This window comes from Siminovitchia fordii DSM 16014 = CIP 108821 (assembly GCF_000374565.1).
Lineage (GTDB): Bacteria > Bacillota > Bacilli > Bacillales > Bacillaceae_C > Siminovitchia > Siminovitchia fordii.
In genome coordinates this window covers 1-57,671 of the sequence record NZ_KB894705.1, presented here as the reverse complement: position 1 = coordinate 57,671, position 57,671 = coordinate 1, and the positions used below count along the sequence as shown (strand labels likewise).

At 43.1% G+C, this 57,671-nt stretch carries 61 protein-coding genes, 1 rRNA gene and 1 other RNA gene; 62 read left to right on the top strand and 1 reads right to left on the bottom strand.

What is annotated here, in order from left to right; all coding sequences use genetic code 11:
* Positions 1 to 51 precede the first annotated feature (51 nt).
* The 20 genes from tadA (at position 52) to C509_RS0119225 (ending at position 13,876) form a co-directional block, all read left to right on the top strand.
* Positions 52 to 519 carry a tRNA adenosine(34) deaminase TadA gene (gene tadA, locus C509_RS0119315; RefSeq protein WP_018708580.1) on the top strand — a complete coding sequence of 156 codons (468 nt, stop codon included), beginning with the start codon at positions 52 to 54 and terminating at the stop codon, positions 517 to 519.
* Positions 520 to 590: 71 nt separating this feature from the next.
* Positions 591 to 855: signal recognition particle sRNA large type (gene ffs / locus C509_RS25750), an RNA gene on the top strand.
* Between the two features lie 119 nt (positions 856 to 974).
* Positions 975 to 2,654 (top strand): DUF2207 domain-containing protein, encoded by a 1,680-nt coding sequence (locus tag C509_RS0119310; RefSeq protein WP_169509270.1) that lies wholly within the window; start codon positions 975 to 977, stop codon positions 2,652 to 2,654.
* Between the two features lie 114 nt (positions 2,655 to 2,768).
* Positions 2,769 to 4,466: a DNA polymerase III subunit gamma/tau gene (gene dnaX / locus C509_RS0119305; RefSeq protein ID WP_018708578.1), complete on the top strand. Its 1,698-nt coding sequence runs from the start codon at positions 2,769 to 2,771 to the stop codon at positions 4,464 to 4,466.
* A gap of 22 nt (positions 4,467 to 4,488) precedes the next feature.
* Positions 4,489 to 4,806 carry a YbaB/EbfC family nucleoid-associated protein gene (locus tag C509_RS0119300; protein WP_018708577.1) on the top strand — a complete coding sequence of 106 codons (318 nt, stop codon included), beginning with the start codon at positions 4,489 to 4,491 and terminating at the stop codon, positions 4,804 to 4,806.
* A 12-nt stretch (positions 4,807 to 4,818) separates the two neighbouring features.
* Entirely contained in the window at positions 4,819 to 5,418 is a 600-nt protein-coding gene (gene recR, locus C509_RS0119295; protein ID WP_018708576.1) for a recombination mediator RecR, read from the top strand.
* A gap of 13 nt (positions 5,419 to 5,431) precedes the next feature.
* Entirely contained in the window at positions 5,432 to 5,647 is a 216-nt protein-coding gene (locus C509_RS0119290) for a YaaL family protein (RefSeq protein WP_018708575.1), read from the top strand.
* 339 nt (positions 5,648 to 5,986) lie between these two features.
* On the top strand, positions 5,987 to 6,253 hold the full coding sequence (locus tag C509_RS0119285; protein WP_018708574.1) for a pro-sigmaK processing inhibitor BofA family protein: 267 nt from the start codon (positions 5,987 to 5,989) through the stop codon (positions 6,251 to 6,253).
* Positions 6,254 to 6,429: 176 nt separating this feature from the next.
* Complete coding sequence (locus C509_RS0119280) at positions 6,430 to 6,603, top strand: sigma factor G inhibitor Gin (RefSeq protein WP_018708573.1); 174 nt, start codon at positions 6,430 to 6,432, stop codon at positions 6,601 to 6,603.
* Between the two features lie 145 nt (positions 6,604 to 6,748).
* The gene (tmk, locus tag C509_RS0119275) at positions 6,749 to 7,399 is read left to right on the top strand and encodes a dTMP kinase (protein WP_018708572.1); all 651 of its coding nucleotides are present in this window, start codon (positions 6,749 to 6,751) and stop codon (positions 7,397 to 7,399) included.
* 137 nt (positions 7,400 to 7,536) lie between these two features.
* Positions 7,537 to 7,866: a cyclic-di-AMP receptor gene (locus C509_RS0119270; RefSeq protein ID WP_018708571.1), complete on the top strand. Its 330-nt coding sequence runs from the start codon at positions 7,537 to 7,539 to the stop codon at positions 7,864 to 7,866.
* 9 nt (positions 7,867 to 7,875) lie between these two features.
* Positions 7,876 to 8,313, top strand: a complete 438-nt coding sequence (locus C509_RS0119265; RefSeq protein WP_018708570.1) for a YaaR family protein — start codon at positions 7,876 to 7,878, stop codon at positions 8,311 to 8,313.
* Positions 8,314 to 8,333: 20 nt separating this feature from the next.
* On the top strand, positions 8,334 to 9,335 hold the full coding sequence (holB, locus tag C509_RS0119260) for a DNA polymerase III subunit delta' (protein ID WP_018708569.1): 1,002 nt from the start codon (positions 8,334 to 8,336) through the stop codon (positions 9,333 to 9,335).
* Positions 9,328 to 10,155, top strand: coding sequence for a PSP1 domain-containing protein (locus C509_RS0119255; RefSeq protein WP_018708568.1), 828 nt, complete (start codon positions 9,328 to 9,330; stop codon positions 10,153 to 10,155). The genes holB and C509_RS0119255 overlap by 8 nt, the downstream gene beginning before the upstream one ends.
* Positions 10,156 to 10,206: 51 nt before the next feature.
* A complete protein-coding gene (gene yabA / locus C509_RS0119250) occupies positions 10,207 to 10,542 on the top strand; it encodes a DNA replication initiation control protein YabA (RefSeq protein ID WP_051088731.1) in 336 nt (111 codons plus the stop codon).
* 223 nt (positions 10,543 to 10,765) lie between these two features.
* Positions 10,766 to 11,512, top strand: a complete 747-nt coding sequence (locus tag C509_RS0119245) for a tRNA1(Val) (adenine(37)-N6)-methyltransferase (protein ID WP_018708566.1) — start codon at positions 10,766 to 10,768, stop codon at positions 11,510 to 11,512.
* A complete protein-coding gene (locus C509_RS0119240; RefSeq protein ID WP_018708565.1) occupies positions 11,496 to 11,783 on the top strand; it encodes a GIY-YIG nuclease family protein in 288 nt (95 codons plus the stop codon). The genes C509_RS0119245 and C509_RS0119240 overlap by 17 nt, the downstream gene beginning before the upstream one ends.
* On the top strand, positions 11,761 to 12,639 hold the full coding sequence (gene rsmI, locus C509_RS0119235; RefSeq protein WP_018708564.1) for a 16S rRNA (cytidine(1402)-2'-O)-methyltransferase: 879 nt from the start codon (positions 11,761 to 11,763) through the stop codon (positions 12,637 to 12,639). Before C509_RS0119240 ends, rsmI begins: the two co-directional genes overlap by 23 nt.
* 122 nt (positions 12,640 to 12,761) lie before the next feature.
* The gene (locus C509_RS0119230; RefSeq protein WP_018708563.1) at positions 12,762 to 13,412 is read left to right on the top strand and encodes a class I SAM-dependent DNA methyltransferase; all 651 of its coding nucleotides are present in this window, start codon (positions 12,762 to 12,764) and stop codon (positions 13,410 to 13,412) included.
* Positions 13,409 to 13,876, top strand: coding sequence for an S-ribosylhomocysteine lyase (locus C509_RS0119225; protein ID WP_018708562.1), 468 nt, complete (start codon positions 13,409 to 13,411; stop codon positions 13,874 to 13,876). The genes C509_RS0119230 and C509_RS0119225 overlap by 4 nt, the downstream gene beginning before the upstream one ends.
* A gap of 80 nt (positions 13,877 to 13,956) precedes the next feature.
* Here C509_RS0119225 and C509_RS0119220 read toward each other — a convergent pair whose 3' ends face one another.
* A complete protein-coding gene (locus C509_RS0119220) occupies positions 13,957 to 14,250 on the bottom strand; it encodes a transition state genes transcriptional regulator AbrB (protein ID WP_018708561.1) in 294 nt (97 codons plus the stop codon).
* A 330-nt stretch (positions 14,251 to 14,580) separates the two neighbouring features.
* On the opposite strand from C509_RS0119220, the gene metG reads away from it, so the two are divergent.
* From metG to C509_RS0119005, 42 genes are all read left to right on the top strand, one after another.
* Complete coding sequence (gene metG, locus C509_RS0119215; RefSeq protein ID WP_026319979.1) at positions 14,581 to 16,548, top strand: methionine--tRNA ligase; 1,968 nt, start codon at positions 14,581 to 14,583, stop codon at positions 16,546 to 16,548.
* A 178-nt stretch (positions 16,549 to 16,726) separates the two neighbouring features.
* Entirely contained in the window at positions 16,727 to 17,494 is a 768-nt protein-coding gene (locus C509_RS0119210; protein WP_018708559.1) for a TatD family hydrolase, read from the top strand.
* A gap of 88 nt (positions 17,495 to 17,582) precedes the next feature.
* On the top strand, positions 17,583 to 18,794 hold the full coding sequence (locus tag C509_RS0119205) for a G5 and 3D domain-containing protein (RefSeq protein WP_018708558.1): 1,212 nt from the start codon (positions 17,583 to 17,585) through the stop codon (positions 18,792 to 18,794).
* A gap of 381 nt (positions 18,795 to 19,175) precedes the next feature.
* Entirely contained in the window at positions 19,176 to 19,733 is a 558-nt protein-coding gene (rnmV, locus tag C509_RS0119200) for a ribonuclease M5 (protein ID WP_018708557.1), read from the top strand.
* Positions 19,733 to 20,620, top strand: a complete 888-nt coding sequence (rsmA, locus tag C509_RS0119195) for a 16S rRNA (adenine(1518)-N(6)/adenine(1519)-N(6))-dimethyltransferase RsmA (RefSeq protein ID WP_018708556.1) — start codon at positions 19,733 to 19,735, stop codon at positions 20,618 to 20,620. The genes rnmV and rsmA overlap by 1 nt, the downstream gene beginning before the upstream one ends.
* Before the next feature lie 77 nt (positions 20,621 to 20,697).
* Positions 20,698 to 21,576 carry a sporulation peptidase YabG gene (yabG, locus tag C509_RS0119190; RefSeq protein ID WP_018708555.1) on the top strand — a complete coding sequence of 293 codons (879 nt, stop codon included), beginning with the start codon at positions 20,698 to 20,700 and terminating at the stop codon, positions 21,574 to 21,576.
* Between the two features lie 308 nt (positions 21,577 to 21,884).
* Positions 21,885 to 22,154, top strand: a complete 270-nt coding sequence (veg, locus tag C509_RS0119185) for a biofilm formation stimulator Veg (protein WP_018708554.1) — start codon at positions 21,885 to 21,887, stop codon at positions 22,152 to 22,154.
* Between the two features lie 139 nt (positions 22,155 to 22,293).
* Positions 22,294 to 22,482 carry a small, acid-soluble spore protein, alpha/beta type gene (locus C509_RS0119180; protein ID WP_026319977.1) on the top strand — a complete coding sequence of 63 codons (189 nt, stop codon included), beginning with the start codon at positions 22,294 to 22,296 and terminating at the stop codon, positions 22,480 to 22,482.
* Positions 22,483 to 22,838: 356 nt separating this feature from the next.
* Positions 22,839 to 23,693, top strand: coding sequence for a 4-(cytidine 5'-diphospho)-2-C-methyl-D-erythritol kinase (ispE, locus tag C509_RS0119170; protein ID WP_018708551.1), 855 nt, complete (start codon positions 22,839 to 22,841; stop codon positions 23,691 to 23,693).
* A gap of 310 nt (positions 23,694 to 24,003) precedes the next feature.
* Positions 24,004 to 24,837, top strand: a complete 834-nt coding sequence (gene purR, locus C509_RS0119165) for a pur operon repressor (RefSeq protein ID WP_018708550.1) — start codon at positions 24,004 to 24,006, stop codon at positions 24,835 to 24,837.
* Positions 24,838 to 24,852: 15 nt separating this feature from the next.
* Complete coding sequence (locus C509_RS0119160; protein WP_018708549.1) at positions 24,853 to 25,227, top strand: RidA family protein; 375 nt, start codon at positions 24,853 to 24,855, stop codon at positions 25,225 to 25,227.
* 221 nt (positions 25,228 to 25,448) lie between these two features.
* Positions 25,449 to 25,742, top strand: a complete 294-nt coding sequence (gene spoVG / locus C509_RS0119155; RefSeq protein WP_018708548.1) for a septation regulator SpoVG — start codon at positions 25,449 to 25,451, stop codon at positions 25,740 to 25,742.
* A 454-nt stretch (positions 25,743 to 26,196) separates the two neighbouring features.
* Positions 26,197 to 27,570 (top strand): bifunctional UDP-N-acetylglucosamine diphosphorylase/glucosamine-1-phosphate N-acetyltransferase GlmU, encoded by a 1,374-nt coding sequence (gene glmU, locus C509_RS0119150; RefSeq protein WP_018708547.1) that lies wholly within the window; start codon positions 26,197 to 26,199, stop codon positions 27,568 to 27,570.
* A 13-nt stretch (positions 27,571 to 27,583) separates the two neighbouring features.
* On the top strand, positions 27,584 to 28,543 hold the full coding sequence (locus tag C509_RS0119145) for a ribose-phosphate diphosphokinase (RefSeq protein WP_018708546.1): 960 nt from the start codon (positions 27,584 to 27,586) through the stop codon (positions 28,541 to 28,543).
* A gap of 214 nt (positions 28,544 to 28,757) precedes the next feature.
* Positions 28,758 to 29,387, top strand: a complete 630-nt coding sequence (locus C509_RS0119140) for a 50S ribosomal protein L25/general stress protein Ctc (RefSeq protein WP_018708545.1) — start codon at positions 28,758 to 28,760, stop codon at positions 29,385 to 29,387.
* Positions 29,388 to 29,531: 144 nt separating this feature from the next.
* Positions 29,532 to 30,098: an aminoacyl-tRNA hydrolase gene (gene pth / locus C509_RS0119135; RefSeq protein ID WP_018708544.1), complete on the top strand. Its 567-nt coding sequence runs from the start codon at positions 29,532 to 29,534 to the stop codon at positions 30,096 to 30,098.
* A gap of 63 nt (positions 30,099 to 30,161) precedes the next feature.
* Positions 30,162 to 30,392, top strand: coding sequence for an anti-sigma-F factor Fin (fin, locus tag C509_RS0119130; protein WP_018708543.1), 231 nt, complete (start codon positions 30,162 to 30,164; stop codon positions 30,390 to 30,392).
* Positions 30,393 to 30,462: 70 nt separating this feature from the next.
* On the top strand, positions 30,463 to 33,987 hold the full coding sequence (mfd, locus tag C509_RS0119125) for a transcription-repair coupling factor (protein ID WP_018708542.1): 3,525 nt from the start codon (positions 30,463 to 30,465) through the stop codon (positions 33,985 to 33,987).
* Positions 33,988 to 34,320: 333 nt separating this feature from the next.
* Complete coding sequence (gene spoVT / locus C509_RS0119120) at positions 34,321 to 34,857, top strand: stage V sporulation protein T (protein WP_026319975.1); 537 nt, start codon at positions 34,321 to 34,323, stop codon at positions 34,855 to 34,857.
* Positions 34,858 to 35,143: 286 nt separating this feature from the next.
* On the top strand, positions 35,144 to 36,781 hold the full coding sequence (locus C509_RS24300) for a putative polysaccharide biosynthesis protein (RefSeq protein WP_083934628.1): 1,638 nt from the start codon (positions 35,144 to 35,146) through the stop codon (positions 36,779 to 36,781).
* Complete coding sequence (gene yabN, locus C509_RS0119110; RefSeq protein WP_018708539.1) at positions 36,781 to 38,244, top strand: bifunctional methyltransferase/pyrophosphohydrolase YabN; 1,464 nt, start codon at positions 36,781 to 36,783, stop codon at positions 38,242 to 38,244. The genes C509_RS24300 and yabN overlap by 1 nt, the downstream gene beginning before the upstream one ends.
* Before the next feature lie 21 nt (positions 38,245 to 38,265).
* Positions 38,266 to 38,529 (top strand): RNA-binding S4 domain-containing protein, encoded by a 264-nt coding sequence (locus C509_RS0119105; RefSeq protein ID WP_026319973.1) that lies wholly within the window; start codon positions 38,266 to 38,268, stop codon positions 38,527 to 38,529.
* A gap of 175 nt (positions 38,530 to 38,704) precedes the next feature.
* Entirely contained in the window at positions 38,705 to 39,010 is a 306-nt protein-coding gene (gene yabP / locus C509_RS0119100) for a sporulation protein YabP (protein ID WP_018708537.1), read from the top strand.
* Positions 39,007 to 39,627: a spore cortex biosynthesis protein YabQ gene (yabQ, locus tag C509_RS0119095; protein ID WP_018708536.1), complete on the top strand. Its 621-nt coding sequence runs from the start codon at positions 39,007 to 39,009 to the stop codon at positions 39,625 to 39,627. The genes yabP and yabQ overlap by 4 nt, the downstream gene beginning before the upstream one ends.
* An 11-nt stretch (positions 39,628 to 39,638) precedes the next feature.
* Positions 39,639 to 40,028: an FtsB family cell division protein gene (locus C509_RS0119090; protein WP_018708535.1), complete on the top strand. Its 390-nt coding sequence runs from the start codon at positions 39,639 to 39,641 to the stop codon at positions 40,026 to 40,028.
* Between the two features lie 90 nt (positions 40,029 to 40,118).
* A complete protein-coding gene (locus C509_RS0119085; RefSeq protein WP_018708534.1) occupies positions 40,119 to 40,517 on the top strand; it encodes a S1 domain-containing RNA-binding protein in 399 nt (132 codons plus the stop codon).
* A gap of 582 nt (positions 40,518 to 41,099) precedes the next feature.
* On the top strand, positions 41,100 to 43,589 hold the full coding sequence (spoIIE, locus tag C509_RS0119080) for a stage II sporulation protein E (RefSeq protein ID WP_018708533.1): 2,490 nt from the start codon (positions 41,100 to 41,102) through the stop codon (positions 43,587 to 43,589).
* A 79-nt stretch (positions 43,590 to 43,668) separates the two neighbouring features.
* On the top strand, positions 43,669 to 44,406 hold the full coding sequence (locus C509_RS0119075) for a VWA domain-containing protein (RefSeq protein WP_026319972.1): 738 nt from the start codon (positions 43,669 to 43,671) through the stop codon (positions 44,404 to 44,406).
* On the top strand, positions 44,375 to 45,316 hold the full coding sequence (locus C509_RS0119070; RefSeq protein ID WP_018708531.1) for a serine/threonine protein kinase: 942 nt from the start codon (positions 44,375 to 44,377) through the stop codon (positions 45,314 to 45,316). The genes C509_RS0119075 and C509_RS0119070 overlap by 32 nt, the downstream gene beginning before the upstream one ends.
* A gap of 145 nt (positions 45,317 to 45,461) precedes the next feature.
* Positions 45,462 to 46,823, top strand: coding sequence for a tRNA lysidine(34) synthetase TilS (gene tilS, locus C509_RS0119065; protein ID WP_211214296.1), 1,362 nt, complete (start codon positions 45,462 to 45,464; stop codon positions 46,821 to 46,823).
* On the top strand, positions 46,820 to 47,368 hold the full coding sequence (gene hpt / locus C509_RS0119060; RefSeq protein WP_018708529.1) for a hypoxanthine phosphoribosyltransferase: 549 nt from the start codon (positions 46,820 to 46,822) through the stop codon (positions 47,366 to 47,368). The genes tilS and hpt overlap by 4 nt, the downstream gene beginning before the upstream one ends.
* Positions 47,369 to 47,467: 99 nt before the next feature.
* Positions 47,468 to 49,486, top strand: a complete 2,019-nt coding sequence (gene ftsH / locus C509_RS0119055) for an ATP-dependent zinc metalloprotease FtsH (protein WP_018708528.1) — start codon at positions 47,468 to 47,470, stop codon at positions 49,484 to 49,486.
* Positions 49,487 to 49,591: 105 nt separating this feature from the next.
* Entirely contained in the window at positions 49,592 to 50,356 is a 765-nt protein-coding gene (locus tag C509_RS0119050; protein ID WP_018708527.1) for a type III pantothenate kinase, read from the top strand.
* Between the two features lie 19 nt (positions 50,357 to 50,375).
* Entirely contained in the window at positions 50,376 to 51,260 is an 885-nt protein-coding gene (gene hslO, locus C509_RS0119045; protein WP_018708526.1) for an Hsp33 family molecular chaperone HslO, read from the top strand.
* Positions 51,261 to 51,386: 126 nt separating this feature from the next.
* Positions 51,387 to 52,313: a cysteine synthase A gene (gene cysK, locus C509_RS0119040; protein WP_018708525.1), complete on the top strand. Its 927-nt coding sequence runs from the start codon at positions 51,387 to 51,389 to the stop codon at positions 52,311 to 52,313.
* Between the two features lie 270 nt (positions 52,314 to 52,583).
* Positions 52,584 to 53,411 carry a dihydropteroate synthase gene (folP, locus tag C509_RS0119035; RefSeq protein WP_018708524.1) on the top strand — a complete coding sequence of 276 codons (828 nt, stop codon included), beginning with the start codon at positions 52,584 to 52,586 and terminating at the stop codon, positions 53,409 to 53,411.
* Positions 53,404 to 53,769 (top strand): dihydroneopterin aldolase, encoded by a 366-nt coding sequence (gene folB / locus C509_RS0119030; RefSeq protein WP_018708523.1) that lies wholly within the window; start codon positions 53,404 to 53,406, stop codon positions 53,767 to 53,769. Before folP ends, folB begins: the two co-directional genes overlap by 8 nt.
* The gene (folK, locus tag C509_RS0119025) at positions 53,762 to 54,289 is read left to right on the top strand and encodes a 2-amino-4-hydroxy-6-hydroxymethyldihydropteridine diphosphokinase (protein WP_018708522.1); all 528 of its coding nucleotides are present in this window, start codon (positions 53,762 to 53,764) and stop codon (positions 54,287 to 54,289) included. Before folB ends, folK begins: the two co-directional genes overlap by 8 nt.
* Positions 54,241 to 54,459, top strand: coding sequence for a helix-turn-helix domain-containing protein (locus C509_RS0119020; protein WP_018708521.1), 219 nt, complete (start codon positions 54,241 to 54,243; stop codon positions 54,457 to 54,459). Before folK ends, C509_RS0119020 begins: the two co-directional genes overlap by 49 nt.
* A gap of 27 nt (positions 54,460 to 54,486) precedes the next feature.
* On the top strand, positions 54,487 to 55,479 hold the full coding sequence (dusB, locus tag C509_RS0119015; protein WP_018708520.1) for a tRNA dihydrouridine synthase DusB: 993 nt from the start codon (positions 54,487 to 54,489) through the stop codon (positions 55,477 to 55,479).
* A 121-nt stretch (positions 55,480 to 55,600) separates the two neighbouring features.
* Positions 55,601 to 57,088: a lysine--tRNA ligase gene (lysS, locus tag C509_RS0119010; protein ID WP_018708519.1), complete on the top strand. Its 1,488-nt coding sequence runs from the start codon at positions 55,601 to 55,603 to the stop codon at positions 57,086 to 57,088.
* 386 nt (positions 57,089 to 57,474) lie between these two features.
* Positions 57,475 to 57,671 (top strand): 16S ribosomal RNA (locus C509_RS0119005); the annotation flags it as partial.

Sequence of the window (57,671 nt, the reverse complement as noted above, 5' to 3'; positions counted from 1 at the left end):
AAAATAAAAGACCAACCAATGTTCTAATTAGAGTCGATTAGGGAGATACAAATGGAAAGAGAAGAAAAGTATATGCAATTGGCGATTGCTGAAGCAAAGAAAGCTGAAGAGATGAAGGAAGTACCCATTGGAGCAGTCGTTGTACTCAATGATAAAGTGGTAGCTGCCGCCCATAATAAGCGAGAAACGGATCAAAACGCTGTGGCCCATGCGGAATTGCTGGCTATTGAATCAGCTTGTAAAAAGTTGGGAACCTGGAGACTGGAAGAGGCTGAGTTATATGTCACATTGGAGCCTTGCCCGATGTGCAGCGGAGCCATTATTTTATCCAGGGTAAAAAAGGTTGTATATGGTGCATCTGATCCGAAGGCCGGCTGTGCGGGAACGTTGATGAATTTGTTGACGGATGAAAGGTTTAACCATCAAAGTGAGGTTATTAGCGGTGTTCTGGGGGAGGAATGCGGCAGGCTGTTAAGTGATTTTTTTCGTAGAATCCGTGAAAAGAAAAGAAGGTCTTAAGGCTTGGAAACTTTTGATAAAAGCAGAACAGGCATTGATTTTAAGCTGAAAAAGTAGTAAAATGGGATATGCCGTGCTAGACGGGGAAGTAGCGGAGCCCTGTACCCGAAATCCGCTCCAGCGGGGTTGAATCCCTTCCAGAGGCTGTTGTTTTGTCTGGTCTGCCTCAAGTAAGTGGTGTAGACACCCGGGTCCTGCGCAATGAGAACCCATGAACCATGTCAGGTCCGGAAGGAAGCAGCATTAAGTGGAACCTCTCATGTGCCGCGGGGGAGCCTGGGTCGAGCTAACTGCTTGAGTAACGCAGGTGAAGCACTGTCGAAGGAGGGTGCGCGGCATTTACTAATAAAATGATAAACCCATTCGCAATAAATGCGGGTGGGTTTTTTTATATTTGGAACCTAAACAATCCTTCGTCCGTAAATATTATTAACGGAGAGAGGTGAATACTCATGATGAGAAAAATAATATTTCTTACTTTGATCTTTTTGTTTTTAATACCTTCGTTTACATATGCAGTAGATTTTTCAATTCCTGATGTAAAAATTGATGCTTATTTACAGGAAAATGGGGACATCAATGTACATGAACGTCATACTTACTCTTTTGACGGTAAATTTAATGGCATTACCCGGGAAATATTCCCGAAAAAAGGTGCGGAAATAAGTGGATTAATGGCGAAAGAGGATGAAAAAAGTCTAAAAGTAGAAAAAGAGGGGGAGCTTTATAAAATTCACCGAAAGGGAAAGAATGAGACAATCCATGTGGATATTTATTATTCAATCAAAAATGGAATGGATAAGTTTATAGATGTCTCGGAATTTTATTGGCCATTTTTTGATGACCGTAATGAAACTGACTATGGGAGAATGACCATTGTGGTTCATCCTCCCGGTCCAGCAGATGAAGCCATTGCATTAGGGTACGATTCCGCATTTAAAACAGAGAACGTGGCGGATGATGGAACTATCGTCTATTCAATGGGAAAAGTGGAAGCCGGGGAGAATGGAGACATAAGAGTTGCCTACAATTCAGCATTATTTCCGGCAATGCAGCTAACGGCTAATAAAAAGATGAAAGAAGAAATAGTCAACGAAAAAAGAACGTTGGAAGAGAAGGCAATCACTTACGCTAAGAATAAAAAGAAACTGTCTTCTACAGGGGTATGGGTCCTAGCCGGATTTACCGCTTTGTTTATCTTAATGGTGATGAACCAAACCAATAAAACGAAAAAGAAAAAGGAAACTATAGTGGAAGATGTTCTAAATCATAAAGTGAAAATTCCTGAGCAGCAAATGACGATGCCCGCAACTATCTATTTTACTAATGGACTTCATAATGAAACGATAGCGGCAGCATTGCTGGACCTTGTCCGTCAGGGGTATGTCAAGCAAACACAAGAGGGTCATTTCCGATTAATCAATAGGGACGCGGCGGAGGAACATGAACGGATTCTCATCGGCCTTTTATTCGATAAGATTGGATGGAACGGTACCTTCCGCATGGATGACTTGGATGAATTCATGAAAGATAAGAAAAACCATATGAACTATAGTGAGGAAATCAACAGTTGGAAAGCGGCGGTTACAAAAGAAACAAAGCAGCATGGTTTATATGATCAAAGAATACCAGTGAGAATTGCATTTGGATTGTTAAGCATCCCTCCTTTTGGGTTTATGATTATGTCGGCTAAGTATGACCTTTTCCTGTACATGATTTTATTTATCTTCCTGTTTATAGCCTATTTGGGATTTTCCATTTTTTACAAGTCATTGTCAGAAAAAGGTATACGCATCCAGGAGGAATGGAAAAGATTGGTTGATGAATTTGATCGAATTTCCGATTGGGATTGGAAAATCTATAGTGAGGATGACCGGATGCGGGCCATGATTTATTCACTTGGAATCAGAGGATCGGTCCACACCGAAACGAACAGATATACAATCATTGATGGATATCCAGGTGAAGCAACCAGCATGTCGTCAGGCTTTTATCCGTTGTATTGGCCGGTCCTGGCTTCATCTTTTGATACGGCAGGAGAACAGGCAAAAGAAACGGCCGCTTCCCAATCAAGCGGAAGCTCGTCTTCAGGTGGAGGAGTTGGAGGCGGCGGGGGAGGATCAGGTGCATTTTAAACGATCCTTTCATCATCTCACTTATATCTTTCTTCAATGATACTCAACCTGTAATTTCCTTTCGGATTAAGGTATAATAAATGGTAGAATAATTACTTTACAGGGAGGCAGAGCATGAGTTACCAGGCGTTATATCGGGTATGGCGGCCGCAGTCGTTTGCGGATGTCATCGGGCAGGAACATGTGACAAAGACGTTGCAAAATGCTCTCCTCCAACAAAAAATTTCGCACGCTTATTTATTTTCCGGTCCACGCGGAACTGGAAAAACGAGTGCAGCCAAAATAATGGCAAAAGCGGTTAACTGTGAAAAAATGCCAGTTGCAGAGCCATGCAATGAATGTCCCGCCTGCCAGGGAATCACCGATGGTTCAGTTTCTGATGTCATTGAAATTGATGCGGCTTCCAATAACGGAGTCGAAGAAATCCGTGATATCCGTGACAAGGTCAAATACACGCCCAATGCTGTGAAGTACAAAGTCTACATCATTGACGAAGTGCATATGCTGACTATTGGCGCATTCAATGCTTTGCTCAAAACATTGGAAGAACCGCCCAAACATGTCATTTTCATATTGGCTACGACAGAGCCGCACAAAATTCCGTTAACGATCATTTCCAGGTGCCAGCGTTTTGATTTTAAAAGAATCACTTCGCAGGACATTGCCGGACGAATGGCACATATTGCAGATGAAACTTCCTTGGAATATGATGAGAAGGCGCTTCAAATCATTTCCAGAGCGGCTGAAGGCGGTATGCGGGATGCATTGAGCCTGCTGGATCAGGTTATTTCATTCAGCACTGGAAAAGTCACCGTGGAAGATGCTTTGACTGTCACCGGATCCATTTCGCAGAACAGTTTGAACAAGCTTGCACGCGCTGTTCATGATCAAGATGTTTCCGAAGCTCTCGGAACGCTCGAGGAATTGCTTATGCAGGGGAAGGATCCTTCCCGGTTCACAGAGGATTTTATCCTGTATTTTCGGGATCTCCTGCTTTATAAGACAGCCCCAAATTTGGATGAGATAGCCGAGCATGCGCTTCTTGACGAAGAATTTAAAGCCCTTGCTGAAGAGATTCAGCCGCAGCAAATTTATGAATACATTGATATATTAAGCAAGACACAGCAGGAAATGCGGTTCTCTAACCATGCGCGTATTTATTTGGAAGTATGTCTGGTGAAGCTTTGCCAGACAGAAAGAATACCGGTTCAGGGGGATGGACCGCAGGTCCAGGAATTGCATAAGAAGATTGAAGCATTGGAAAAAGAAATCAAGTGGCTGAAAAATAACAGCCAACCGAGAGACAAGAATCAAAACCAGCCTGCACAATCTTTAAAAAGGCCGGCTAGAAATGCCGGAAAGGAATTTAGGGTTAATGCAGGTGCTGTTACCCAAGTATTAAAGGAAGCTACAAGGAAGCATCTAAATGATGTTAAAAGCCATTGGGGAGAATTCTTGAATATATTGAATCAGCGGCATTTGCCTTCGCAGGTTGCCCTGCTTAATGATGCCGAACCGGCTGCAGCATCTGCAGATGCGATTATCTTGAAATTCAAATATGATATGATTTGTAAAATGGCCATGGAAAATCATACGTTTGTCCAAACAATCTCTCAAATATTGGAAGAGCAGACTGGAACAGGTTTTAAAATAATCGGAGTTCCTGAAGCCCAATGGAAAGAGATTCGGGAAGAGTTTTTACAATCTAGTAAGAGTGATGGAGACGAAAGTACTACAGAGGAACAGGATGATCCCATCGTTTCCGAAGCTTTAAAACTCGTTGGAAAAGATTTGTTAGAAATTAAAAACTAATCATGGGTGGAGGTAGTTTACAATGCGAGGAATGGGAAATATGCAAGGCATGATGAAACAAATGCAGAAAATGCAGAAGAAGATGGCACAGGCTCAGGAGGAACTTGGCGAAAAAAGAATTGAAGGCACAGCAGGGGGCGGAATGGTAAAAGTGATTGTTTCCGGCCATAAGGAAGTGCTGGAAGTTCAAATCGCTGAAGAAGTCGTAGATCCGGAAGATATTGAGATGCTGCAGGATCTTGTGTTGGCGGCTACAAATGATGCCTTGAAGCAGGCAGAAGAATTATCAAGCCAGACGATGGGACAATTTACAAAAGGATTAAACCTTCCTGGCTTCTAGGAGGTTACCATTATGCATTACCCAGAACCAATATCAAAGCTGATTGACAGCTTTATGAAACTGCCGGGAATCGGGCCGAAAACAGCAGCCCGCCTGGCGTTTTTCGTTCTTAACATGAAAGAAGACACTGTACTTGATTTTGCAAAGGCCCTGGTCAATGCAAAAAGGGATCTTGGCTATTGTTCGGTATGCGGCCATATCACTGATAAGGATCCATGTTATATTTGCGAAGATCAAAGACGCGATCGCAGCGTCATCTGTGTTGTGCAGGAGCCAAAGGATGTCATCGCCATGGAAAAAATGAAAGAATTCAACGGTCTGTATCATGTTCTTCATGGATCCATTTCCCCGATGGAAGGCATCGGGCCGGAAGACATCAATATTCCTGATCTGCTGAAAAGGCTGCAGGATGAAACTGTCCAGGAAGTGATTTTAGCGACAAATCCGAATATCGAAGGGGAAGCTACGGCCATGTATATTTCCCGTCTCCTAAAACCGTCGGGCATCACCGTGACAAGGATTGCCCATGGTCTGCCAGTCGGAGGAGATCTTGAATACGCAGATGAAGTGACTCTCTCAAAAGCGTTGGAAGGCCGAAGAGAAGTTCTTTAAGGAGAGGTCCCATATGTTCCGGAAACATAAATTGCGTAAAGAATTTGATCATAGGTTAATTGACCTTATGGGAAATGTAAAAAAAGAATGGGATCAAAAGAGCGATATGCTCAAATTAAGCTACGAGCCAAATGATGAATTGCAGTATCAGATGCTATTGGCAAAGGCGAAGTATATTTTTCTGTTCAAGGAAGCAAAGAAACGAAAAATTTCAATAAAAAATCAATGATCTCTCGTTTACGAAGAAAAAATTATAATAAGTTTTATAGGAAAAAAATAGGTATTATTGGCCTTCAGCTGCTATCGGCAAAAGGATCAAGTTAAACAAGATCATCTCCAATATGAATGTTCTCCCGCGGCACAGCCTATTCGGGAAAGCGTATGTTTTCCCTCGTGCAAAGCTGCATACAGCATCATGGATTGATTAAAGTCGCTGCTTTGCTATGGGGATGGAGAACTGTCTCCTCTAATTTATGTTGTGCTTGTGGCCTTGAGGTTCTTAATGTTCTTTTTGGACAATCCTTACATACAATATTAAGGAAGGACGTGAGGGCAGGAGGGGGAACGCTTGGATTCAATCTTGATTATTTCTTCGCTTATCGGCCTGATCATATTTTTACTGATGGCGGTAAAACCGGGGAGCGTATTTAAAGTGGTCGGCCAATCATTTATAAAATTGATGATCGGCGCCCTGTTTCTATTTTTTTTAAATGCTTTCGGGAATCAATTCGGGCTGTATATTCCAATCAACTTTGTGACTGCAGCCATTTCGGGGCTGCTCGGTCTGCCGGGGGTTGCTGCTTTGTCAGTCATCCAATTATGGATTATTGCATGAAACATCCGTTAGTTTCGGATGTTTCATTTTTCTTTTGGAAAAAAGCACAAGACAAACACGGCATCGGTTTTCTGGGCATAGAATGAAACAAATAGTTTTTTAACTGCTCAAATGTTGCTAATTGTGTATGCAATTATCCTGCAGTGGACATACTAAATATGTGTGGAGGTGGAGAGATGGAAAGATGCATAATATGCAAAAAAGCACAGGATACGGGGATTCATCTTTATACATCTTTTATTTGTGCCGGCTGTGAGCAGGAGATAATCCAAACAGATACTGATGACCCGAAATACAAATATTATGTTGAACAGATGAAGGTCATTAAAGAAACAAAAATTGTCACCTAAAACCAGGCTGCCGCTTATGGAAGCCTGGTTTTTTGTATTTTTGGATAAAATATAGCTAATCCTGACAGATAACGGTCACTATATTTAATCGTATCCCATGTTATACTATACGCTGTAAACATATGTGATCGGGGGAAAAATTTTGATGAGCGGATTGTTTATCACATTGGAAGGGCCTGAAGGGGCGGGTAAAACAACAATGATTGAAAAACTGGCTGCAGACCTGTCTTTAGATGGGGTGAAAGTATTGTCCACAAGAGAGCCGGGAGGCATCGACATTGCGGAAAAAATTAGGACAATCATCCTTGACAAGAAGCATACGATGATGGATTCAAGGACGGAAGCTTTGCTATATGCTGCAGCCCGCCGCCAGCATTTAACAGAAAAGGTTCTGCCGGCGCTTCAGGAGGGCAAAGTTGTTCTGTGTGACCGCTTTATTGACAGTTCCCTCGCCTATCAGGGATATGCAAGAGGGCTTGGAATTGATGAAGTGTATACCATCAATAAATTTGCCATTCAAGGTGCCATGCCGGATGCCACTTTGTATTTTGATATAGATCCGGAAATTGGTTTGAAGCGGATTGCCGAGAATGCAGGGCGGGAAGTGAACAGGCTTGATTTGGAAAAGGCAGAGTTCCATCATAAAGTAAGGGAAGGATACCATCTATTGCTGCAAAAATTCCCTGATCGAATAATCTCAATCGACGCCGCTGCGCCAATCGATTCGGTGTATCAAAAGGTGAGAAAGATAATTGATGGGCAGTTAATACAAGCTGGAATGCTGAATAAAGGCTGATTTTAAAAAGTAAATGTCATTTTTAACGGAAAGTGGTTACCCAGATAAACGAATAACAATGTCACATATGCGATTAGCTGATATAATAAGAATAATAACAAATTTGTTTTTCACTTTTAATATAAGGAGTGAGCCAAATGAAATTAATTATGGCTGTAGTTCAGGACCAGGATAGCAACCGTCTTATGAATGCATTGGTTGAAAATAACTTCAGAGCAACAAAGTTGGCAACAACTGGCGGTTTCTTGAAGTCCGGAAATACGACCTTCATGATAGGTACAGAAGATATCCGCGTCGAGAAAGCGCTTGAGGTCATAAGGGAAAGCTGCAAGTCACGTGAACAGTTGATGGCACCAGTTTCTCCTATGGGGGGCAATGCTGATTCGTATATTCCTTATCCAGTGGAAGTATCGGTAGGAGGAGCAACCGTGTTTGTTCTCCCGATCGAGCAGTTCCACCAGTTTTAGGAGACGTCCATGAAAGTAAATCATGTGGCTGGATCAAGAACGGGGCAACTTTCCTCTGTTCCCAAATCTGGAAGCACCGGGGCAAAATTTTCCGAAGTTATTACACGCCAGGAAATCCAGCTGTATAAAGAACAGCTCGACAAATTGTTCATGGATGTGCATACGGCAGGGGAGAGGCTCGGAAAATCAAGGAATTTCCAAGACTTAGTCAAATATAAAACACTTGTGAAGCAGCTTGTGAAGGAAACGGTCGAAACTGGGATGGAACTTAAGCAGTCACACAGTTGGAACAGGTTTGCAGAAGGAAGAGTCCTTCAGACGGTTGAACTGATTGATGAGAAATTGGTTGAATTGACGGAGGAAGTTTTAAAGAATGAAAAGCAGTCCATAGACATTTTAGGAAGAATCGGCGAGATAAAAGGGCTGCTGATCCATTTATATACGTAGGCGGGTGAATACCGGAAGATATGAATTGGGATCAATTAGAAAAGGAGCAGCCAATTGCGGCCAGGCTCTTAAAAAACAGCCTGGTCCATCACCGGGTAGCCCACGCCTACTTGTTTGAAGGTGAGCGTGGAACCGGGAAGAAAGCAGGCAGCCTGTTAATGGCTGCCAGTATGTTCTGTGAGGAAAATGGACAGGATGTGAATCCTTGCGGACAATGTGGTAACTGTAAAAGAATCAAAAGCGGAAACCATCCGGATGTCCATATCGTCGAACCGGACGGGCTTTCCATTAAAATAGATCAAATTCGTTCATTGAGAACAGAATTTAGCAAATCAGGTATGGAGTCAAAGAGGAAGCTGTATATTATTATAGACGCTGAAAAGATGACGGTTCAGGCTGCCAACAGCTTATTGAAATTTTTAGAAGAGCCTCATTCTGAAACAACGGCCGTTCTTGTCACGGAACAGCCGCAACAGCTATTACCGACAATCATATCACGCTGTCAATCCGTACCTTTCTATCCATTGGGACCTGAAATTTTTGCCGAAAAGTTGGAACAAGCAGGTGTGCCGAAAGGAAAAGCGGCCCTTCTGGCCGCCCTCACAAACGATCTGGGGGAAGCTGTGAGGCTGAATGATGATGATTGGTTTGCACAAGCTAGAAAAATAGTGTTAAAATTATATGAAGTGCTTAAAGAAAATCCGCTCTATGCTATGACATCACTTCAAATGGACTGGATGGGGCATTTTAAAGAGAAAGCCCAGCATGATCTGGGATTGTCTCTTTTATTATATATATATAAAGATATACTGAACATACAATTGGGGAAGGATCGGCAGCTCGTCTATCCTGATCAGCGGCAGACGCTTGAAAAGGATGCGCTTCAGACCTCAATGAAACGGCTGTCGAAACAAATGACTGCAATCTTGGAAGCCAAAAGAAAATTACACGCAAATATGAATCCTCAGCTGTTAATGGAACAGCTTGTGCTGAATTTGCAGGGGGGACCTTCTTTTGTATAACGTAGTAGGAGTCCGGTTTAAAAAAGCCGGTAAAATATATTATTTCGATCCGATGGATCATCCGGTCCGCAAAGGTGACTACGTTATCGTGGAAACCGCACGCGGCATTGAATTTGGAAAAGCTGTGACCGAAAAGAAACAGGTAAGCGAAAACGATGTAGTGCTTCCATTAAAGAAAATTGTCCGGCTTGCAGATGGACAGGACCATCAAAATGTGAAATCGAACAAGGAAGCGGCTGATGAGGCTTACCAAGTCTGTTCGGAAAAAATTCTGGAGCATCAGCTCGATATGAAACTTGTCGATGTAGAATACACATTTGACCGCAATAAGGTGATTTTTTACTTTACAGCTGACGGGCGTGTTGATTTCCGTGAACTTGTAAAAGATCTGGCTTCCGTATTCAGAACAAGGATTGAACTTAGGCAAATTGGAGTAAGAGATGAAGCGAAAATGCTTGGCGGAATTGGTCCGTGTGGGCGTATGCTATGCTGTTCTACTTTCTTGGGAGATTTTGAACCTGTATCAATCAAGATGGCCAAAGATCAAAATCTTTCCTTAAACCCGACGAAGATATCCGGCTTGTGCGGCAGGTTGATGTGCTGTTTGAAGTATGAAAATGATGAGTATGAAGCGGCAAAAGCTGCACTTCCTGATGTGGGTGAGATCATCCATACACCGAACGGTTCTGGAAGAGTGGTCGGTTTAAATATACTGGAGCGCATTATGCAAGTGGAGCTGTCTGATCAAGAACGGGTTTTGGAATATACACTGGAAGAGATTATGAGTGAAAGTGTGACGTCTGTACAGGCCACGGAATAATGAGGTGGTAAGGTGAAGGATAAAAAGGAGTTCTTCGATTCGGTAAGCAATATGGAAATGCAGATCGGCCAGTTGTATCAACAGCTTGGTGAGCTGAAGCAGTATTTGGTCGAACTGATCGAAGAAAACCATGCGTTAAAGTCGGAAAATGACCAATTGCGCCGACATCTGGATCAAGGGATGGAAAAGCCCGGTCTCATACTGCCCGATGGAGAGAAGGACGAGCGCTCGGCTTTTGATCAAATGAATGAAACTGATATTGGAGAGGGCTATGATAATCTGGCCCGCCTTTATCAAGAAGGCTTCCATATTTGCAATGTTCACTTTGGCAGCCCGCGAAGGGACGAAGACTGCCTGTTCTGCCTTTCCTTTTTGAATAAAAAATAAATTGTTTAATATAAGGCCTTCCTGCTCGAATTGGGAAGGCTATTTTATTGTATAGATACTAAAAAATCTTCATCATTGTATTAAATCCAGCTACAACGCCCGGCTCGTCAAGTCAAAAGCTGTATTTCCCCCCAAGGTGACTAAAAAATTCTTTTTTGGGAAACAACTTTCACTTTTCGGGGCCGATCAGGGCGTTTCCGCTTTTTGTATTGGAGTGTTTGATATGACTGACTTGATTGGCGACGAGCGCCTGGATTATTTGCTGGCGGAAAACTTAAGAATCATCCAAAGCCCATCTGTGTTCGCATTTTCTCTTGATGCTGTACTATTGGCACGTTTCGTCTATGTACCGATTCAAAAAGGGAATATTGTGGATTTATGCAGTGGGAACGGGGTGATCCCCCTCCTATTGAGCAATAAAACAAAAGCAACCATCACAGGTGTGGAAATTCAGGAACGCCTTTATCATATGGCTGAAAGAAGCATCAGGTATAACCGACTGGAAAATAGGATTCATATGATACATGGTGACGTAAAAGAGATTTCCCAAACGCTTGGCCATGGAAAATATGATGTAGTTACATGCAACCCGCCGTATTTTACTTCCGCAGAGCCATCCATTATCAATGAAAATGAGTATTTGGCCATCGCACGCCATGAGATTCTCTGTTCGCTTGAAGATGTCATACGAACAAGCAGCCAGCTTCTCCGTCAAGGAGGCAAAGCGGCTTTTGTCCACCGGCCGGAGCGGCTGATGGACATATTGACCCTTATGAGACAGTATCGATTGGAACCGAAAAGGCTCAGATTCGTTTACCCGAAGGCAGGGAAGGAAGCGAATACGATTTTAGTTGAAGGGATCAAAAATGGTAATTCAGGCCTGAAGGCGCTCCCGCCCCTGTTTGTTTACGATAAAGAAAACGAGTATACCCCGGAAATAAGAGAGATTCTATATGGAAAAGAAGAATAGGCATTATTTTTATGTGCTGCAATGCAGGGATGGCTCGTACTACGGGGGCTACACGGTCGATCCTCCCCGGAGACTTTGCGAACATAACAAAGGCAAGGCATCCAAATATACCCGGACGAGGACACCGGTAACGATGATTTATGTGGAAGAATTTGAGAATAAAGGCGAGGCGCTAAAGGCGGAATATGCTTTCAAGCAGCTGACGCGGTCAAAAAAAGAACAATTTTTATATGAGGCCGGTGAACGAAATGCGCAGTCAGAAAAGCAATGAACAGACTTTTAAAGGGACTCTTTATTTAATACCGACGCCGATCGGCAATTTGGAAGATATGACTTTCCGGGCAATTCGCCTGATGAAGGAAGCCGATCTGATTGCTGCCGAAGATACGCGGAACACAAAAAAGCTATGCAGCCATTTTGACATTTCAACACCACTTGCCAGCTATCATGAACATAATAAGGAAACAAGCGGCCGCCAGCTTATCGAGCGGTTGTTAGAAGGGGATAATATAGCGCTTGTCAGCGATGCGGGCATGCCCTGTATATCAGATCCCGGATATGAAATAGTCCAGGCTGCTATTGAAGCGGATATAGCGGTTGTACCTCTCCCAGGAGCAAATGCCGCGTTGACTGCTTTGGTCGCTTCAGGCATCGATCCGCAGCCTTTCTATTTTTACGGTTTTTTGCCAAGAGGGAAAAAAGAAAGGAAAACGGAACTTGAGAAATTAAAACGCCAGGGTGGTGCGATACTTCTTTATGAGGCTCCGCACCGATTGAAGGATACGTTAAAAGATATGTTGAATATTTTGGGAGATCGTGAGATAGTTCTATGCAGGGAGCTGACGAAGAAATTTGAAGAATTTTTGCGTGGAACCATTTCATCTGCCGCGGGTTGGGCTGATGAAGAAGAGATCCGTGGAGAATTCTGCATAGTTGTGGAAGGGAACAGTGATCCGGATTCCGGGGAAGGTCCACCATGGTGGGCACCGCTCGGATTAAAAGAACACGTAGAATATTATATTGAGCATGAAAATCTTACATCAAAAGAGGCCATCAAGCGGACGGCAAGCGACAGAGGGCTTCCCAAACGCGAGGTTTATGAAGCATATCATATCATTGGCAGATAAGGTGAGTCCGTTTTAAAAAGGGCTCATTCTTTTTGTTTTTAACTTGATTTTTTAAAAAACAAGTGATAAATTTAGTCATAACTTAATTCCGATTATTTTTATAAGAAAAGGGTGGAATAAAAATGGCGAAAAATTTCAATGATCTGTTTGATGCCTGGTCCGAAACGTATGATCAAACTGTTGGAGGAACTGATGTTGAATATAAAGAAGTATTTGCCTGTTATGAACAGATTCTTGATGAGGTTGCAAAAAGATCAAAAGGATATATAGTTGAATTTGGAGTCGGGACGGGAAATCTGACCGAGAAATTTATAAAAAATGGCTTCGAAATATATGGTATAGAGCCCTCGGAAGGAATGAGAAACAGAGCGAAAGAAAAGATTCCGAACGTGACGATTGTCGAGGGGGACTTTTTGACTTTCCCCATACCTGAAAAAAAACCGGATACGATCGCCAGTACGTATGCTTTCCATCATTTGACGGATGAGGAGAAAAGGAAGGCCGTTGCCTTATATAGCGAAATACTCAATGAATCCGGAAAAATTGTCTTTGCCGATACAGTTTTTATCAATGAAGCAGCCAAACAGGCTATAATAGAAGAAGCATTACGAAACAATTATAATCGTCTAGCAGTTGATTTGCAGACGGAGTATTACACAACCATTCCAGTTCTAAAGAAAATATTTGAAGAAAACGGCTTCCAGGTCACATTTAATCAAATGAATACCTTTGTGTGGCTGATGGATGCTGAGAAAAGGAGAGAAAATGAATGACCAAACAAAAGATGAATGTGGAGAGCTTCAATTTGGATCATACGAAGGTGAAGGCTCCATATGTCCGTCTGGCGGGTATTGTGGAAGGGGAAAATGGTGATATCATTCGTAAATACGATATTCGTTTCTGCCAGCCAAACAAGGATCATATGGAAATGCCTTCGATCCATTCATTGGAACACATGATGGCGGAATTCAGTAGAAACCATTCGGATAAAATCGTCGATATCAGCCCAATGGGCTGCCAAACCGGTTATTATTTATCCCTTGTTAATCACGATGATTACGAAGACGTCTTAAATATTCTGGAAAAAACTCTGAAGGATGTATTGACTGCAACTGAAGTTCCCGCCTGCAATGAAGTGCAATGCGGCTGGGCGGCAAGCCATTCCTTAGAGGGTGCCAAAGAACTTGCAAAAAAAATGCTTGCCCGCAGGGACGAGTGGACGGAAGTATTTGCTTAGAAAAGCCGAAAGCGTCTGCATAGTACAGGCAGAAATAAAAAAGGCCTCTTCATTACATTGAAGGGGCTTTTCTTATTCTATTAACTATTCACTTTATCAAAATTGAAAGAATCACGGATTTCCTGTATCAATTGCTCTGCGCCTTCACGGCTTAAGACCAATTTGCCCCCTGCAAAAAAGGCATTTTCATCAGATACATTGCCTGTAATATGGCAAGTCATGCTCGGTTTATATTTTTTCAGGATGATCTTTTCATCATCTACGTAAATTTCCAGTGCGTCTTTTTCTTCAATACCCAAGGTGCGCCTTAATTCAATAGGTATGACTACCCGCCCGAGTTCATCGACTTTTCGCACAATTCCAGTAGATTTCATACTACTTTTCTCCTCTCAAAGAAACTTGTCTTTATATCAAAAATATACTTTTTGTCACATTTATAATCAGATTTATCGTACCAGTCTTTCCCATTCCCGTCAATTAGAAGTTAAAAAAAATGTCAAATTTTTAGATAGAAATTCCTACGTATTCGTATCCATTAAATTAAATAAACATTCAATGGACCAATTTTCGTGTTCCCTTAGTAGTAGGCACAGTTGCAGGAATCGTTGATTTCACGTATATTTTTAGTGTAGATGAGGACAAGATGCAAAGAGTGGGTTTGCATGTTATAAATGGCATCCTGTTAGCAAGAGGGAGGAAACATGGTGAAAGAAAAACTCAAAACATTCTATCTGACAACCCCTATTTATTATCCGAGCGGGAATTTGCATATCGGCCATGCTTACACGACTGTAGCGGGTGATGCATTGGCACGTTATAAGCGGATGCGCGGTTTTGATGTCATGTATTTGACGGGAACGGACGAGCATGGGCAAAAGATTCAGAAACAGGCAAATAAGGATAATGTCACGCCTAAAGAATATGTTGATCGGATTGTAAGCGGGATTCAGGAATTATGGAAGAAGCTTGATATTTCATATGATGATTTCATCCGTACAACCGAAGACCGCCATAAGGATGTAGTCCAAAAGATTTTCAAGCAGCTGTTGGACCAAGGGGATATTTACCTTGATGAATACGAAGGATATTATTGCACACCTTGTGAATCTTTCTTCACAGAGCGGCAGCTTAAAGATGGAAACTGCCCTGACTGCGGGCGGCCAGTAGAACTTGTGAAAGAAGAATCTTATTTCTTTAGAATGAGCAAATATGTAGACAGGCTCCTACAATATTATGAAGAGAATCCTGACTTTATCCAGCCCGAATCAAGAAAAAACGAAATGATCAATAACTTCATCAAACCTGGGCTGGAAGACTTGGCAGTCTCCAGGACGACATTCGACTGGGGCATAAAAGTTCCTGGGGATCCGAAACATGTGATCTATGTCTGGATTGACGCACTGACCAACTATATCACTGCCCTTGGCTACGGATCAGATGATGATTCCAAATATCTAAAATACTGGCCGGCTGATGTCCATATCGTTGGAAAGGAGATTGTTCGATTCCATACCATTTACTGGCCGATCATGCTCATGGCGCTCGATTTGCCATTACCGAAAAAGGTATTTGCCCATGGATGGCTGCTCATGAAGGATGGAAAGATGTCCAAATCCAAAGGGAATGTTGTCGATCCGGTCATGCTGATTGACCGTTATGGATTGGATGCAGTCCGTTACTATTTATTGAGGGAAGTGCCATTCGGATCTGATGGTGTATTCACTCCTGAAGGTTTTGTCGAAAGAATCAACTATGACCTTGCCAATGACCTTGGAAACCTATTGAACAGAACTGTTGCGATGATCAACAAATATTTTAATGGAGAAATTCCTTCATACAAAGGGAATGTGACACCGTTTGACCAAGAACTCCTTGATATGAACACCGAAGCAGTTAAAAAATATGAAGAAGCAATGGAAAATATGGAGTTTTCTGTAGCCCTTTCTTCCGTTTGGCAACTCATCAGCAGAACAAATAAATACATTGATGAAACAGAGCCTTGGATGCTCGCAAAAGATGAAGAGAAACGGGAAGAATTAGGCAGTGTAATGGTTCATTTGGCGGAGTCACTCAGAAGGGCAGCTATTTTACTACAGCCTTTCCTCACTCAAACGCCGAAAAAGATTTTTGACCAGCTTAATATTACAGACGAGCAATTCCAGACATGGGAAAGCCTAGAAGCGTTTGGTAATATCCCTTCCCAGACAAAAGTTGTATCCAAAGGAAAGCCAATTTTTCCGAGACTTGAAATGGAAGAGGAAATTCAATACATTAAAGATCAAATGAAGGGTCCTGCTGCTCCGGAAAAAGAAAAACAAATAGAGCAAAAAGAAAATATGGAGCAGACCCCAGAAATCACTATAGATGATTTCAGGAAAGTGGAATTAAGAGTAGGACAGGTTATCCAGTGCGAACCGGTTAAAAAAGCGGACAAGTTGCTCAAACTACAGCTTGATCTCGGATATGAAAAGAGACAGGTTGTTTCAGGGATTGCCGAATTTTACCAGCCAGATGATTTAATCGGGAAAAAAGTGATTGTCGTTGCGAACTTAAAACCGGTAAAATTACGTGGTGAACTTTCGCAGGGAATGATCCTTGCTGGGGAAAAAGACGGCGTTTTATCGCTTGCATCTGTAGATCAAAGCCTTCCTAACGGAGCAATTGTAAACTAAATTTAATGTAGTTGAATATTCCGTCAATTATACAATCGTTGATAACATAGAGGGTATGGCTAATTAAACTTGGAGTTTAAGCCGTTTCTCTATGTTCTTTTTTTGTAATCTAAATGTTAGCTTGCTGTGACTTATGTTACTTTAAATTACTTTATACTCTATTGAAGGAGATTGAGCCATGCTATTTGACACACATGTCCATTTAAATGATGAACAGTTTAACGAAGATCTTCAGGAAGTGATCGAGCGCGCCAAGGAGGCAGGTATCTCCTATATGGTCGTTGTCGGTTTCAACAGGCCGACAATAGAAAGAGCGATCAGCCTTGTGAAGGAATATGATTTCCTCTATGCGAGCATTGGATGGCATCCAGTGGACGCGATTGATATGACTGATAAAGACCTTGCCTGGATTGAAGAGATGGCCGCTAACCCAAAGGTTGTGGCGCTCGGTGAAATGGGGCTTGACTATCATTGGGATAAATCTCCTCATGATGTTCAAAAAGAAGTTTTCCGCAGGCAAATCGGCCTTGCCAAAAAGTTAAAGCTTCCTATCATCATACATAACCGTGATGCGACTGAAGATGTTGTTCAAATTTTAAGGGAGGAAAACGCCGAGGAAGTCGGGGGTATTATGCACTGCTTCAGTGGCAGCGCAGAAACCGCCAAAGAGTGTATTGAAATGAATTTTCACATTTCACTTGGCGGACCAGTCACTTTTAAAAATGCCAAAAAGCCGAAAAGAGTGGCTATAGAGGTTCCACTTGACCGACTGTTGATAGAAACGGACTGCCCTTATCTGGCTCCACATCCTTATCGGGGAAAAAGGAATGAACCGGCATATGTCAAGCTGGTTGCTGAACAGGTTGCCGAGCTAAAGGAAATCAGCTTTGAGGAAGTTGCACAGAAGACGACAGAAAATGCAAAGAAACTGTTCGGCATAGAATGAATGACTAATGATAATAAAATTTTACTTCTTCATCACGTTCATGCCGATAAAGGCAATGGCTTATTGGGGAAGAAGGAGGAGTTTTTTCTTGAGTACAGATTTAAGAAGTCGAAGGAAATTAGGATTGGCAGTGGCAAGTTTTCTTGTTTTCACTGCCACCCTTATGATATTAATTACTGAAGGAACGAAAAAAACGGTTGCTGTTACACTTGATGGAGAGCAGGTTGTAGTAAAAACACATGCCGAAACGGTTGGCGAAATGCTGGAAGAACTGGATGTCAATATAAAAGACTCTGATTATCTTTCACATGAGCCAAATTCAGTAGTTGAAAACAATCAATCTCTTATCTGGGAGCCTGCAAAGCCGGTCACACTGATGGACGGGGATGAATCAAAGAAAGTCCTGACCACAGCCAAAACAGTACAGCAGCTGTTAAATGAAGAAGATATAAAGCTTGGCGAACATGATAAAATCAATATAGCGCCCGCAAAAAATATCTTTCCCAACATGACAATAGAAATCGAAAGAGCGTTTCAGGTTGTTTTACATAATGGAACGAAAAAAGATAAGGTATGGACCACTTCGACTACGGTCGCTGACTTTTTACAACAGCAAGATGTAGAACTGGGAGAGTTGGACCGAGTGCAGCCAGAATTGGATGCAACTGTCACTCCTGAAAAATCTATTGATGTCATCAGAGTAGAAAAAGTCACCGATGTAGTTGAAGAGCCAATCGATTTTGACATTGTTACAGAGAAAGATGGCAACCTTGAGAAGGGAACCGAAAAGGTCATTCAAGAGGGTCAAGAGGGTATTATCCAGAAAGAGTTTGAAGTAGTAAAAGAAAACGGAAAAGAAGTCAAACGTTCATTAGTTTCCAAAGAAAAAATAAAAGAGAGCAAAAATAAAATTGTTGCTGTTGGAACGAAAGTTACTCCTGCCCCGGATTCACAAGAGAAATCTTCTTCGGCTGCTTCCCAAGCTGCACCTTCACCTTCTGCAAATGAAGGGAAAGAAATATATATGAATGCAACGGCTTATACAGCGGATTGCGGCGGGTGCTCAGGTGTCACTTCCACCGGTATTAATTTACGTAACAACCCCGGCGCAAAAGTAATTGCAGTGGACCCAAGTGTCATTCCTTTAGGCTCTAAAGTGTGGGTAGAAGGATACGGCTATGCTGTGGCGGGGGACACGGGCGGAGCAATCAAAGGAAACAAGATCGACGTTCATGTCCAATCAAAAGGACAGGCAAGCAATTTCGGCAGAAAGCGTGTAAAAGTGCGTATCATCGACTAAGCAGAGGAGAATACTCCTCTGCTTTTCCTTTTTTCAAAAGTAAATAAAGTATAGAATTAGACTAGACATTCAATTCGGATGAGAACGTATTAGGACTATCCGAAGGACAGGAAGTCTATGTCATCGGGAAGCCATCGGCATGAGGTCACAAATTGCAAGGAAGATGGTTCAAAGATGAGGTGCTCCTTGCGGTTAAAGTGTAGTCGAGAAAGCTGGAGAACATCATGACATGTATTTTCTAAGGATGCTAATCAGAATGTAATTAAGTCGTTCTCTTTGCTGTGGTGACTAAAGAACTCCCCATCAAAATTCGCCTTGCGCTTTTCTTTTATAAAGCGGGTTATAATAAGACAATAGTAAAACTGTTTTACCGGAGGAAACATGAAAATAAGGGAAATTGTCGTAGTAGAAGGAAAAGATGATACACGGGCTGTCCAGCGGGCGCTGGATGCAGATACAATCGAAACGAACGGCTCGGCCGTTTCCGAAGAGACGTTGGAGAAAATCAGATTGGCCCATGAAAAAAGAGGTGTTATTATTTTGACTGACCCGGATTTCCCGGGAGAAAAAATCCGTAAGACCATCACTGAGCATGTACCTGATTGCAAACATGCTTTTATCGATAAAAAAGCGGCAAGGGCTCATAATGGGCGTGGAATCGGTGTAGAGCACGCTGCACCTGAAGCGATCCGCATTGCTTTGAAGGATGCCCATCTCATGGTGGAGGCCAATGAAGAGAACATTACCAGAGAAGACTTGATTGATGCAGGCTTAATTGGAGGACCAAAAGCCGCAGGCCGGAGGGAAAGGCTTGGCGAGCTGTTGAAGATAGGCTATACGAATGGAAAGCAGTTGCACAAACGGCTGATGATGTTCCGAATATCCTCACAGGAGTTTGCTGAGGCTCTCGAACACGTACTATGGGAGGAAGAGCAATAATGCAAAAAGATATCGCAACACCGGTTAGAACGAAAGAAATTATGGAGAAATATGGTTTTTCTTTTAAGAAAAGCCTGGGACAGAACTTTTTAATCGACCCAAATATTTTACGAAATATAACGGAGCATGCGGGCCTGACAAAGGAAACGGGTGTCATTGAGATCGGACCGGGAATCGGGGCTTTGACGGAACATTTGGCAAGAGTGGCCAAAAAGGTTGTTGCATATGAAATTGATCAGCGCCTTTTGCCGATTTTAGCGGATACTCTCTCACCATACGACAATGTGAAAATTATCCATGGGGACATTTTGAAAGCAGATATTCATCAAATGATTGAACATGAATTTGCGGATGTAAAAGAGGTCATGGTGGTGGCCAATCTGCCATACTATGTAACGACGCCAATCATTTTAAAGCTGCTCGAAGAGAAACTGCCCATTGGCGGGATTGTCGTCATGCTGCAAAAGGAAGTGGGAGACCGAATTGCAGCAAAACCGGGAACGAAAGAGTATGGTTCTCTTTCGATTGCGATCCAGTATTATACTACGGCCGAAACAGTCATGATCGTCCCGAAATCTGTTTTTATTCCGCAGCCTAAAGTAGATTCTGCGGTCATTCGGATGCTACTGAGGGAACGTCCGGCTGTGTCCGTAAAAGATGAGCCCTTTTTCTTCCAAGTTGCAAAAATGGCATTTGCACAGCGAAGGAAGACGCTGATGAACAATTTAACGAGCGGCCTCCCTAATGGGAAGGAAAGAAAATCAGATATTGCTCACGTCCTGGAACTTGCCGGCATAGAGCCATCAAGGCGTGGAGAAACTTTATCTATGAATGAATTTGCTGCTTTAAGCGATGCCCTTTTCCCCTTGTTTGGTGACTCTGAATGAAACAGACACAATGAGCAGGTAAACAGCATAGCCTATGACAGATAGATAAATAGCGCTGTTTATTGGAGTTGACGACCGTGGTATCAATAAATACGATTGTCGGCCGCTTGTCTCACCAATGTGATCTTTTATTTCGAGTTATCGACATCCAGGAGATTGACGGTCAAACAACAGCAATCCTTTATGGGGAGGATTACCGCCTAGTCGCTAATGCCCCTATTGAGGACCTAGTCCCTTTTACAGAGGAAGAGCAGCTGACAAGATCATCCAAAGTACGATCCCTTGAAGAGCAGTCCTGGGAGTTATTTCAACAGGACCTGGACCTTGTCAGATCCCAGCAGGAATATACAGCCACGGAGGGATATAAAAGGGAATACAATTATTTTCAGATTCCCGGCCGTGTGCTTCATCTGGACGGAGATCCGAACTATTTAAAAAGATGTTTGGAATTGTATGCGAAAATTGGTGTCACAGTTAAGGGAGTGCACTGCAACGAAAAGGAAATGTATAAGCACATACCGTCCCTGATCGACCAATATCGACCCGATATTCTTGTCATTACGGGCCATGATGCCTATTCAAAAGCAAAAGGAAAAAAAATAGATTTAAATGCCTATCGTCATTCTAGGTATTTTGTAGAAGCTGTGAGGGAAGCACGGAAAAAAGTCCCGCATCTCGATCAGCTTGTCATATTTGCCGGTGCCTGCCAATCTCACTTTGAGTCGCTTATATTTGCCGGTGCAAATTTCGCAAGTTCTCCTCAGCGAGTCAATATCCATGCATTGGACCCGGTCTATATCGTTTCGAAAATCAGCTTCACCCCTTTTACAGAAAGGGTCAATGTATGGGATGTCCTGAGGAATACACTGACGGGGCAGAAAGGACTGGGGGGGCTTGAAACAAAGGGCGTACTTAGGAACGGGATGCCGTTCAGCTCTCTTGAGGAAGATGAGTAATGTTCCGGTTTAGCATTGGGATTCAGCCAATGCTTTTCTTTTTTTGTATTTTTAAGACCTGGAGAAGCCATAGAGTTGAAGCAGCAGATTTTTCTTATGTAAGCTGCTTAGACCGTGAGTCTTTGAGCTTTTCTAAAGTTGGTACATATTATCTTTTTAGTGAGTTATACTACTAATGTTGGAAAAAGGGGTTTCTTGTAGAAAAAAAATGATTGACAAAGATAAGGCTTCATTGATAAAATAAATGATTTATTTGACATTTATCCAACCGCGTGCTATAATGAAAAACAGTGAGGTGGAGCGAAAAAATGCCGAAAACATTAGCGAGCATTAAAAAATCCCTTGATTCAAATTTGGGCAAGAGATTAATGTTAAAGGCCAACGGGGGACGTCGGAAAACAATCGAGCGTTCCGGTGTATTGGCGGAAACATATCCATCAGTTTTTGTAGTTGAGTTGGATCAGGACGAGAATGCATTTGAACGGGTATCGTACAGTTATGCAGATGTTCTGACCGAAACGGTTGAACTTACTTTTTACGATGAAACATCAGGAAATATAGCAATAGGGCAGCAGTAAACCGCTTGGTTTACTGCTGTTTTTACTTTTCGGCTTGGACACCTATTCCCATGAGGGTAACGGCCTGCTTGCACTTTTCCTGGATATTCGCTTTGCTTCTGCACAAAATACAAAAGCGGATGTAAAGGGGGAAATGGCTTTGGGAAGAAGAAGAGGAGTCATGTCGGATCAATTGAAAGTGGAGTTGGCAAAAGAGTTGGGCTTTTATGATGTCGTCCAGGAAGAAGGATGGGGTGGCATTAAGGCCAGGGATGCAGGAAACATGGTGAAGCGTGCAATTGAAATGGCAGAACGTCAGCTCGGCCAATCAAACAATCGTGAAGAATGATTACTTTGAACCTGAAGACAATGAACAAATACCATCCGCACAAGCCGAGGCAACTAAATGCCTCGGCTTTTCAAATTCGGAAAGAAAATTAACTGTCATGATTTCGCAACTAGCCCCGTAAGGCTCATAAGCTGAAGAACGGCCATCCCCGAAAATGTCATATCTGCCCACGTGACCACCGCGCTTACGATTTTCTTATTTCTTACCCCCTCTTGGAGTTCATGAATTGTTCGTGGTAAAATGAACATTATGTATAAATTGAGTCGAAAATAGGTGCTTAGGATCATCCTTTCTCTGTATAAAAGGGAGGAAGCCAGAGGCCTTGTTACTCAGTTAAGTGAAGCAGGTGAGTGTGAATGAAGCTTTTGGTAAAGGCACCGGCAAAAATTAATTTAACTTTGGATGTGCTGGGAAAGCGGGATGATGGTTACCATGAAGTAGAGATGGTCATGACAACGATTGACTTGGCGGACCGCCTGGAATTGACCGAAATCAGGGAAGACCATGTGGCCATCCTTTCCCGCAATCGTTTTGTGCCGGCTGATGAACGGAATCTGGCCTACCAGGCTGCCAAATTATTGAAAGAAAGATATAAAATTCATCAAGGAGTAGAAATATCTATCAATAAAATTATACCGGTTGCAGCCGGTTTGGCGGGAGGCAGCAGTGACGCTGCAGCAACATTAAGGGGTTTGAACGAACTTTGGGGACTCGGATTGACATTGGATGAGCTTGCCGAACTGGGCTCGGAAATTGGATCGGATGTTTCTTTTTGCGTACATGGCGGAACGGCTTTGGCAAAAGGAAGAGGGGAAAAAGTGACGAGGCTTCCTGCACCTCCGGCCTGCTGGGTAGTCCTCGCTAAACCTGCAATCGGTGTATCCACTTCCGAAATTTATCGTAACTTGGATGTAGGAAATATACGCCACCCAAATACAAAAGCCATGATCAATGCTCTTGAAAACAATAATTATGAAGGTGTCTGCGAGAACATGGCCAATGCTTTGGAAAGTGTCACTCTTCCTATGTATCCGGAAGTCTTGCACATTAAAAAGCAAATGGAAAGATTCGGAGCTGATTCCGTCCTTATGAGCGGTAGTGGACCTACTGTATTCGGCTTAGTGCGCCACGATTCCAGGCTGCAAAGAATATATAATGGTCTTCGTGGGTTTTGTGACCAAGTGTTTGCAGTGAGGATGCTGGGGGTGTAAAAAGAGCCGCATAAGGTGACGTGTAGCGTGAGCTGCGAGATCCTGCTGTTGAGGCAGCTTCAAGTACTCTGGGTCCTGGGATGTCCTGCCAGTTGAGCCGATGTTATTGAATTATCATAGGAAGAATGCTGATTCCTGGAACCTTGAACTGGACCATAAGAAAAGCGGAAACACCCGCCCTTTTATCTGTGTACTAAAACGAAGAAGAGACTCTTTCAAAAATCTTTTTATCACATACTTGCCTAAAAACGTACAATTGTGTATATTTTCTTTAATAATATTCGCGTTACGTTGCACGGGAGGTTACATAATGAAGTTTCGCCGTAGCGAGCGGCTCGTAGATATGACACATTATTTAATGAATCACCCGCGGGAGCTTGTTTCCTTGACGTGGTTCGCCCAAAGGTACCAGTCTGCCAAATCTTCCATCAGTGAAGATCTGGTCATCATCAATGATATATTTCAGCACCAGGGAATTGGAATGCTCCAAACGGTCCCGGGCGCTGCTGGCGGTGTCAAATACTTTCCGATGGTCAAGAAAGAACAGGCGGCTGAATTTGTGGACAACCTTTGTCAATCCATTGCTGACCCCGATCGTTTATTGCCTGGTGGTTATCTGTATATGGGAGACCTTTTGGGCGATCCGAAAACATTAAATGAGGTAGGCAGGCATCTGGCTGCAGCAGTGGCTGGCAAAAAAGTGGATGTCATTATGACGGTTGCCACTAAAGGGATTCCGATTGCACAGGCAGTCTCCTCTTTCTTAAATGTTCCATTCGTGATTGTCAGAAGGGATACAAAAGTGACGGAGGGGCCAACGGTGACAATCAATTATGTCTCGGGCTCTTCTAAAAGGATCCAAACAATGGTCCTGTCTAAAAGAAGCCTAAAAGAAGGGGCGCATGTTCTGATTGTCGATGATTTCATGAAAGCCGGTGGAACAATCAACGGGATGGTCAATCTTTTGGAAGAATTCCAGGCTTCCGTAGCTGGTATTGCTGTATTGGTTGAATCTGAACATGAGGAAGAAAGGCTGGTTGATGATTATATCTCTTTGGTCAGATTAACTGACGTCAATACAAAGGAAAAACAGATCAATGTAGTTCAGGGCAATTATTTCTCTAAAATGACAAATTTTTTATAGAAGGGACCGTTACATATGCGCAAAGTCGAAACTAACAAGGCACCAGCTGCCATCGGACCATATTCACAGGGCATCATTGTCAACAACATGTTTTACAGTTCAGGCCAAATTCCATTGACGCCAGAGGGCGAGCTTGTCGGAAGTACTGTTGAGGAACAGGCGCATCAAGTATTCCGAAACGTTCAAGGAGTAGTGGAAGCAGCAGGTGCATCACTGGAAACTATTGTTAAAACTACTCTATTTATTAAAAACATGGATGACTTTGGCACGATCAATGAGATCTATGCTCAATATTTTTCCGAGCACAAACCGGCACGCTCTTGCGTTGAGGTAGCTAGACTGCCAAAAGATGTATTATTAGAGATGGAAGTTATTGCTTTAGTAAAATAATATTAGAATCGCCGTATATAGAGCGGCGATTCTATTCAGTTTTTTTAGCCGGGGCTTTAATGGCTTTTATCAGTAAAAGGTTTATCACAAATGACAGCGCTTGCGTTTTTCGAGTAATAGGAAAGATTCTAAAAAATTTTTCTAATTAAAGAAGGAGAATCCTGTTGTTTGTTGAATACATAGATATAGTATTTATTTAGAGCGAGAAGGTGGTGAACACAATGGAAGTAACTGATGTTAGACTGCGCCGTGTCAATACGGAAGGCAGAATGAGAGCGATTGCCTCAATTACCCTTGATGATGAATTTGTTGTTCACGATATTCGTGTAATTGACGGAAATAACGGGCTCTTCGTGGCCATGCCCAGCAAACGTACCCCCGATGGAGAATTCAGGGATATAGCCCATCCGATCAATTCGAACACCAGAAACAAAATCCAGGATGTTGTTTTGGCAGAATACCACCGTTTGGGTGAAATAGAAGAACCGGAATTAGAAGAAGCCGGCGCTTCCTAATTTATATAAAAAAACATCGAGAGCCTACCTTCGGAGTATGGCTCTTTTTCATTGTGGGAATTTTTTGCCAATTATTACCCTCTACCCCAAATTTTTACAAGGTTATTTATCTTCTCGTTTGAGAAAATTATAAAACACTAAAATATGGGTGACCATCCCCTATCATTAGCAGCCTTCAAGCTTCCTCCTGTCAGGACGTCCTGGTATCATCGAAGGTCTGTGCCCGCCAGACTCCAACAGCTCGAGGTCATAAGCCAGGGATGCGCGAAGGGCCTTCATAAGCGGTCGTCTTATCCGATAAGCAGGCAATCTCAAAAAACTCATCCTTTAGCTCATTGGAATCTTTGCAGTTTATACAATTGAAGAACAGGTGCTTGGTCCTTTGATCTTTTCTTGAAAAAAAGCGAATTTTAGGCTATATTCATAGTGGAAAAAAATTATTGGGGGACCTTTTATGATAAATAGATTCGCTGTAGTATTGGCAGCGGGGCAAGGCACCAGAATGAAGTCCAAGCTATATAAAGTGCTACACCCAGTTTGCGGGAAACCGATGGTAGAGCATGTAGTGGATCACATTTCACAGCTCGCCGTGAATCATATCGTGACGGTTGTCGGATATGGTGCCGAGATGGTCAAGGAGCGGCTGCAAGGTAAAAGTGACTTTGTGATTCAGGAGGAACAGCTGGGAACAGCTCATGCTGTAATGCAGGCGAAAGATGCGTTAGCAGGTCAAAAAGGAACAACACTGGTCATTTGCGGCGACACCCCGCTCATTACTGTAGAAACGATGTCAGCATTGATGAAACAGCATGAAGAAACCGGGGCAAAGGCAACAGTATTGACAGCCCATGCCATGGATCCAAGCGGTTATGGAAGAATCATTCGGAATGCAGATGGCGATGTCGAAAGAATTGTTGAGCATAAAGATGCGAATGAAGAAGAATTGACAGTCAAAGAAATCAATACAGGTACATATTGCTTTGATAATGAAGCCCTGTTTGAGGCTCTTGACAATGTATCCAATGAAAATGCACAAGGGGAATATTATCTTCCCGATGTGATAGAAATATTAAAAGCAAAAAACGAGCTTGTGACAGCCTATATTACGGAAGACTTTGAGGAGACTCTCGGAGTCAACGATCGGATTGCACTTGCTGAAGCGGAAAGAATCATGAGAGCCCGTATTAATAGGGAACATATGCAAAATGGTGTAACCATTACCGATCCGGCCAATACGTACATTGATTCAGATGTGGTCATTGGAAGCGACACCGTCATTTTGCCGGGAACAGTCATTCAGGGAAAGTCAAAAATTGGTGAAGGCTGCAAAATCGGTCCCAATACTGAGGTGGACAATTGTGAAATTTCTCACAATACTACTATTCAACAGTCGGTCCTTTCTGACAGCTTAGTGGGAAGCAATGTCAAGATTGGCCCATTTGCCCACATCCGTCCTGACTCAGATATACAAGACGAGGTAAAGATAGGGAACTTTGTTGAAATTAAAAAGACATTTTTCGGAAAAGGAAGCAAAGCATCACATTTAAGTTATATCGGGGATGCAGAAGTGGGTAAAAACGTCAACATCGGCTGCGGATCCATTACCGTCAATTATGATGGCAAAAATAAATTTTTGACCAAAATAAACGATGATGTATTCGTTGGCTGCAACACAAATCTGATAGCACCCGTAACTGTCGAAGAAGGTGCCTATATTGCTGCCGGCTCTACAATTACAGATGATGTCCCGGAATCGGCACTGGCAATCGCACGTGCACGCCAAGTGAATAAAGAAAATTATGCAGAAAAGCTAAAATCTAAAAAATAAATGGAGGCTCTTCATGTCTAACCAATATCTTGACCCTACATTGAAAGTTTTTTCTTTAAATTCCAATCGTACCCTGTCAGAGGAAATTGCAAAGGAAATAGGGTTAGAACTCGGAAAATGTACGGTCAGTCAATTCAGCGATGGAGAAATTCAAATCAATATTGACGAAAGCATCCGCGGCTGTGATGTGTATGTCATTCAGTCAACATGCGAACCAGTAAACAACAACTTGATGGAGCTTCTTATCATGATTGACGCGTTAAAACGGGCGTCCGCAAAAACGATCAACATTGTCATGCCTTATTATGGCTATGCGCGCCAAGATCGGAAGGCCCGAGCAAGGGAACCGATCACTTCAAAGCTTGTTGCCAACTTAATAGAAACAGCAGGCGCAACCCGTGTCATCACACTTGATTTGCATGCTCCACAAATTCAAGGATTCTTTGATGTGCCGATTGATCATTTGATGGGTGTTCCTATTTTAGCTGATTACTTTAAAGAAAAAGAAATGGTTGATGGTGATCTGGTGATCGTATCTCCTGACCATGGTGGAGTTACCCGTGCAAGAAGGCTGGCGGACAGATTGAAAGCTCCGATTGCAATCATCGATAAGCGCCGCCCGCGTCCAAATGTGGCAGAAGTTATGAATATCGTGGGTAATGTGGACGGAAAAACGGCCATTTTGATAGACGATATCATCGATACGGCCGGTACGATCACCCTGGCAGTCAATGCTCTGAAGGAAGCCGGGGCTAAAGAAGTCTATGCCTGTTGCACCCATCCGGTTCTTTCCGGACCTGCCATTGAACGCATCCAAAACTCCGATTTGAAAGAACTTATTGTGACCAATTCGATTCCATTGCCGGAAGAGAAAAAAATCGATAAAATCAAGGAACTTTCAGTGGCACCGCTCATTGGAGAGGCTATTATGAGAATACATGAAAACAAATCTGTAAGCACTTTGTTTGATTAAAATCGGCAGATGCCTAGTACGGCACAAGCCAGCGCTACTTAAGGCATCCTCTTCCTTCGGAGGCGTCTGGCTTGTGATGTTGAAAATCAGTGTGCAAATTTCAATAAGTTAGAAAATTTATTTTCTTCCTGCCTAGAGGTTTAACCGAATGTATGTTAAGGTATAAATATGGATAGAGTACTTTTGACAACATTAGGTTAGGAGAAGGTGCTAAATGGTTAATGTATTGAAGGCAACAGAAAGGACAAGCGACCGACGTTCCCAGTTGCGGGAATTAAGGGAGCAGGGAGGTATTCCGGCTATTATCTATGGTTATAAGACGGATAATACCCCTATTTCCATCGACAACGGTGAATTTATTAGAACGATGCGCGAGGTTGGCCGAAATGGCGTTATCAGCCTTGATGTTGATGGTAAAAAGCTAAATGTCATCTTGCATGAATACCAGGAAGACCCGATCAAAAAAGAAGTGATCCATGCCGATTTTTTAGCCGTCGATATGTCTCAGGAAATTGAAGCGAATGTACGAGTCGAATTATCTGAAGATGCAGAGGGCGTAAGAGACGGAGGGGTACTTCAACAAATCCTTCACGAAGTTGTTGTTACAGCTAAGCCAGATGAAATTCCAGAGATTATCAATGTCGATATTTCTGGGCTTGGAATCGGGGATACAATCTCCATTGGTGAAATCCGTGGGAATTATCCAATCACGATTAACCATGAAGACGATGAACCAATTGCAACAATTCTGGCTCCAAGAGTTGAAGCTGAACCGTCGGAAGAGGAAACAGAGACGGAAAAAGCCGCTGATTCAGAAAATACAGATACGGAAGAAAAGGAATAAATCATACGGAATATAGGCGCAGCCAAGACGGTTGCGCTTTTTCCCCGCTTGTACAAAGATAGACAGTCCTTTATTGTGAAATATTTTCACTTTAAAATTATAAAAATAAACCATCTGTTGAAAATGTCTGGGGTGTGTTGTTGGATGAAGCTTATAGTTGGACTGGGAAATCCTGGTCCCCGTTATGAAAAAACAAGGCATAACATCGGCTTCGAAGTGATCGATGAGCTGGCTTCCCGTAATGGGGTAAAGTTAAGTGATGCCAAGTTTAGTGGGCTGTTTGCCAATATAAACAAAAACGGTGAAAAAGCCATATTATTAAAACCATTGACATATATGAATTTATCAGGGGAAAGTATCCGGCCGCTGGCGGACTATTACAAAATCCCCGTAGAAAATGTACTTGTTATCTATGATGATCTTGATTTGCCTGTTGGTAAAATCAGACTGAGGCAAAAAGGGAGTGCAGGCGGCCATAATGGAATGAAATCGACCATTCAGCATTTGGGTACATCTGAATTTAATCGGATCCGGATCGGAATTAACAGACCGCCGGAGGGAATAAAGGTTCCCGATTATGTATTGGGACGCTTCTCAAGTGATGAGTGGGATGAAATGCAATCTGTCATACAAACATGTGCGGATGCATGTGAAGAATGGCTGGAAAAACCTTTTCTTGAAGTTATGAACCGATTTAACTCCAATGGATGAATAACTCCGGGCATAGGCGTTCATACTAAATAGTAAAAATTGCCTTGCCGAGGAGTGAATGGTATGACTGTCCATTACTTTTGCCGCCATTGTTCGGCAAAATTAGGCTCTATTGAAAATCATATAATACCATCCCAACAATTGGGTTTACACAAACTAACGGAACAAGAGAGACAGGAAATGGTCACATATCAAACGGACGGAGACCTTCATATTCAAGCGATTTGCGAAGATTGCCACGAAGCTTTCTCACGCAACCCCGACTTGCATCAATATGATTATTTGATCCATTAAAAGCTTTGGTTGGACCAAAGCATTTTTCCGTTTGAATCTTCGTTCCATTTTCTGGAAAGAGGAGAAAGTCATGCGTGGTTTACGAAATCTGATTTTACAGCAAAGTGAACTGCAGTCAGTGATTGCCGGAGTCAAGGAAGGAATCCGCGAACAACTTGTGGCGGGCCTTTCAGGGTCCGTACGAGCCCTGCTAATAGCTGCGGCGGTAAATGAAACGGGTAAATCTCTGATTGTTGTCACACATAATTTGCTTCAAGCACAAAAACTTTATGAAGACCTTTCACAATTAGTGGATGAAGATCAACTGTTTTTATACCCTGCGAATGAATTGATTGCATCCGAACTTGGCGTAGCAAGTCCGGAGCTCAGGTCACAGCGGATAGAGACACTGAATTATATGGTGTCTGGGCGTCAGGGTGTTTTTGTCGTGCCGATGGCAGGGCTAAGAAAAGCATTGCCGCCTTCAGATGTATGGAAAAAACTGCAGCTCCATATTAAAACTGGTTCGGAGCTGGATCTGGACAAGCAATTGCCGCTGCTCGTTCAAATGGGTTATAACCGGACGGATATGGTCAGTGCCCCGGGAGAGTTCAGTATACGGGGAGGAATTTTGGATATTTACCCGCTGACGGAGGATGATCCCATTAGAATTGAACTTTTTGATGTGGAAGTCGATTCCATCCGGACATTTTCAATTGAAGATCAGCGTTCAAAGGAAAATCTGTCACATGTCGTCATAGGGCCTGCAACGGAGTCGCCTGTTGGCGTGGGTGAACTTTTCCAAGCCGCCGGTAAGCTTGAAAAAAGCCTTGGCAGTTCATTGAAAAAGGTAAAAAAAGATTTAACAAAAGAGCAGTTGATGCAAAATATCGGTGCTGACATTGAGCAAATGAGAAATGGACAAAAGCCCGAGCAATTTTTTAAATATATGCAATTGGCCTATAATCCGGCTGCCAGTTTGCTAGACTATGTTTCTCGTGACGCCCTATTAATATTGGATGAGTTGAGCCGGATCCAGGAAATGAATGAACGTCTGGAAAAGGAAGAGGCCGAGTGGTTCACATCAGTCCTTGAACATGGGCAAATTACTCATGATCTGGAAATTGCCCATTCCTTGAACGAGCTGTTGGCGGAGGCTCCGATGCCGAGGATTTATTTGTCGTTGTTTTTACGGCACGTTCCAAATACGAGTCCTCAAAATATCGCAAATGTCCCATGTAAATTGATGCAAAACTTCCATGGCCAGATGCATTTGCTTGCATCAGAAGTAGAGCGCTGGAGAAAAAATGGCATGGCGGTTGTTTTTCTTGCTCCGGATGAAGAACGAAGCCAAAAAATGCAGTCTGTTTTGCGCGATTATGGAGTAGAAGCTGCTATTGCAGAGGAATCGGGGAAGTTTGTAGGCATCCAAATTGTTAAAGGCTCCTTGAACACGGGCTTTGAACTTCCGTCATTAAAATTGGCCGTGGTGACAGAGGAAGAAGTTTTCAATAAGAAAACCAGAAAAATGAAACGCCGGCAAAAGCTGTCCAATGCAGAGCGAATCAAGAGTTATTCAGAATTGAACCCCGGTGATTACGTTGTCCATGTCAATCATGGAATCGGGAAGTACTTAGGCATTGAAACATTAGAAATTAAGGGTGTCCATAAAGATTATTTGAATATTTCCTACCAAGGGAATGATACCTTATACGTCCCGGTTGACCAGATCGAACTTGTCCAGAAATATGTCGGTTCAGAAGGCAAGGAACCGAAAATGTATAAACTGGGCGGTAATGACTGGAAGCGGGTTAAGAAAAAAGTCGAGTCATCGGTCAAAGATATTGCCGATGAACTCATTAAGCTGTACGCCGAACGTGAAGCGACAAAAGGATATGCTTTTTCTCCGGACAGCGATATGCAGAGGGAGTTTGAATTATCTTTTCCTTATCAGGAAACAGACGATCAGATTAGGTCGATTACGGAAATCAAACGTGATATGGAGAGAGAACGCCCGATGGATCGGCTGCTTTGCGGAGATGTCGGTTACGGAAAAACAGAAGTCGCAATCCGGGCTGCATTCAAAGCGATTATGGATGGAAAGCAGGTGGCCATTCTTGTCCCGACTACCATTCTTGCCCAGCAACATTTTGAAACAATAAAAGAAAGATTTAACGGCTATCCCATTAATATAAGTCTGCTCAGCCGCTTCAGAACGAAGAAGCAGCAGACAGAAACCTCCAAAGGGTTGAAAAACGGGACAATTGACCTTGTCATCGGGACTCATCGCCTTTTATCAAAAGATATTAAATTTGCAGATCTTGGGCTTCTTATTGTTGATGAAGAACAGCGTTTTGGTGTCTCCCACAAGGAAAAAATCAAGCAATTGAAAACAAACGTGGACGTACTGACTTTAACGGCTACCCCTATCCCGCGGACACTTCATATGTCCATGCTTGGTGTGCGGGACTTGTCCGTTATTGAAACACCACCGGAAAACCGTTTTCCTGTCCAAACATATGTCATGGAATATAACGGAGTATTTGTTAAAGAAGCGATTGAACGTGAATTGGCGCGTGATGGGCAGGTGTACTTCCTATATAATCGTGTGGAAGATATTGAAAGGAAAGCGGAGGAAATCTCCATGCTTGTTCCTGATGCGCGTGTTGCTTACGCACATGGCCAGATGGGGGAATCGGAGCTCGAATCCGTCATTCTAAGCTTTTTGGACGGTGAATTCGATGTGCTTGTTACGACAACAATCATCGAAACAGGGGTAGACATACCGAGTGTCAATACATTGATCGTTCATGATGCTGACCGGATGGGGCTTTCTCAGTTGTATCAGCTAAGAGGAAGAGTCGGGCGTTCCAACCGCGTGGCCTATGCCTATTTTACGTACCGGAAAGATAAAGTTTTGACGGAAATTGCAGAAAAAAGACTTCAGGCCATCAAAGAATTTACTGAGCTTGGTTCGGGTTTTAAAATTGCTATGCGGGATTTATCCATCCGGGGTGCCGGTAATCTGCTCGGAGCACAGCAGCATGGGTTTATTGATTCTGTAGGCTTTGATTTATACTCCCAGATGCTAAAAGAGGCAATTGAAGAACGTAAGGGAGGCACTCCTGCTGATGCAGTCCCATCCTTTGAGGTTGAATTGGATTTGGATGCCTATATCCCGGATGCCTATATTTCTGACAGTCAGCAGAAAATTGAAATGTATAAGCGTTTCCGCAATATAGAGTCATTGGAAGAAGCGGATGAGCTCAAGGAAGAAATGATTGACCGCTTTGGTGACTACCCGGAGCAAGTGGGCTATTTGTTTACTGTTGCGGAAATGAAAGTCTACGCCCGGTCTATCAAGCTTGAATTGATCAAGCAGTCCAAAGGAGAAATCGTCATTTACTTTTCGGAGGAAGGCACGAATGAGATCGATGGAAGGAAAGTATTCGAGGTAACCAATCGTCATGGCCGGATTGTGGGTCTTGGCATGGAGGGCAGCCAATTGAAAATCACCTTGCAAATCAGCAGGCTGTCAACGGATGAATGGCTTTCTATTGCAACAGATATCATTAAAGAATTGAATACGGCCAGGAAAGAGCAAGCGCCTGTATAATGACCGATAGAAATGGTCCCGACTACCAATTACGGCACCGTTGCAGGATCGAGCAGGAATGTCAGTAAAAACGTCGGCTTTTTCCTTCCAATGCTGACGAACAGGATACTCACATTCATCAGAAAAAAATCTAAAAAAAGAAATTTGACCCAAAAATGAGCAGTTTATGTATAGAACCTATTTTTTTGAAAGATACTATTTCCAACAACCAAGACAATCAATTTAAAAAAGGTTCTTGCAGGAAAACGAAAAATGGGCTGCCCTATAACGGGCACCCTCAAGTTTCAATTTGGATTTTCCGGAAATCATCTGATGAAAGAGAGGCAACTTGTGATGAAGGCAACAGGAATAGTTCGTCGTATTGATGATCTGGGAAGAGTAGTAATACCGAAAGAAATTCGAAGGACGCTCAGGATCCGGGAAGGAGACCCTCTCGAGATTTTTGTAGACCGCGAGGGCGAGGTCATACTAAAAAAATACTCCCCGATTAATGAATTGGGCGATTTTGCAAAAGAATATGGCGAAGCATTATACGATAGTCTTGGCAGTTCAGTCCTGATTTGTGATAGGGACGCGGTAATAGCTGTAGCCGGGAGTTCAAAGAAGGATTATATAAATAAAAACAACAGCGAAATGATTGAACAGGCCATGCACAACCGGACGTCAAAGCTGGAAACAACAGCCGGTACCCTGTCGCTTGTGGAGGGTGTTGAGGAAGAGATTGCCTCGTATGCCATTGCTCCTATCATCGCAAGCGGTGACCCTATCGGCGCGGTCGTTATTTTTTCAAAGGACAAGACGATCGGTGAAGTTGAGCAAAAATCAGCAGAAACCGCAGCTAGTTTTTTGGCGAGACAAATGGAATCTTGAGTTAATATTCATAACAGGGAGCGGGCTTGGCATTTGCCGAGCCCGATTCTGTTTTATGGAAAAAATGATCTTGCTATGTTGAATTGTGAGATATTACGGATGTTTATTCAAAATCTGATTTCCTCCGAAAAGCCAATATCGGCCTATTCGTCTGGGAACTGGTCTTTTCCTGCTCTCGTCTGGTTTTACGATGATAAGCGGCATTCCCATTTTGTCAGAGCCACACCAGTCTGTCTGTCGTTAAAGGAACGCTGCCGCTTTCTATATATGATATAATGGCTTCCGGATGAAATTATGCAGAAAGGCGAGGGAGAGCTTGCCGGATGATTCAAGACATTTGGTAAAAGGCGCTGTCATTCTGACAATGGCTGCCTTCACCATTAAGATCTTAAGCGCGGTGTATCGTGTTCCTTTTCAAAATATCGTAGGTGATACAGGTTTTTACATATATCAGCAAGTATATCCATTGTACGGTATTGCTTCTGTACTGGCTGCATCTGGTTTCCCGGTTATCATATCGAGGCTTGTAGCAAAACAGGTCGTGGAAAACGGAGAAAGGCAAGAAGATTTACAGCGGATTTTACAGATAATATTTGTTGTACTTCTTATTGTTGGAATGAGTTTGTTCCTATTTGTGTTTTTCGGTGCCAAATTCATTGCCGGCAAGATGGGAGATCCATTGCTCGAACCTGTTATCCAAGTGGTTGCTTTTCCGTTTTTGCTCCTTCCGTTTCTTTCCGTATGGAGAGGGGCTTTCCAGGGATATGGGAATATGGCTCCGACGGCGATCAGCCAGGTAACGGAGCAGTTTGTCAGGGTGGCTGCTATCTTGGCCATCTCCTATCTTCTCGTCAATCGAGGCTTCTCTCTTTATGAAACAGGGCGCGGAGCCTGGGCAGGAGCAGTTATTGGAGGGTTAACAGGCCTTATCATGCTTGGGCACTATGTTCGGAAAAGCAGTTTAAAAATATTTGCATTTCAACGGCTTTCCGTCAGGGAACTGCTAACTGTAGGAAAAATAGTGGTTTTGCATGGGACGGCCATTTGCTTTAGCGGTCTTCTTTTAATTTTGTTTCAATTGGTCGATTCATTAAACTTGTACTCACTTCTTGTACAATCAGGTTTGGGAATGGAAGAGGCGAAGTCATTAAAGGGGGTTTTCGATCGGGGCCAGCCGCTTATTCAGCTTGGAACAGTGGCGGCGACTTCGCTGTCACTGGCACTTGTTCCGGCAGTGACAGCAGCGTGGACACAAGGGAATACTGAAGCCCTACAGAAGAAAGTGGCTACTTCCTTGAAGGTAAGCCTTGCTGTCGGATTGGGAGCGGCTGCAGGGCTTATGAATATCATCAAGCCGACTAATATCATGCTGTTTAAAAATGAAGACGGCTCCGGAGTCCTCGCTGTTTTGGCAACGGTTATTTTTTTAGCGTCGGTTATTATTACTATATCGGGAATTTTACAAGGGCTCGGGCAAATGATGGCTCCAGCTAAATATATATTGTTGGGGACTGTTTGCAAGTATTTCGGAAATCTTATTCTCGTCCCTGCCTTTGGGTTGGCTGGCGCCGCTTGGGCGACAGTTATCGGTCTATCCGTAGTCTGCCTACTGATTATGTGGAAATTGAAAAGCTATTTTTCCATTCGGTCCGTTCTTTGGCATTCATTTGTCCGCCTTGCATCAGCATCGGTTGCCATGACTGTTGTTTTGCAGGGGTGGCTTTATGTTCTCAACCTTATGGGAATACAAGGACGTCTATCTAGTACAGTTGCCGCATTGACAGGTGTTCTGGTCGGAGGTCTCGTCTATCTGGCTGTCTTGATGCGAATGAACTTGTTTACAGAAGAAGAAACCAGCCACATTCCGTATTATTCAAAGCTTAAAAGATTCAGCAGGCTTGGAGGAGAAAGGAGGCAAAAATGATGAATAATATTAGAGTTGCCGGGCTTGGTGCAGGGGATTTGAACCAGCTTCCCTTAGGCATCTATAGGCTTTTAAAAGAGGCAGATCATTTATTCTTGAGGACTAAGGAGCACCCGGTTATAAAACAACTGGAAAAAGAAGGGATCTCCTACCAATCTTTTGATCATATTTATGAAATGCACGATCAATTCAAGGCTGTGTATGAAGAAATTACCGAGCTTCTGCTTGATGAAGCATCGAAAAGAGATATCGTCTATGCGGTCCCCGGGCATCCGCTGATCGCAGAAAAAACAGTCCAGCTGTTGCTGGACAGAAGTGGGAATCATGGAATTAACGTGACGGTTGAAGGCGGACAAAGTTTTCTGGATGCATTGTTTACCGCCGTCCGCGTAGACCCCATTGATGGTTTTCAACTGCTTGACGGCACAATGATGAGGCGGGATGAACTACAAATCTCACAGCACGTCATTGTTGCACAGGTATATGACCAAATGGTCGCGTCAGATGTGAAGCTCACATTGATGCAAAAATATCCCGACGATTACGAAGTCACCGTGGTAACGGCAGCAGGAAGTTCCAAAGAAAAGATCAGGACGATCCCATTGTTTGAATTGGACAGGCAGCCTTTTTTAGATAATTTAACAAGTGTGTATGTTCCTCCGGTCTCATCGAGGGAGCTTGCTTTAAAAGAGTTTTCAACATTAAGGGAAATTATTGCTGATCTTCGCGGTCCGGAAGGATGTCCATGGGACAAAAAACAGACGCACCTTTCGTTGAAAAAATATTTGATTGAAGAATCATATGAACTGCTAGATGCCATTGACCGCGATGATATTGATGACATAATCGAAGAACTTGGAGATGTGCTGCTGCAGGTCATGCTTCATGCGCAAATCGGCGAGGATGACGGCATGTTTTCCATTGAAGATATAGTTGCAGGAATTTCCGAAAAAATGATTCGCAGGCATCCTCATGTATTTGGTGATACAAAGGCAGAAAATGCGGACGAAGTTGTTGTCAACTGGGAGCAGATCAAAGCGGAGGAAAAAGGAGAGCCAATCAATAAAGGCTCGCTCCTTGACCAGATCGAAAAGGGTCTTCCGGCTTTACTGCGCGCTTATGAAGTTCAAAAGTCTGCGGCGAAAGTAGGCTTTGACTGGGATAATGCGGAAGAGGCTATGGAAAAAGTATGGGAAGAAACAAAGGAATTTCAGGCAGAGTTGGCGAAACAAGACAAGAGGAACCAATTGGATGAAATGGGAGACCTGCTTTTTGCGGTCATTAATGTGGCCCGTCTTGCTAAAATCCATCCGGAAGAGGCATTGCAAGCGGCCAATGAAAAGTTTTATAGACGATTCGCTTTTATAGAGGGAAAAGTCAAGAAAAGCGGGCGGTCATTTGACGATTTTTCGCTGGAGGAATTGGAACTGTACTGGAATGAAGCAAAAAAACAAGAGAAATAGAAGGTGAGTAAAGTGGCAACGATGCGGCTGGATAAATTTTTAAAAGTGTCTCGGCTGATCAAAAGACGCCCTCTTGCCAAGGAAGTCGCGGACAAGGGGAGAATCTCGATTAATGGCCAGCAGGCGAAAGCAAGCTCCAATGTGAAGGTGGGAGACGAGTTGTCGATTCGTTTTGGACAAAAAGTTGTAACGGTCAAAGTGGAGGAACTTCAGGATTCTACGAAGAAAGAGGATGCGGCCAATATGTACCGTCTCTTGAAAGAAGAGCGGGTAGAGGAAGAATAATGAAAAAGATCGGGTGCAGATTGGAAGCACTCGGTTTTTTAATTTATGAAAAAGGATGATTTCTGTCTGTACGTTGCTGAATGTCGCACTCTGCTTTTCTACAAAGGGCTTGTTCTATTCGCATCCCTCGTTACATAAGTATGTATCAAAATCCGTGCGAAAAAGAGGGATGAAGATGAGCCAATACTATGAACCAAATCAAGCCGGAAAAGGGACTGTGCCAGAACATGATCTTGTGATGCGGGGACGCAGGTTAATTGATATTACGGGAGTGAAGCAGGTAGAAAGTTTTGATAATGAAGAGTTTTTGCTTGAAACAGTGATGGGCTTTCTGGCGATAAGGGGTCACAGCCTGCAAATGAAAAACCTGGATGTTGATAAAGGAATCGTCTCTATCAAAGGAAAAGTCTATGACATTGTTTACCTCGATGATCATGACGGAGGGAAAGCTAAAGGATTCTTTGGCAAGTTGTTCAAATGAGTCTTCCTGTCCAATTTTATACGCTGCTTGCCATGATTGGCATGGGAAGCCTCTTTGGCGCCACGCTTGATACGTACCAGCGGTTTTTAAAACGGGGTACACGAAAAAGGTTGATTGTCTTTTTGAATGATCTCCTGTTTTGGTTGATACAAGGGATCATTATATTTTACGTTCTTTTTCTGGTGAATTATGGAGAGTTGAGATTTTATCTTTTTCTGGCGCTGCTTTGCGGTTTTTCAGCCTATCAGGCTCTTTTTAAACAAATCTATCTTAGGCTGCTGGAATCGCTGATCCGAACGGTTAAAGCCATTGCCAAAATGATTTACAGAACAGGGTATTTATTGGTGTACAAGCCAGTCAAGGGACTATGCATTCTGCTGATAACTATTATTCTCTATATATACGGCCTGTTATTGTCTCTTGTAAAAATAGTCTGGGCAATGGTAGAATGGGTGCTAAAGACTGTTTTTATGCCATTTGTATGGGTGTTAAAAAAAATCATCCCTGAATCAGTGATAGAATTTGTCGCTCGATCGCGAAAAACAATAGCAGGAAAATTAAAAGGCAGCAAGAATATAATCATCAAAGCTATGAATTTTTTTCGAAAAAAGAGATAGGAGGTTAATGGATGGGTGTCAAGCCAAAAAACACTGTTACTTCACTGGAAAATAAATATATGATGGAACAAGAGGTTTCTGCACGTTCAGCAGCTAGGAAAAGGAAACTGTTGGTTCGCCGCCTATCCGTTTTTCTCATATTTACCATTGTGGTTTGTACCCTGTTGATCTCAACTTTGGTCTCAAGGGAGTCTGCCCTGAAAGCGAAGGAAGAAGAAAAAGTCCGGGCGGAGGAAACATTGGCCAAACTTGAGAAAAGGCAATTGATGCTCGAAAACGAGATTGTCAAACTGAATGATGATGAATATATTGCAAAGCTTGCCAGAAGTGAATATTTCCTTTCTGATAAAGGCGAAATCATTTTTAACATTCCTAAGGAAAAAGACAAGGAAAAGGATTAAAAGAGCTCATATTGACACTTTTTTTAAAATTTAGCTATAATATAAAGTAAGGTTTATTTTGTAAACACTTTAAGGAGGATAAATTTTTTTATGTCGATTGAAGTAGGCAGCAAGGTACAAGGTAAGGTAACAGGCATTACTCATTTTGGGGCGTTTGTTGAGTTGCCCGGGGGCTCGACAGGACTTGTTCACATTAGTGAAGTAGCCGACAATTATGTAAAGGACATCAATGAACATTTAAAAGTTGGCGAAGAAGTGCTCGTAAAGGTCTTAAATGTAGAGAAGGATGGAAAAATCGGGCTGTCAATCCGGAAAGCCAAAGATCAGCCGCCTTCCCGTTCAAGACAAGGAAGAACGAATGATTTTCGTTCAAAGGAAAGTTTTGAGCAAAAGATGAATCGCTTCTTGAAAGATAGTGAAGACCGATTGTCTTCTTTAAAGCGCCACACCGAGTCTAAAAGAGGTGGACGCGGCTCCAGACGAGGATAACTTGCTGTCTATTAGAAAAGCGAAAGCGCCTGTTTTTTGACGTACCGACCGGAGTGTCTCCGATGTAATTAAGGAAACGCGGCGACGGAGGAGCGCATGAGGGCTTAATGCAGGAAAGCTGCACAGCTTTACGACAGGGTAACATAACTTTCTTCGGAAAAGCTATACCTTGGGGGTGCCCTAGGCACAAAAATCTGCTAGTCAATAGGCGCTGTAGCTAGTTAATAATAAAGCGCAAAACACCGTTGAGTGACATATAGACTGGACGGTTCCTATTGGATTTGAAGAAATGGACAATACTGGACTTATTCCATATGAAGAATAAAAAGCGAAAGAACTATGAAAAGTTCTATTCGCTTTTTTATTTTTTTCGGAATGCCACAATAATCCTCACCCATGGAATCCTCTGTTTGGGATCTTTCGACGCTCCTTTCCCCCGCTCGACTTTCCTGGCTGATTGCTCATCTTATTGCCCAATTTAGTCGAACGAAACTTTGGTACACATCCTTTAAAGTGACAAAGTTTTAGGATTTGTCCCCTTATAATGAGAAACAATTATTTATTTTCGGGGAGAGATGAAAAATGGAAAAGGGAGATCAAAGTATCGTCGAATCCGTCGGAACTGCGAGTTTGCAAGGGACAGACCTTGATTTTTCAACGGGGTTAAAGAGATTTCAGCAGAAATTGGAGTATTTGTTTCTTCAAAAAGGCCTCGCGTTGCTGATTGTAAGTATCTTGCTTGGACGAGCGTTGATTTTATCACAATTGACTCCGTTCGCTTTGCCATTTTTTGCAGCCATTTTTATGACAAGAAGAAAAAGCGCTCCTCTTGTGCTTTTTGGCCTGTTGGCTGGATCTCTGACAATTTCCTTAGGGAATACATTGTTTATTTTTTCCACCTGCGCCATATACCTTGTGAGTTTTCGCTTGCTGGAAAGGCTGCATGCCATGCCGATTAAAGCAATGCCTTATTATGTATTCTTTATATCCTTCTTAACTAAGTGCCTTTTTATTTATGCTGGGAATGGAGAGGCATTTACGAACTATGACGCCCTCATGGCCGTTGTCGAAGCAGCTCTTTCATTGGTCCTTGTCTTTATCTTTATTCAGAGTACTCCTTTTCTGACGGCAGGGAAAAGAGCTAAGGCGTTAAAGACGGAAGAGGTCATCAGCTTGATTATCATGCTTGCATCTGTGATGACAGGAACGATCGGCTGGGCCATTTACGGTTTGTCCATTGAACATATTTTATCCAGGTATCTTGTGATTTTGTTTGCTTTTACGGCAGGTGCTACTGTCGGGTCTACGGTCGGTGTGGTTACAGGACTTATCTTCAGTTTGGCAAGTATGTCCAGTTTTTACCAAATGAGCTTACTTGCGTTTGCGGGCCTGTTGGGCGGCTTGTTGAAAGAGGGCAAACGGGCTGGAACAGCAATTGGTCTTCTTGTTGCTACATTGCTTGTCGGCATTTATGGAGAAGGAGGCGGCGGGCTGACCTTGACAATGTATGAATCGTCCGTCGCTGTCATCCTTTTGCTTCTTACTCCGTTTACATTGATAGAAAAGCTGGCACGCCATATTCCCGGTACGGCAGAGTATATCCAGGATCAGCAGCAGTATGCTCGAAAAGTTCGTGATATTACTGTTCGGAGAGTGGAACAGTTCTCTTCTGTTTTTGAAGCGCTTTCGGACAGCTTCTCAGAACCCGAAAAATGGAAGGATTCCGCTGATGACGAACGGGAATTCGATATGTTTTTAAGCAATGTCACAGAGAAAACTTGCCAGATGTGCTTCAAAAAGGACAAATGCTGGGGAGAGAACTTTGATAAAACATATGACTTAATGAAAAGTATTATGCATGAAATAGATGAAGAGTCTGGGATGCTGCCGAGGCCCGTCTATCAACAGCTGGAAAAACATTGCAACAGGGCGGGGAATGTGAGGAATGCCATTCACCAGGAACTGGCTGTTTACCAAGTAAACCAAAAGTTGAAACGGCAGGTACAGGAAAGCAGGAAGCTTGTGGCAGAGCAGCTTTTAGGTGTTTCGGAAGTAATGGGGGACTTTGCGAGAGAAATAAAGCGCGAGCAGAATAGCCATCACAAGCAGGAAGAGACGCTGCTGGATGCCCTTCAGGATTTCGGAATTGATATTGAACACGTGGAAATTTACAACCTGGAAGCCGGCAGTATTGATATGGATGTAATGATTCCAGATTGGTACGGAAATGGGGAGTGCGAAAAACTGATAGCACCACTTATTTCAGACATCATGGGAGAAACAGTCGTTGTCCAAAACAAAGAAGCTGCTGAATATCCAAATGGGTTTCATTATGTGACGCTGCGTTCGGCCAAGGCTTATGTGGTTGAAACAGGAGTGGCTCACGCTGCAAAAGGGGGAGGTTTTCTTTCAGGAGACAGTTATTCAACGATTGAGCTTGGAGGAGGGAAATATGCACTGGCCATAAGCGACGGAATGGGAAACGGAGAGAGGGCCCATAAGGAAAGCAATGAAACCTTAAAGTTATTACAAAAAATCCTGCAGTCAGGCATTGAAGAAGGAGTTGCCATAAAATCAATCAACTCCGTCTTATCGTTAAGAACCGATGATGAAATATTTTCAACTCTGGATCTGGCTATGATTGATCTAAAAACGATCGAAGCCAAGTTTCTGAAGATTGGTTCAACACCAAGCTTCATCAAGCGGGGGAATAAAATTAAAAAAATTGAAACTGGCAATTTGCCAATCGGAATATTAGAGGAATTCGATTTCGATGTTGTCTCCGAGCAGCTTCGGGATGGAGATCTAATCATTATGATGAGCGATGGCGTATTTGAAGGCCCGAAGCATGTGGAAAATTATGAACTATGGATGAAAAGAAAGCTGAAAGAGTTACAGACGGATGACCCTCAGGCTGTCTCTGATCTTATAATGGAAGAGGTGATTCGAACCCGTTCAGGAGTGATACAGGACGATATGACAATCTTGACCGCAAAAATAAAACGAAATGTTCCAAAATGGGCGGCAATCCCTGTAAGAAAAAAAACAGCCAGTTTATCTGGGGCAAGTTAGTATAAAAAACTCCCGATCCGGCGAGGCTGATAGCATGTCAAACGGCCGAAGGCCACGAACGGAAACGGAGGGAATGCAATTGAAAAAAGGCACATTAAAACAAATTCTATTAATTACTGACGGCTGCTCAAATAAGGGGGAAGACCCGATAGCCATGGCATCGCTTGCACAAGAAAACGGCATTACCGTCAATGTGATCGGTGTGTTGGAAAATGATGCGATAGATGAAAAAGGAATGGCAGAGATTGAAGGTATTGCAATGGCCGGCGGGGGCATCAGTCAAGTTGTTTATGCGCAAGCATTGTCTGAAACAGTTCAGATGGTTACAAGGAAAGCGATGACGCAGACACTGCAAGGAGTAGTAAATCGGGAGCTGCGGCAAATTTTGGGCAGCAATACATCCCTTGAAGAACTCCCCCCTGATCAAAGGGGTGAAGTGATGGAAGTGGTCGATGAACTTGGAGAAACATCCGATTTGGAAGTTTTGGTTCTTATTGATACAAGCGCCAGCATGAAATTCAAGCTTCCAACCGTGAAAGATGCATTACTTGATCTGTCCCTGAGTTTAAACGCACGTTCAGGTAACAATTCTTTTTCCGTGTATGTTTTCCCGGGAAAACGGGATGAGGTGGAGAGATTGCTGGACTGGACACCCCAGCTGGACAAGCTGACTAGTGTGTTTCCAAAACTGGCTGCAGGCGGGGTTACACCTACGGGGCCGGCACTTCGCAAAGCTGTTGCTTCTTTCAAAAAAAACCGCTCTTTAAGGGGGCTTCTCCTGCGAGATGAAGATCAATTCCTGGACGAAACAATGTAATTTTCCGCCGGGGACTCTTGTAGATGGCAAATGGCATAGACAACGTTATACAATCATTAGACAGCTTGGAAGTGGAGCAAACGGAGTCGTATACCTTGCGAAAGGAAAAGATGTGTACGTCGCTTTAAAAATGAGTGAAGATAGTATGTCCATTATATCGGAGGTCAATGTGCTCAAAGCTTTTTCAAAGGTCCAGGGGCCAGTCCTTGGACCTTCTTTGTTGGATGTTGATGACTGGGATAAAGGGGGACAAAAGACAATCCCCTTTTATGTAATGGAATATATTGAAGGGCCTGGTCTGCTCACTTTTGTCCGTGAAAAAGGCCGCCATTGGGCAGGTATATTAATCGTACAGCTGTTGGATATATTAGAACAGATGCATAGGCAAGGCTGGATTTTTGGCGATTTGAAACCTGAAAATCTGATCGTATCCAATCCTCGCACACGAATTCGCTGCATCGATGTAGGGGGAACAACAAAAAAGGGGCGCTCAATCAAAGAATTCACGGAGTTTTTCGACAGAGGTTACTGGGGTCTGGGATCCAGGAAGGCGGAGCCGTCTTATGATATTTTTTCAACTGCAATGCTGATGATTAATGTTTATTATCCTGCTAGGTTTACCAGAAAAGGGAACGGATTGGATCAATTGAAAAAAATGATTAAAAAAGAACCGGAGCTTTTCCGTTTAGAGACGGTTTTACTTAAGGCGCTTGAAGGGAAATACCGGAGCGCCGGAGAAATGAAAAACGAGCTTCTCGTTAAACTCTCCTTCAGGAACTCCAGATCCCAAAAGCATTCAATGAAAAATCAGCATACCCAAGCCAAAAAAGGGTCGCGGCAAGAGACAGCGGGCGTCCTTCTTGTTACATCTTTTTTGTATGGCCTGTACATATATTTATTTTTATTGTAGAAGGGAAGTTCCGTGAGGTTCTATTGTAAAAATGGTAAACTAATGGATATGAATAACTGTTTTTATTTATGAGAGTAAGGGAATAGATGACCAGATGCTGGACTTTGAGAGAAAGACATTGAGCTTCATTAAAAGACATAGACTTTTGAACCGCGGAGATTTAGTATTGGCTGCTGTGTCTGGTGGACCGGATTCCATGGCCATGCTTGATTTTTTGGTAAAAAGACAAGGGTTTTTCGGTATCCGTCTGGCAACAGTCCACGTAGATCACATGCTTCGGGGCAAAGAGTCTGTCCAAGATCTCGAATATGTAAGGGCGTACTGTGAGCAGAATGAATTGGAGTTGAAGGCAGCTTCCATTGATATTAAACAAAAAATGAAGTTGGAAAATAAAGGGATGCAAGAGACGGCGAGGGAGTATCGTTACCGGTTTTTTCAGAAGGTCATGGATGAATTAGGTGCTGATAAGCTCGTTGTTGGGCAGCATGCGGATGATCAAATTGAAACCATTCTCATGCGGCTGACGAGAGGAAGCAGCGGCAAGTCACGTGCCGGAATCCAGCCATCCCGGCCATTTGGGTACGGCACATTGATCCGGCCGCTTCTTGGGGTGACGAAAGAGGAAATTGAGGAATACTGTGCTTTTCACCAATTAAAACCTAGAATCGATCCCAGCAATAATAAGGCGACCTACACAAGGAACCGTTTCCGTTTGCATGTATTGCCAGTCCTTAAACGCGAAAACCAACAAGTTCATGAACATTTTCAGCGATTCAGCGAAGATTTACTGGAAGATGAGACTTATTTGGAAGCGTTGGCGGAACAGGAAATCCAAGCGGTAACCAAATTTGAAAATGGAAAAATCCTGCTGGATATCCCTTCTTTTTTACAAATGCCTTTGCCTTTACAAAGAAGGGGTATTCATCTAATATTAAGCTATCTTTATAAGAAAAATGTAACCCATGTAACCGCATGGCATGCTGGATTGATCTGGAAGCTGCTGAAAGGGGAAAAACCTTCAGGCAAGCTGGATCTCCCCCTTGGATTACACGTCATTCGCTCCTATTCTCATTGCGTTTTTACGTTTGAAGAAACAGAACGTACGATAGGCTATGAGTATGAACTGAGCGCCGGTAAGGAAATTACCCTTCCGGACGGAGGGACTGTCCGTATGGTGAAGGATTCGGACATTTTGGCAGTCGGTGATGAAGACTTTATTGTATTGAATGAAAAGGATATTAAGCTGCCGATTATTGTACGGACCCGGAGGCCGGGGGACCGGATCAAAGTCAAAGGAATGAATGGAACAAAGAAATTAAAAGATCTGTTCATTGATGAAAAAATCCCTAGATTCCAGCGGGAAAGTTGGCCAGTCATAACGGACCAGCAAAATCAGATACTATGGGTTCCCAGATTGAAAAAATCTTTATATGACGCAGGACCTCAATGCCATGGACATCGATATATATTGTATTACAGAACCTCTGGGGGGCAACAAAGCCAATGAAAAATGACATTGAAAGAGTATTGATTACCGAAAAGGAAATTGAACAGAAAATCCGAGAGCTCGGTGCTCAGCTCACGGAAGAATACGACGGCCGTTTTCCTCTCGCCATCGGCGTTTTAAAAGGGGCCATGCCATTTATGGCAGACCTTTTAAAAAGGGTCGATACTTATCTGGAAATGGATTTCATGGATGTTTCTAGTTACGGCTTGTCAACAACGTCTTCCGGGGAAGTCAAAATCTTAAAAGATTTGAATACACCTGTAGAAGGAAGGGACCTCTTAATTATTGAAGATATCATTGACAGTGGAGTCACGTTGAGCTATCTTGTGGATCTATTCCGTTATAGAAAAGCCAAATCAATTAAAATTGTGACGTTGCTTGATAAGCCGGAAGGAAGAAAAGCAGATCTTAAAGCTGACTATGTAGGCTTTGTTGTTCCGAACGCTTTTGTTGTCGGTTACGGACTTGATTACGCTGAAAAGTATCGGAACCTTCCTTATATAGGGGTTTTGAAACCAGAGGTATATGGCAATAATGATAACTAGTGAACGATAGCCAAAAATTGCAATGGAGATTTGTTGTAAAGTCCGAAATGACTATGATACTATTGAATATAGTTTTTTGACCGCGGGAGGAGGCTAGGGATGAACCGGATCTTTAGAAACACAGTCTTTTATTTACTTATTTTTCTCGTTCTCATCGGAATTGTAAGCTGGTTTAACAATACCAATGAAACGACAAAAAATATATCGTATAAAGAGTTTGTCACTCACTTGGAAAAAGGGGATATCAAAGAATTTTCTATACAGCCTGAAAGAGGCGTTTATGAGGTAATCGGCCAAATGAAGGGTGCCAAAGAAGGCGAGCAGTTCATGACGTATGTTATGAACAACCCTGAAATGCTTGACCGGATTGATGCTGCTTCATCTAAGGTGGAGGTCATGCCGGCAAAAGAAACAAGTGGCTGGGTATCCTTCTTCACAACCATCATTCCGTTTATCATCATCTTTATATTGTTCTTCTTCTTGCTCAATCAGGCACAAGGTGGCGGAAGCCGCGTTATGAACTTTGGAAAGAGCAAGGCAAAGCTTTATAGCGAAGAGAAGAAAAAAGTCCGCTTTAAAGACGTAGCGGGTGCTGATGAAGAGAAGCAGGAATTGGTGGAAGTTGTAGACTTTTTGAAAGATCCCAGGAAATTCTCTGAATTGGGAGCACGGATACCGAAAGGGATTTTGCTTGTCGGACCTCCGGGAACAGGTAAGACTTTACTTGCCAGAGCAGTTGCCGGGGAAGCGGGCGTCCCATTTTTCTCTATAAGTGGTTCCGATTTCGTTGAAATGTTTGTAGGTGTCGGTGCATCAAGGGTTCGCGATTTATTCGAAAATGCGAAAAAGAATGCGCCTTGTATGATCTTCATTGATGAAATTGATGCTGTCGGTCGCCAGCGTGGAGCTGGTCTCGGCGGTGGACATGACGAGCGGGAGCAGACGTTGAACCAATTGCTCGTTGAAATGGACGGATTCGGTGAAAATGAAGGAATCATCATCATCGCAGCTACAAACCGTCCGGACATCCTTGACCCTGCGTTATTGCGCCCAGGACGTTTCGACCGTCAAATTACGGTAGATCGCCCTGACGTAAATGGAAGGGAAGCAGTCCTCAGGGTTCATGCGAGAAACAAACCGCTTGATGGTTCGGTAGATCTCAAAGCGATTGCTATGAGAACACCGGGCTTTTCAGGAGCCGACTTGGAAAACCTATTGAACGAAGCTGCGCTGATTGCAGCCCGCCGTAATAAAAAGACGATCGATATGGCGGATGTCGATGAGGCGACGGACAGGGTGATAGCGGGACCTGCCAAGAAAAGCAGGGTCATTTCCGAAAAAGAAAGAAACATTGTTGCCTATCATGAAGGCGGACATACTGTTATCGGATTGGTTCTTGATGAAGCGGATGTTGTCCACAAAGTGACGATTGTTCCAAGGGGGCAGGCTGGCGGATACGCCGTCATGCTTCCTAAAGAAGACCGCTACTTTATGACTAAGCCGGAGCTGCTTGATAAAATTACTGGCTTGCTCGGCGGTCGTGTCGCTGAAGAAATTACCTTCGGAGAAGTTTCTACAGGTGCACACAATGACTTCCAGCGGGCAACAAACATTGCCCGTAAGATGGTGACTGAATACGGAATGAGTGATAAACTCGGCCCTCTTCAATTTGGTCAGTCGCAAGGCGGCCAAGTATTCCTTGGGAGAGATTTGCATAATGAACAGAACTATTCAGATGCTATCGCTTTTGAAATAGACCAGGAAATCCAGCGCATCATCAAGGAATGTTATGCACGTGCCAAAGAAATTTTGACAAAGCATCGTGACAAGCTGGAATTGATTGCTCAAACACTCTTGAAGGTGGAAACTTTGGATGCCGAACAGATCAGAAGCCTGTTCGATACGGGGAAATTGCCGGAGCGCTCCGTTCCAACATCTTTGGATTTGAATGAAGAAGGTGGCGAAGAGCCGAAAGTAACGCTTCAGCCCAAGGAGGAACAAAGCGATCCATTAGCCATTGATGAAAAACGTCCGGAAGATCCAATGGGTCCTCCTGAAAAATTGGGGCCGACAAAAACGTCTGATCCAAAAGATGCTGACCCTGATAATAAAGAATAGACTATTCGAAGACACTGATAGATATCGGTGTCTTTTTTCTTTTAGGCCGAATGTCTTTAGTGGTATGATGTGTGAAGAAAAAGTCTTGAAAAGTTGGTGAGAAGGTTGATTTTTGTTTTGGATGTGGGAAATACAAATACGGTCCTCGGTGTTTATGACAATGACTATTTAAAATATCACTGGCGGATAGAAACGAACCGGCATAAAACCGAAGATGAATATGGCATGATGATCAAATCTCTATTTGAGCATGTGGGGATTCGCTTTGAGCATATTAACGGAATCATTATATCTTCAGTCGTTCCCCCGATCATGTTTACATTGGAAAAAATGTGTAAAAAGTATTTTAAAGTGAAACCTTTGATTGTAGGGCCTGGAATCAAGACAGGATTGAATATAAAGTATGAAAACCCCCGCGAAGTGGGGGCGGACCGGATCGTAAATGCAGTGGCAGGAATTCAAGAGTACGGCAGCCCGCTGATCATCGTGGATTTTGGGACTGCAACCACTTTTTGTTACATTAATGAAAAAGCTGAATATACGGGCGGTGTCATTGCCCCTGGTATTGGGATTTCGACAGAAGCATTGTACTCCAAAGCCGCCAAGCTTCCTCGTATTGAAATCACCCATGTGGACGAAATCATCGGTAAAAACACAGTGGCGGCTATGCAGGCGGGAATTTTATTTGGTTTTGTCGGACAAGTTGAGGGAATTGTCAACAGGATATTTGAGAAGAGTAAAAAGAAACCGACCGTTATTGCAACCGGCGGATTGGCTAATCTAATTTCATCAGAAACAGAAATGATTGATATTGTTGACCATGACCTAACATTAAAAGGACTGCATTTAATTTATAAAAGAAATATTTAAAATGAAGAGGTGTACTGTGATGAGTGATTATTTGGTTAAAGCTTTGGCCTTTGAAAAACAAGTCCGCGCATATGCGGTCGACAGCACTGAGACGGTCGGGGAAGCGCAGCGGAGACATCAAACTTGGCCGACGGCGTCAGCGGCTATAGGCAGGACGATGACAGCGGGTGTGATGATGGGCGCTATGTTAAAGGGTGAGGAAAAGCTGACCGTAAAGGTTGAAGGAGACGGTCCAATTGGAGCGATTATTGCCGATGGAGATGCGAAAGGGCATGTACGCGGCTATGTATCCAACCCGCAGGTCCATTTTGATTTGAATGAAAAAGGCAAACTTGATGTACGGCGGGCAGTTGGAACTAACGGTACATTGACTGTTGTGAAAGATATCGGTCTGAGGGAAAACTTTTCCGGACAGGTACCGATTGTCTCTGGGGAATTGGGTGAGGATTTCACCTATTATTTTGCTGTATCTGAACAGACTCCTTCCTCCGTCGGTGTCGGTGTGCTTGTAAATCCTGATAACTCGATTCTTGCAGCAGGAGGCTTTATCATCCAATTGATGCCGGGAACAGATGAAGAGACGATAAGCAAAATTGAGGAGAGCATCAACAAGACTCCGCCTATTTCACAAATGATCAGGGACGGACTGACACCGGAAGAAATACTCAATCAACTGCTCGGTGAAGAAAATATCCGGATTGTTGAAAAAATGCCGATAGAATTCAGGTGTACCTGCTCCAAAGAGCGGTTTGGCCGAGCCATTATGAGCCTGGGAAAAGCTGAAATCCAAGATATGATTACAGAGGACGGTAAGGCTGATACTCAATGTCATTTCTGCAATGCAGAATATCATTTTACAAAGGAAGAACTTGAAGAGATATTGGAAGAGTCAAAAATGGCATAGGTTCTTTTTACTAATAAATTTTTAAAAATCACTACCTTTAAGACATATTCACGTTGACAGGGGGCCTGCAACGTGGTAATTTTAAATAAACCAATATAATTACTCGGAATTAGAGGTGGAGGAAAAATGTCACGAATTGCAAACTCAATTACGGATTTAATTGGAAATACCCCCATTGTGAAGTTGAACCGGATAGTTGATGAGGACAGTGCCGATGTTTATTTAAAGCTTGAGTACATGAACCCTGGAAGCAGCGTAAAAGACCGTATTGCCTTGGCCATGATCGAAGCTGCCGAAAAAGAAGGGAAATTGAAAGAGGGAGACACGCTTATAGAGCCGACAAGTGGAAACACGGGTATCGGCCTTGCAATGGTTGCTGCGGCAAAGGGGTACCGTGCGGTTCTAGTCATGCCTGATACGATGAGTATGGAAAGGCGTAATCTCTTACGTGCCTATGGGGCGGAATTAGTGCTGACACCCGGAGCAGAAGGGATGAACGGCGCAATTAAAAAAGCAAATGAACTGGCTGAAAAACATGGCTATTTCTTGCCTCAACAATTTGAAAACAGTGCGAATCCAAAAATCCACCATGAAACAACAGGAAAAGAGATTGTAGAGCAAATGGGCGGCCAGCTCGATGCCTTTGTATCCGGAATCGGTACGGGAGGAACCATCACTGGTGCCGGTGAGGTCTTAAAAGAAAAATATCCTGATATCAAAATTTATGCCGTTGAACCTAAGGATTCTCCAGTATTGTCCGGAGGAAAACCTGGCCCTCATAAAATTCAGGGCATTGGAGCAGGGTTTGTTCCAAAGGTTCTAAATACAGATGTTTACGATGACATCATTACGGTATCCAATGAAGATGCATTTGAAACAGCCAGAAAAGCAGCGAAAGCAGAAGGTGTACTTGGCGGTATTTCTTCCGGTGCTGCGATTTCAGCAGCACTCTCTGTTGCAAAAAAACTCGGAAAAGGAAAAAAAGTTTTAGCGGTCATCCCAAGCAATGGTGAGCGCTACCTAAGCACACCATTATATCAATTTGAAGATTAAAAGAATTGGTTGTATAAACTGAAGTCCTTCATAAAGAGATAGCGGAAAAACGGCGATGAACTGCCGCCTTAATCGGCCACATTTTGTGGCTTGGCAGGCTCCAGAGCGCGACCATACTGTCCATCATGGGGCATTAGCAAATAAGGGCAGCTTTCCCGAAGCTTGAAGATCAAAGGCAAGTCCAAATAAGGGCTTGTCTTTTATTGTTCATTTACCTGTTAAAGAGTTACACTTATAAGACGATGAAATGAAAGAAGTGGGTGAGTGTTAATGATCATTCATTGTGGACAGTACAAACTTGATTGCAATCAAAAAACGCTAATTATGGGTATTTTGAATGTTACTCCTGATTCCTTTTCGGACGGTGGGCGTTTTAATGTCTTAAACAGAGCTATTGAACATGCCAAGGTAATGGTAAAAGAGGGCGCCGATATCATTGATATTGGCGGTGAATCAACACGGCCTGGTCATGAACCGGTATCTGCCGAGAAAGAGATCGACAGAGTGGTCCCTGTGATTACAGCCGTTGCGAACGCTGTGAGTGCACCGATTTCCATCGATACATACAAAGCGAAAACAGCCGAGGCAGCAATCATAGCAGGTGCTCATATCATCAACGATATATGGGGAGCGAAGAAAGATCCTGAAATAGCCACTGTGGCGGCTGAGCGAGATGTCCCGATTGTTTTGATGCACAACAGGGATAATCGTGATTACACAGACTTTATCCGCGATATACTGAACGATTTATATGAGAGTATTTCTATCGCCAAAAAGGCGGGAGTTCCTGATGACAACATCATACTGGATCCTGGTATTGGATTTGCCAAGGATTACCAAGAAAATCTTATCATGATGAGAAACCTGGATAAACTTGCCGGTCTTGGATATCCGGTACTGCTTGGAACGTCCCGGAAGCGGATGATAGGTACTGCTCTTGATCTTCCTGTGGAAGAACGTATGGAAGGAACGGGTGCGACGGTATGCTACGGAATCCAGCAGGGGTGTCATATCATGCGTGTCCATGATGTCAAAGAAGTCAGCCGCATGGCGGCGATGATGGACATTCTGATGGAAAAGGGGGAGCAAAATGGATAAAATTCACTTAAATGAAATGGAATTTTACGGAAACCATGGCGTTTTTCCGGAAGAAGCTGCGCTTGGCCAACGTTTTCGGGTAAATGTGGTAATGGAAACGGATCTGCAGGACGCGGGGCGCTCTGATGATTTGAAAAAAACGATCAACTATGCGGAAGTTTATACGCTGTGTAAAGAAATCGTTGAACAGAAAAGATTCGATCTTATTGAAGCGGTGGCTGAAAATATAGCAGCTGACATATTGGACCGGTTCGATTCCGTCGCGTGTGTTCATGTTAAAGTGATCAAACCCAATCCCCCGATTAAAGGTATTTATGATTCAGTTGCCGTTGAGATAATGAGGGGCCGACATGATTAACATCGCTTATTTATCTCTTGGATCCAACATTGGAGACCGGGAAAGATGGCTGAAACAAGCAATAATGGAATTGGAAAGAACAGACGGTCTCCAGATAGAAAAAGTCTCGTCTATTTATGAAACAGACCCTGTCGGTTTTACAGAACAGGATGCATTTTTAAATATGGCTGTAAAAGTAAAAACATCACTCTCTGCCCATGAACTTTTAATACGATGCCTTCAGATTGAAAAGCAGCTGGGGAGAGTGAGGGAATTCAGATGGGGTCCCAGAAAAATCGACCTTGACATTTTATTGTATAATAACGAAAATATTGAGATGGAGGACTTGCAAATTCCTCATCCTCGAATGACTGAACGTGCATTTGTTCTTGTTCCGTTGTTGGAGATTGATGGAAAAGTGAGACATCCACAACAAAATGTTTCTTTAGTTGAAGTATTAAGCGGTATACCTGATAAAGAAGGTGTTCGGTTATGGAAACAGATAAATGGGGAAGGCGGATCCGTGCTTTTCGAAAGCTAAAGGGCCGTACCCAAGAACGTCTGGCAAAAGAAATTGGAATATCCATTTCTGTTTTAGGAGAAATTGAGCGAGGGAGCCGTCTTCCCTCAGAAAAAATACTCAATCAAATTTCCGATGTGCTTGCAGTTCCTGTCGAGGAATTGATCCCGCCGGATGAGTTGAATAAATAAATCAAATTGGAAGGAGGAGAGGTTCGTATGCTGAAAATTGGCGATATCGAAATGAAGAACCAGGTTGTCCTAGCCCCGATGGCCGGTATTTGCAACTCCGCATTCCGTTTGACTGTTAAGGAATTTGGTGCGGGGCTCGTATGTGCAGAAATGATCAGCGGTAAAGGGATCGTTTATAAGAACGCGAAAACAATGAACTTGCTTTATATCGATGAACGTGAAAAGCCGCTGTCATTGCAAATTTTTGGTGGAGAGAAAGAAACCCTTGTGGAAGCAGCCAAATTTGTCGATCAAAACACCAATGCCGATATTATTGACATCAACATGGGCTGTCCGGTAAACAAGATTATCCGTTGTGAAGCGGGCGCCAGGTGGCTGCTGGAGCCGGAAAAAATCTATGACATGGTTTCTGCAGTAGTCGACGCTGTAAACAAGCCCGTCACTGTGAAAATGCGTATCGGTTGGGATGATGAGCATATTTTTGCTGTTGAAAATGCTCAGGCTGTAGAACGGGCCGGAGGCGCCGCAGTAGCGATGCATGGTCGGACACGCGTTCAAATGTATGAGGGACATGCCAATTGGGATATTATACGTGAAGTGAAACAGTCCCTGAACATTCCATTAATAGGGAACGGAGATATCGAAACTCCGCAGGACGCCAAGCGGATGCTGGATGAAACAGGTGTAGACGGAGTAATGATTGGACGCGCTGCGTTGGGCAACCCTTGGATGATCTACCAGACAGTTAAATATTTGGAAACTGGAGAACTTACAGGCGAGCCGACTGTAAGAGAAAAGATGGATGTCTGCAAGCTGCATTTAGACCGCCTTATTGCTTTAAAAGGTGAAAATATAGCAGTTCGTGAGATGCGTAAACACGCTGCATGGTATTTGAAAGGCATTTGTGGAAGTGGAAAAATCAGGAATGCCATTAATGAATGCATGACAAGGGAAGAAGTAGTCGGATTACTTGACCATCTCGTTGAAGAAACAGAGTTCAGTGAAAGAAAAGCGGGATAAACAAGAGATACTTCGCTGCCATTAGCTGGCAGTTTTTTTTATAGAAAGATGCCTAGTTCTTTAATTTTAGGTACAATATGAAAATAAGGAATGGCTTTATTATGAGATTGGAGTGGAAAAAATGAGTCATGAAGAGTTGAATGATCAACTTCAGGTAAGGCGCGACAAAATGATATCTTTACGGGAAAGCGGGATTGATCCGTTCGGGAAACGCTTCGAACGTACCGAATTGACAAAAGATATTAAAAATAAATATGAAGCGAAAGCAAAAGAAGAGCTCGAGGAGATGAACCAATCCGTAACGATTGCCGGACGGATCATGACAAAACGTGGAAAAGGAAAGGCCGGTTTTGCCCATATTCAGGATTTGACGGGCCAAATTCAAATATATGTTCGCCAAGACGCGGTAGGCGAAGAACAATACGATATTTTTAAAACAGTCGACCTTGGGGATATTGTCGGTTTGTCAGGGACGATTTTCAAAACAAAAGTAGGCGAATTGTCTATAAAAGCAAATGAATTTACGTTGCTAACGAAGGCCTTGCGCCCGCTTCCGGAAAAATTCCATGGATTGAAAGACGTAGAGCAGCGCTATCGTCAGCGCTATCTCGACCTAATTACAAATGAAGACAGCAGGGAAACTTTCATAGCACGGAGCAAAATTATCCAATCCATGCGCCGTTACTTGGATGGACAAGGTTTCCTGGAAGTGGAAACTCCGATGCTTCATGCTATAGCAGGTGGTGCGGCCGCTCGTCCGTTCATTACCCATCATAATGCGTTGGATACTCAATTTTATATGAGAATTGCAATTGAACTGCACCTTAAACGGTTGATTGTCGGCGGACTTGAAAAAGTATATGAAATCGGCCGGGTATTCAGAAATGAAGGAGTATCGACCCGGCATAACCCTGAGTTTACAATGATGGAACTTTATGAAGCGTACGCGGACTTCAACGATATTATGGATCTTACAGAAAACATGATTGCTTTCATTTCGAAAGAAGTATTAGGTACGACTTCTGTTAAATACGGTGAGTATGAAGTAAACTTGGAGCCGAAATGGCGCCGACTACACATGGTGGATGCAGTTAAAGAACATACGGGAGTCGACTTTTGGAAAGAGATGTCCGATGAGGAAGCGATTCAGCTTGCCAAAGAGCATAATATCGAAATAACAGATCATATGACATATGGTCATATCGTTAACGAATTTTTTGAGCAGGTCGTTGAAGAAAAACTCATTCAGCCTACTTTCATTTATGGACATCCGGTGGAGATTTCTCCACTAGCGAAAAAGAATGATGACGACCCAAGATTTACAGATCGGTTCGAACTATTTATTGTTGGCCGAGAACATGCAAATGCATTTACTGAATTGAATGATCCGATCGACCAACGGGAAAGATTTGAAGCCCAGTTGGAAGAAAGAGCTCAAGGGAATGACGAAGCACATGACATGGATGAAGATTTTATCGAAGCGCTGGAATACGGAATGCCACCAACCGGAGGGTTGGGAATCGGAATCGACCGTCTTGTTATGTTACTGACAAACTCCCCTTCCATAAGGGACGTGCTTCTTTTCCCTCTAATGAGAAAAAGGGATTAATCTATGGAACCCTGCCGTTTTGGCAAGGGTTCTTTTTAATTGAGGAAAGGATGAATAAAATATAAAAAAACTATTGCACGTAAAATAAAAAGGTGTTATATTAAATATCGTTGCTCGTGAGAGAGCAACAGAGCAATAAAAAAGTTTTAAAAAAGTGTTGACTTTATGTTGGTCAACATGTTATATTAAGAAAGTCGCCTCAAACGAGATTTAAAAACCACTTCAAAAAGTTGTTGACAAGATCTTATGAGTGTGATAAAATAGAAAAGCTGCTCGAGAGAGCAACTTCAAGTTTGATCTTTGAAAACTGAACGAAACGAAACGTCAATAATTTTGATTAAAACAATGGATAATATCCATTGCCAGCTTTTGAGCTGACAAACTTCTTATACGAGAGTTTGATCCTGGCTCAGGACGAACGCTGGCGGCGTGCCTAATACATGCAAGTCGAGCGGATGAAAGAGAGCTTGCTCTCTGGATTCAGCGGCGGACGGGTGAGTAACACGTGGGCAACCTGCCTGTAAGACTGGGATAACTCCGGGAAACCGGGGCTAATACCGGATAACTTCTTTTCCCGCATGGG

Bases quoted from the DNA above. Each gene is read 5' to 3' on its own strand.
- C509_RS0119290 (WP_018708575.1), top strand. From the start codon at position 5,432: ATGTTCCGGAAACATAAATTGCGTAAAGAATTTGATCATAGGTTAATT.
- holB (WP_018708569.1), top strand. From the start codon at position 8,334: ATGAATTGGGATCAATTAGAAAAGGAGCAGCCAATTGCGGCCAGGCTC.
- lysS (WP_018708519.1), top strand. From the start codon at position 55,601: ATGAGTCATGAAGAGTTGAATGATCAACTTCAGGTAAGGCGCGACAAA.
- pth (WP_018708544.1), top strand. From the start codon at position 29,532: ATGAAGCTTATAGTTGGACTGGGAAATCCTGGTCCCCGTTATGAAAAA.
- C509_RS0119160 (WP_018708549.1), top strand. From the start codon at position 24,853: ATGCGCAAAGTCGAAACTAACAAGGCACCAGCTGCCATCGGACCATAT.
- folB (WP_018708523.1), top strand. From the start codon at position 53,404: ATGGATAAAATTCACTTAAATGAAATGGAATTTTACGGAAACCATGGC.
- C509_RS0119145 (WP_018708546.1), top strand. From the start codon at position 27,584: ATGTCTAACCAATATCTTGACCCTACATTGAAAGTTTTTTCTTTAAAT.
- C509_RS0119300 (WP_018708577.1), top strand. From the start codon at position 4,489: ATGCGAGGAATGGGAAATATGCAAGGCATGATGAAACAAATGCAGAAA.
- C509_RS0119245 (WP_018708566.1), top strand. From the start codon at position 10,766: ATGACTGACTTGATTGGCGACGAGCGCCTGGATTATTTGCTGGCGGAA.
- C509_RS0119225 (WP_018708562.1), top strand. From the start codon at position 13,409: ATGACCAAACAAAAGATGAATGTGGAGAGCTTCAATTTGGATCATACG.
- glmU (WP_018708547.1), top strand. From the start codon at position 26,197: ATGATAAATAGATTCGCTGTAGTATTGGCAGCGGGGCAAGGCACCAGA.
- C509_RS0119090 (WP_018708535.1), top strand. From the start codon at position 39,639: ATGGGTGTCAAGCCAAAAAACACTGTTACTTCACTGGAAAATAAATAT.
- cysK (WP_018708525.1), top strand. From the start codon at position 51,387: ATGTCACGAATTGCAAACTCAATTACGGATTTAATTGGAAATACCCCC.
- rnmV (WP_018708557.1), top strand. From the start codon at position 19,176: ATGAAAATAAGGGAAATTGTCGTAGTAGAAGGAAAAGATGATACACGG.
- C509_RS0119070 (WP_018708531.1), top strand. From the start codon at position 44,375: ATGAAGATCAATTCCTGGACGAAACAATGTAATTTTCCGCCGGGGACT.
- rsmA (WP_018708556.1), top strand. From the start codon at position 19,733: ATGCAAAAAGATATCGCAACACCGGTTAGAACGAAAGAAATTATGGAG.
- spoIIE (WP_018708533.1), top strand. From the start codon at position 41,100: ATGGAAAAGGGAGATCAAAGTATCGTCGAATCCGTCGGAACTGCGAGT.
- C509_RS0119020 (WP_018708521.1), top strand. From the start codon at position 54,241: ATGGAAACAGATAAATGGGGAAGGCGGATCCGTGCTTTTCGAAAGCTA.
- veg (WP_018708554.1), top strand. From the start codon at position 21,885: ATGCCGAAAACATTAGCGAGCATTAAAAAATCCCTTGATTCAAATTTG.
- C509_RS0119240 (WP_018708565.1), top strand. From the start codon at position 11,496: ATGGAAAAGAAGAATAGGCATTATTTTTATGTGCTGCAATGCAGGGAT.
- C509_RS0119310 (WP_169509270.1), top strand. From the start codon at position 975: ATGAGAAAAATAATATTTCTTACTTTGATCTTTTTGTTTTTAATACCT.
- C509_RS0119220 (WP_018708561.1), bottom strand. From the start codon at position 14,250: ATGAAATCTACTGGAATTGTGCGAAAAGTCGATGAACTCGGGCGGGTA.
- ftsH (WP_018708528.1), top strand. From the start codon at position 47,468: ATGAACCGGATCTTTAGAAACACAGTCTTTTATTTACTTATTTTTCTC.
- dnaX (WP_018708578.1), top strand. From the start codon at position 2,769: ATGAGTTACCAGGCGTTATATCGGGTATGGCGGCCGCAGTCGTTTGCG.
- yabQ (WP_018708536.1), top strand. From the start codon at position 39,007: ATGAGTCTTCCTGTCCAATTTTATACGCTGCTTGCCATGATTGGCATG.
- tmk (WP_018708572.1), top strand. From the start codon at position 6,749: ATGAGCGGATTGTTTATCACATTGGAAGGGCCTGAAGGGGCGGGTAAA.
- spoVT (WP_026319975.1), top strand. From the start codon at position 34,321: ATGAAGGCAACAGGAATAGTTCGTCGTATTGATGATCTGGGAAGAGTA.
- yabP (WP_018708537.1), top strand. From the start codon at position 38,705: ATGAGCCAATACTATGAACCAAATCAAGCCGGAAAAGGGACTGTGCCA.
- mfd (WP_018708542.1), top strand. From the start codon at position 30,463: ATGCGTGGTTTACGAAATCTGATTTTACAGCAAAGTGAACTGCAGTCA.
- C509_RS0119270 (WP_018708571.1), top strand. From the start codon at position 7,537: ATGAAATTAATTATGGCTGTAGTTCAGGACCAGGATAGCAACCGTCTT.
- folP (WP_018708524.1), top strand. From the start codon at position 52,584: ATGATCATTCATTGTGGACAGTACAAACTTGATTGCAATCAAAAAACG.
- spoVG (WP_018708548.1), top strand. From the start codon at position 25,449: ATGGAAGTAACTGATGTTAGACTGCGCCGTGTCAATACGGAAGGCAGA.
- purR (WP_018708550.1), top strand. From the start codon at position 24,004: ATGAAGTTTCGCCGTAGCGAGCGGCTCGTAGATATGACACATTATTTA.
- C509_RS0119210 (WP_018708559.1), top strand. From the start codon at position 16,727: ATGCTATTTGACACACATGTCCATTTAAATGATGAACAGTTTAACGAA.
- recR (WP_018708576.1), top strand. From the start codon at position 4,819: ATGCATTACCCAGAACCAATATCAAAGCTGATTGACAGCTTTATGAAA.
- C509_RS0119280 (WP_018708573.1), top strand. From the start codon at position 6,430: ATGGAAAGATGCATAATATGCAAAAAAGCACAGGATACGGGGATTCAT.
- C509_RS0119140 (WP_018708545.1), top strand. From the start codon at position 28,758: ATGGTTAATGTATTGAAGGCAACAGAAAGGACAAGCGACCGACGTTCC.
- ispE (WP_018708551.1), top strand. From the start codon at position 22,839: ATGAAGCTTTTGGTAAAGGCACCGGCAAAAATTAATTTAACTTTGGAT.
- yabN (WP_018708539.1), top strand. From the start codon at position 36,781: ATGAATAATATTAGAGTTGCCGGGCTTGGTGCAGGGGATTTGAACCAG.
- C509_RS24300 (WP_083934628.1), top strand. From the start codon at position 35,144: ATGAAATTATGCAGAAAGGCGAGGGAGAGCTTGCCGGATGATTCAAGA.
- C509_RS0119265 (WP_018708570.1), top strand. From the start codon at position 7,876: ATGAAAGTAAATCATGTGGCTGGATCAAGAACGGGGCAACTTTCCTCT.
- rsmI (WP_018708564.1), top strand. From the start codon at position 11,761: ATGCGCAGTCAGAAAAGCAATGAACAGACTTTTAAAGGGACTCTTTAT.
- C509_RS0119105 (WP_026319973.1), top strand. From the start codon at position 38,266: ATGCGGCTGGATAAATTTTTAAAAGTGTCTCGGCTGATCAAAAGACGC.
- fin (WP_018708543.1), top strand. From the start codon at position 30,162: ATGACTGTCCATTACTTTTGCCGCCATTGTTCGGCAAAATTAGGCTCT.
- folK (WP_018708522.1), top strand. From the start codon at position 53,762: ATGATTAACATCGCTTATTTATCTCTTGGATCCAACATTGGAGACCGG.
- hslO (WP_018708526.1), top strand. From the start codon at position 50,376: ATGAGTGATTATTTGGTTAAAGCTTTGGCCTTTGAAAAACAAGTCCGC.
- hpt (WP_018708529.1), top strand. From the start codon at position 46,820: ATGAAAAATGACATTGAAAGAGTATTGATTACCGAAAAGGAAATTGAA.
- yabA (WP_051088731.1), top strand. From the start codon at position 10,207: ATGGAAATGCAGATCGGCCAGTTGTATCAACAGCTTGGTGAGCTGAAG.
- dusB (WP_018708520.1), top strand. From the start codon at position 54,487: ATGCTGAAAATTGGCGATATCGAAATGAAGAACCAGGTTGTCCTAGCC.
- C509_RS0119085 (WP_018708534.1), top strand. From the start codon at position 40,119: ATGTCGATTGAAGTAGGCAGCAAGGTACAAGGTAAGGTAACAGGCATT.
- C509_RS0119230 (WP_018708563.1), top strand. From the start codon at position 12,762: ATGGCGAAAAATTTCAATGATCTGTTTGATGCCTGGTCCGAAACGTAT.
- tadA (WP_018708580.1), top strand. From the start codon at position 52: ATGGAAAGAGAAGAAAAGTATATGCAATTGGCGATTGCTGAAGCAAAG.